The sequence below is a fragment of the Amphritea sp. genome, assembly GCF_050300915.1.
Lineage (GTDB): Bacteria > Pseudomonadota > Gammaproteobacteria > Pseudomonadales > Balneatricaceae > Amphritea.
Genome location: NZ_JBNKYN010000022.1, coordinates 1 through 56,781 on the forward strand (window position 1 = coordinate 1; position 56,781 = coordinate 56,781).

The window sequence follows — 56,781 nt, forward strand, 5'->3', positions numbered from 1 at the left end:
TCAAGGGATTTAATCTGATGACTCACCGCAGAGGGGGTCACATACAACTCCTCCGCCGCTTTATTAAAACTACCCAGTCGGGCAGCCGACTCAAAACTGCGCAGAGCGTTCAAAGGGGGTAAGCGTCTGATACACACCTCAATAAGTGAATATATTTCACATTAAAGCTGAAAATCTGTCGTTTGTTTTATAAGCAGTGCGACCTTAGTATAACCATCAACGAAACAATGATCCAACCGCTAGACACTATAAAATAGTAGCTTAACCTGAAAACATCCGGATAAGCGTTATAAATCCTGAACGGTTGATTCATTTAACGACATGACAGTTTAATGAATTATTTTGGTGCATAGCATGAACACAGATGAGAATGGTTTTAAAGTTGACGAATTTGGCATGATCGATACTGCCTACTACGTACGACAAGGCCAACTGGCACGTAACGAATATATTTCTCAGCAGCTCACAGCGCTGAGTCACTGGCTAAAAAGTCTGACACATAAACGCCAGAAAAAGAGTTTTAACAGCACTCGTTCATTCGGGACCGTATAGGTCTAAACGAGACTCCTTTGGGCCACTTTTTAGTGGCCTTTTTTTTGCCCCGCGATTATCGCCTTAATAACCCAGTCCCGCTCCATGCCATCCTGATAGCGGCCATATCGCTTCCTGCAGCCTCTTCTCCGACAAGACCACCGTGAAAAAATAAAGCGATTTACAGCCAGCAACAATGCAGACAGTCGGGCCTGAAAAAAGATAGAAGAATCAATGAGAAACGCTTAGAGATTAAGAGGTGCAGTAAAGATAAAACCGGAGGGATACAACATAAGAAAAGTAAGTTGGTGCAGATGGGGAGACTCGAACTCCCACGCCCTTGCGAGCACTAGCACCTGAAGCTAGCGTGTCTACCAATTCCACCACATCTGCTCCGAAAGAGGAGCGCATTATAAAGACGAGCATTTCATTTGTGAAGTGCCCGCCACCACTTTTTTTCGTTTTTATTCACCGGAGAGACAATTAGTGAAACTATCTGCCAGTGATTGCAGATAATGGCTGTATCCGTCAGGGCCGGCATCGATATCAACTGCAAGGGGATCAAGCCTTCCAAGACGGATATCCAACCCACGAATCAGGCTATCAACAACCGGTGCTTTGAACTGTGGTTCAACAAACACACAGCGAGCCTGATCGTTTTCCAGCGCAGCGCGAATCTCACTCAGGCGACGCGCGCCCGGTTTGCGGCCAGGATCAACTGTAAAATATCCCAACTGGTGCAGCTGGTAATGCTCAACAAAACTGCCAAAGGCATCGTGAAACACATAAAAGCCAGTATCACCCACCGCTTTCAACTGTTGCTGTAGCTGCTGATCGGTGACAGAAAGCCGGGCAGCAAAGTTGTTATAGGCCTGTTCGTAAAGCGCCGCATCCGCCGGATAGCGCTCCACCAGCCGATCTTTAATCAGATCAGCCGCAGCCAGCGCCCGCTCAGGTGACATCCAGAAATGGGGGTCACTGCCGCCATGGTCATGATCATGATGACCGTCCTCATCTGCGCTATCGGCCTCATCGGCATGAGATGCTTCACTGTCGTCAGCTTGAGCCTCTTCGTGATGATGTACCTCTCCCTCTTCAAGCAACGTCAGGGCAGGGTGTTCCAACTGACTTACCGTTTTCGTCAAAAACAACTCAAGCCCCGGGCCTCCCCAGATAAACAGGTCGGCAGCATGTATCTGGCCTATCGCCGACGGTTTTAGTGAGTAATGGTGAGGGGAACTTCCCGGTGGCAGCAAAACATCAACCTCTGCCAGATCCCCCAGCATATCTTCAGCAATCAGCTGTATCGGCTTAATACTGGCCAGCAGCTTAACCTGTTCAGCATGCGCCGCCTGAGTCGACCAGAGTGCAGAGCTAAGCAACAAAATGGAAAAAGTTGAGGATAATCTGGTAATCATTGGTAAGATGCCACTGTTAATTAAAGAAACGCAAAGTTATAATATAACAATTAATTTGGCAACTGGTTTTATTATGGCCCCTCACACCATAAACAATATTGCTCACCAGCCCGATCATGACCACAGCCGCTGTGTTAAAGCGGCGTTGCAGCATGCTCAGGATCTGTGCAAAACAAACGGTCAGCGACTAACAAAAATTCGTGAACTGGTGCTCAAGCTCATCTGGCAAAGCCATAAGCCGCTGGGAGCATATGACCTGCTGCCCGCTATCGCCAAAGCGGGATTTAACTCCGCTCCCCCCACCGTCTATCGTGCCCTGGATTTCCTGCAGGAGCAGGGACTGGTGCACCGGCTGGCGACACTGAACGCCTTTATTGGTTGCAGCCATCCGGACCATAACCACTTTGGCTATTTCCTCATCTGCCAAAGCTGTGGCACCACAGCGGAACTTGAATCCCCGGAGTTACACGGCAGCATTCAGCGCTTCGCAACCGATGCCGGGTTTTCCGTTGAGCAGGAAAACATTGAGATTCTCGGTCACTGCCCAAATTGCCAGGAGCACCTATGAGCCCGGCAAACCTGGTAGAGATTAACGGCCTGAATATCAGTTTTGGCGAGAACAGTGTTATCAATAATGTCTCAATGGTGTTGAAGCCAGGCCAGATTACCACGCTGATCGGCCCCAATGGCGCAGGAAAAACCACCCTGGTTAAGGCGGTGCTGGGGTTACTCTCACCCACCAGCGGAGAGATTAACCGCTCACCAACGTTGCGTATCGGCTATATGCCGCAGAAACTGCATATCGATACCACCTTTCCCCTGACCGTCGAGCGCTTTCTGAAAACCGCGGCCTTTGCCAGCGTAGCCGACCGGCAACGGGCATTAGAGTTGGTACGTGCCGAAAACCTGTTAAAGCAATCAGTCCACAGCTTATCGGGCGGTGAGATGCAGCGGGTTATGCTGGCGCGGGCACTGCTGCGTAAACCCGAGTTACTGGTACTGGATGAGCCCGCTCAGGGGGTCGATATTAACGGTCAGGTGGAACTCTATAATCTGATCGCCAGCATCCGCGATAAGTACAACTGTTCAGTACTGATGATCTCCCATGACCTGCACCTGGTGATGGCCGCGACGGATCAGGTAATCTGCCTGAACCACCATATCTGCTGCTCCGGCCATCCGGAACAGGTGAGTTCAGACCCATCCTATATCGAACTGTTTGGCGTACCCGGTGCGGAAAATCTCGCACTCTATAGCCACCACCATAACCACCAGCATAACGAACATGGTGATATCGTGCCATTACCCGAGGCAAAGGACGAAGAAACGGGCCATAGCCATTGCGGAGGGCTTCACTGATGCCTGAGTTTCTCTTACTGGCCCTGCTAGGGGGCATTGGCGTGGCCCTGGTGGCCGGGCCACTGGGTTCCTTTGTAGTATGGCGGCGGATGGCGTATTTTGGCGATACCCTGGCCCACTCTGCGCTGCTGGGGATTGCGGTTGGCGTGCTGTTTGATATCAATTTCAATCTGGCGGTGGTGAGTTGCTGTGTCATTCTTGCGCTGATTCTGGTGAGCCTGCAGCGCCAGCGTCTGGTGGCAACCGACACGCTGCTGGGGATTATGGCCCACAGCAGCCTGTCGCTCGGCCTGGTGGCGGTGTCACTGCTGGATGATGTCCGGGTAGACCTGATGGAATATCTGTTTGGCGATCTGCTGGCGATCACCCCCAACGACCTCTACTGGATCTATGGCGGCGGCACGATTGTGCTGTTACTGATCTGGCGGCTGTGGAATCCATTGCTGGCGGTGACCATCAATGAGGAGCTGGCCCAGGTTGAGGGGGTACCGGTGGCGCGGATACGACTGGCGCTGATGTTACTGATCGGCGTCGTAATCGCTATCGCGATGAAGGTCGTGGGAATTCTGCTGATCACCTCGCTGCTGATTATCCCGGCCGCCAGCGCCCGGCGACTGGCCAGTTCGCCGGAACAGATGGCGGTAATTGCCAGTCTGCTGGGAATTGTCGCGGTATTGTTAGGCCTTTACGCGTCATCCCAGTTTGATACCCCGGCAGGCCCCTCAGTGGTGGTAGCAGCGCTGCTGCAGTTTCTGGCGCTATACAGCCTGCCGTTACGCAAAGTCGCCTGACTCAGCGCTTCCAGAGCACATTCACCAGTGCACCGGTAATGATCAGTCCTCCCCCGGTAAGCGTCCAGAGGGAGGGCAGTTCGCTGAAGACAAACCAGCCCAGCAGAATCGAAAAAATCACCTGAATATAGGAGAAGGCGGTCGCTTTACTGGCCGCCTCATGCTGCATCGCCTTGGTTAGCCCCACCTGACCCACCTGCGTGAAGACACCTACCAGAATCAGCAACATCAGGGCATAACCATCGGGAGCGACCAACTCACCACCGGACAACACAATAGCAGCAGGCAGCGCGATCAGCGGAAAATAGAGAATGATGACCGAACTGTCCTCTGTCTGACTCAGCCGCCTGACAATCACATAGGCAATCGCACTGCCAAACGCCCCCAGCAACGCCATCATAATACTGAACAACGGCAAGTCGGTCTCGGCGGCAAAGAAAAGATCCGGTTTCACCATCACCACCAGCCCGGTAATACTCAGCACAATACAGATCATGGTGGAAAACTGCACCCGCTCGCCCAATAGCATAAACGCCAGCAGGGCGGTAAAGACCGGATGCATGTACTGCAGAATGGTCGCTTCCGCCAGCGGCAGGGTGGTCACCGAGTAGTACACACAAACCAGTGCCGCCGCACCGACAATGCCCCGGGCACTGAGCAGCAGCTTATTATGTCCCCAGACCGGAATGCGCTTACGTTTAACGTCGGCATAACTGATGATCAGAGATACCAGCGCCCGGGCAATGACGATCTCCATTAGTGGAATGCCATACTGACTGACGGTTTTAACCGTGGCCCCCATCAGCGCAAAGCCCATGGATGAGAGCAACATATAGCGTAAGCCCAGCGGAATATTCTGTATCAGTTGCAGCATCATGTTTGTCGTTTTGAGAATAATGTTGGTAATGAAAGAGATCGGGTCGCTTGAGATGGTGTCAGGCAGGTGCAGACCAGCAGATCATCAGCTATGGTTGACTGAGTTTAACCGATTCCGGTTACGCTGGCATGAATATCAACATCCCGGAGCGAAGTGGCTATGAAGCTGACACCCCTGATACTCACCACGCTCTTGAGCCTGTCAAAAAGCAGCCTGGCCACGCAGCCTCTCGATCAGCTCAGGCTCGCTTCCGGTTTTCAGATATCTGTGGCGGCAGAGGCTGCGAACGCCCGGCAGATCGCCCTGGGTGAGCCCGGCACGCTGTTTGTTGGCAGTCGCAGAGCAGGGCAGGTGTACCGCCTGAAAGACACTAACGGTGATGGCATCTATGAGCAGCGGGAGATTCTGTTACAGGGCCTGAACATGCCCAGCGGCATCGCCTGGCGTAACGGTGATCTCTATATCGCGGCGGTCAGCCGCATTCTTAAAGTCGCCAATGCCGACAACGTCAAAACAGACTCGATCCAGGCTCAACTGGTTACCGACCACCTGCCCAACATCACTCACCACGGCTGGAAATACCTGAAATTCGGCCCCGATGGCGATCTCTACTTTAATCTCGGTGCACCCTGCAACATCTGCCTCAGTGAAGACCCTCGTTTTGCCTCCATTATGAAGCTCAATCTGGAAAGCGGGCAGCAGAGCATCGTGGCCCGGGGAATCCGTAACTCGGTCGGCTTTAGCTGGCATCCACTGACCAATGAACTCTGGTTTAGCGATAATGGCCGGGATAATCTGGGGGATGACCGTCCCGATGATGAACTTAACCGGCTGACACAACCAGGCCAGCACTTTGGCTTCCCCTTTGTGCACGCCGGCGATATCCCCGATCCACAACTCTATCAGGGGCAGCCGTTCGAGGCGTTTCAACCGCCTATACTCAAACTGGGAGCACATGTTGCCCCTCTGGGACTGACGTTCTATACCGGCGACCAGTTTCCCGACAGCGATAAAAACACGCTGTTTATCGCCGAACATGGCTCATGGAACCGTTCCAGCAAGGTGGGCTATCGGGTGATCAGAGTCGATACCTCGGTGACACCTCCGACGCAAACCCTGTTTATTGAGGGCTGGCTAAACGGGCAGAGTGCCTGGGGCAGGCCGGTGGATATTGTCACTGACCGTGACGGCAGCCTGCTGATCTCCGATGACCAGGCAGGGCTGATCTACCGGGTTAGTTACCGGGCAGGCAATAAAGATTAAAGCGTAAAAGACTCACCCAGCTCGCGGCAGGGCTGATAGCGTATACAGTTGACCTCATGGTCATTCACCATCCCGGTCGCCTGCATAAAGGCATAACAGATAGTTGGGCCGACAAAGGTCATCCCGGCCTTTTTCAGCGCTTTACTCATCGCCCGGGACTGCTCGGTTTCAGCGGGCAACTGTTGCAGGCTGTTCCAGCTGTTCTGTATCGGCTGGCCATCGACAAACTGCCAGATATAGTTCGCAAAGCTGCCATGCCTGGCCGCCAGTTCAAGAAAAATATTAGCGCCCTTGACCGATGCATTCACTTTCAGGCGGTTGCGGACAATACCGGGATCCAGCAGCATCTGCTCAATCTTTTCCGGGGTAAAGGCGGCGACCGTCGCTGGATCAAAGCCCTCATAGAGACGGCTATAGCCTTCCCGCTTTTGCAGAATCGTGCGCCAGCTCAGGCCCGCCTGCGCGCCTTCCAGAATCAGATATTCAAACAACTGCTGATCATTGGCCTGGGGCACACCCCAGACCTCATCATGGTACTGCTGTTCCAGTTCGGTAGCGGTTGCCCAGGCACAACGATGACACATAGAGATTCCTCAAACCGCGCCGAGTTAATGCTTCGTCGAGACCGGATTAGTTACAAAGTTCAGTGGCTGCGCCGGTTCCAGCTCAACATGCCCCCCCCGGTTAACCCGGGTATCCAGTTCACCCTGCGGCTGATCAGAGCCATCCAGCGCCATCGAATCGCTGAAATCACAGCGCACGCATTCACGGTACTCACGACTCTCATCCCGGTACATTTTCAGGGTATCCATCTCGCCGCAGCGGGGACATACAGCACCGGCGATAAACCGTTTAACAATTGTCATAACTTTTTCAACCGTTGACGTTAAAAGCAGGCAAAGAGACCAGAGCCTCTGTGCCTGCAGAATTATACCCCAGAAATGTGCCTGTTGGCCTAGGCAGTTATACCGGAATGACGCAGCAACGCTTCGACACTGGGTTCACGCCCCCGGAAGGCAACAAACAGCTCCATCGGCTCTTTAGAACCGCCCATCTCGAGAATATTCTCACGGAAAGACCGGCCGGTATCGGTATTGAATACGCCCTCCTCTTCAAAGCGGGAGAAGGCATCCGCAGAGAGCACCTCAGCCCACTTATAGCTGTAGTAGCCCGCCGCATAGCCCCCGGCAAAGATGTGGCTGAAGCTGTGCTGAAAGCGGTTAAAAGCCGGAGGGGTGATCACCGCCACCTCTTTGCGAATACGGTCCAGCACCGTCTGAACATGAGTGACGCCGGGTTTATACTCACGGTGCAGCTGAAAATCGAACAGAGACAGTTCCAGCTGGCGCACCATCATCATACCGGACTGAAAGTTTTTCGCCGCCAGCATCTTTTCCAGCAGCTCCAGAGGCAGGGTTTCACCGGTCTCGTAGTGGCCAGAGATCAGTGCCAGCGCTTCCGGCTCATAACACCAGTTTTCCAGAAACTGGCTGGGTAACTCCACCGCATCCCAGGCGACCCCGTTGATACCACTGACATCCGCATACTCAATCTTCGTCAGCATATGGTGCAGACCATGACCAAACTCGTGGAACAGGGTGGTGACTTCGTTATGGGTCAGCAGCGCCGGTTTATCACCAATTGGCGGGTTAAAGTTGCACACCAGATAGGCCACCGGCAGCTGCAACACACCATTATCAATACGCCGTACCCGACAATCATCCATCCATGCGCCGCCACGTTTTTTCGCCCGGGCATAGGGGTCAAGGAAGAAGCGGGCGATCAGTTCTCCGTCGCGACTGACATTAAACAACCGGCCATCTTTATGCCAGCGATCAAACTCAGTGACCTCTTCAATCTCAATTGCAAACAGCTTGCCGGTAATTTTGAACATCCCATCGAGGACTTTGGTCATCGGGAAGTAGGGGCGCAGCTCCTCCTGGGAGATCGCATAGCGGGCCTGCTTCAGTTTTTCACTGTAATAGGCAATATCCCAGGACTCCAGCTCCGGCTCATTGAACTCTTCCAGGGCGAAGTCCTGCAGCTCCTGATACTCCTTTTCCGCCTGCGGGCGACTCATACCAGCCAGATCATTAAGGAAACTGACCACCTGCTCCGGAGTTTCCGCCATTTTGGTCGCCAGACTGTAAGCGGCATAGTTTTCAAAACCGAGTAACTTAGCCAGCTCCGTCCGCAACGTCAGAATCTCAGTCATAATCGCGCTATTATCCCACTGACCGGCACCCGGTCCCTGATCCGAGGCGCGGGTGGCAAAGGCTTCATACAGCTCGCGGCGCAGCTCACGGTTATCCGCATAGGTGATCACCGCAAAATAGGAAGGGAAGTCCAGCGTCACCAGCCAGCCATCTTCACCTTTGCCCTCAGCCAACTGTTTAGCCGCCGCCAGCGCACTTTCCGGCAGCCCGGCCAGCTCCGCTTCATCGGTGATCAGCTTGCTCCAGCCATCGGTTGCATCCATCACATTCTCAGAAAACTTCGTCGTCAGCTCCGAGAGTTTCTGCTGCAACTCGCCATAGCGCTTTTTATCTGCATCCGCCAGGGCGATACCTGACAGGCGGAAATCCCGCAGGGTATTATCGATCACCTTGCGCTGCGCCTCGTCCAGATCGTTATAGGCCGTGCTGTTGGCAAGCTTCTCATAGGCCTCAAACAGCCCCTGATGCTGCCCCATCTCAGTCCAGAACTGCGACAGTTTCGGCAGGCAGGCGTTGTAAGCATCGCGCATCGCATCACTATTGACCACCGAGTTCATATGCGACACCGGCGACCAGGCCTTCGCCAGACGGTCATGACTCTGCTCCAGTGGCACCACCAGATTATTCCAGTCGGGTGAGTCATTACCCTTCAGCACCGTCTCAACCACAGCACGGCAATCGGCCAGCAGTTGATCAACGGCAGGCTCTACCTGTTCAGGTTTAATCTCAGAAAAAGGCGGCAGCAGATGGTTTTGCAGCAATGGATTTGACATATAAACTCCTGAACAGGGATATAAAAACGCACTCTTTATTAGATGGGGTAGTGACAGGCTATTTTCAATCACCCCGGAGCGTTTATTATAGAAATCCGACCTGAGCATCCTACAGAGAGAAACATATGACCATCCGCAGCTATCAGGGCATCACCCCCAAACTGGGCAACGCTGTTTTTGTCGACCCGACCGCCGTGGTCATCGGCGATGTTGAACTGGGCGATGATGTCTCGGTGTGGCCCTTAACCGTCATCCGCGGCGATATGCACCGCATCCGCATCGGCAACCGCACCAGCGTTCAGGACGGCTCCGTGCTGCATATCACCCACGCAGGCCCCTTCAACCCCAACGGCTTCCCGCTGACCATCGGCGATGACGTCACCATCGGCCATCAGGCGATGCTGCACGGCTGCACCCTCGGCAGCCGCATACTCGTCGGCATGGGCGCAATGATCATGGACGGTGCGGTGGTAGAAGACGATATCATCATCGGCGCCGGCAGCCTGGTGCCCCCCGGAAAAGTCCTGAAAAGCGGCCACCTCTACGTCGGCCGCCCGGTCAAAGAGGTGAGAGCGCTGACGGAAAAAGAGATGGCGTTCTTTACCTATACGGCGGGGAATTATGTCAAGCTCAAGGATAGGCATATCGCCGAAGGGTACGACGAGTAGCTAGATCGCCGCTTCGCGGCTAGCTAGTGGTTAGACGGAAACTTCGTTTCCTTGCTAGAAAAGGCAAAAGCCGTTGCTCGTTGCTCGTTGCTCGACGTAAAACTTCGTTTTACTTGCTGAAAAAGCAAGAGCGAGGAGGCGGCTTTGGTGCTGCTGAGATTCATTGCATACAGCTGTCATCGTCCTTCCAGAAATCGGATTGAGCATTAAGGGCCGAGTCACTAATTTATTTTCGGGCTGCTTCAGTGAGATAAAAACTATCTACTGTGTACACGACCTCTGTGGAATCTTTAATACCATATTTAGATTTAGTCTCTCTTATTAACTTATCTATAGAGGACTCAATCGCTTTCTTTATATCACTGAGATCTGCATGCTCTATTGACGGAGTATCAAGGATATTCTGGATAGCTACGCCTTGCCACTCCACACTTAGCCTTGAAATCAATGAGTGATATTCATCAGACTCATAGGGAGCTTTTTCGTAAGGTTCTCTGATAAATTGAACTGATACCGCTAAGTTAAAAAGCCCTTGCTCGTTGAGCATGATCGGAGCGACTACTCCTCCGTTACTACTGAAGTTTTCGTAGCTACTAAATCCAGCAAAGCTATAGCTTGACGTAAATAAAATAGTAGCTAATAGTATTACCCTATAATTCATATCAATACCCCTCCATGTGAAGTCATCACGCCTGTAGAGCTTAGCTGAGAAACCATAGCTTTTTAAGCCAAGCGTTTACTTTTTCAGGCAAAGAAAAGCCAGAAATATCTGTTTCCTTTCCCACCATCCCATTATTTAATATCTAATTATTTCTTTATTATTTCAATCCTTTCAACAGTGAGCTCTTTATACCACTTATCACCCTTTGCATACATCATGGCATTAACGTCATCTAATTGGTTAAATAACATAAATTTTTCCTCAATCAACTCCTCTGTATAAGAATCAACCCCAGAAAGATCTCTTTTCAATATTGGCGAATATAAGTCGTTAATTCTATTTGATAGCATTAACTGGTTACAAATTCCATACCTGTCATACCCGGCACAGAGTTTACTTATATTAACATCAGGAACAAAGCTATACTCAACAATTATATGAGCATCAGATGTTATTATATGGGCTTTACTCGTTGATTTCCCTGTAAAGAAGTAGCTGAATCTCTGAAAGTATGGAATTTTAAAAGCCAAAGGACCCTCGCTGACGAACTGAAGCTCACTATCACCAGTACTGCCAGAAATAACCACATAGTTATCTTTAACATACGTAATTGAATTTATTAAAAACAGTATTGTTAATGAAGATACCAAAAATAACTTTCTTCTTTCAGATATATATTTACCAAGCTTAGACTTATTTTGGCAAAGCACAGATACATCTATTTTATCACCCTTGTTATAGAGCACTGATAACAACAGGTCAGATAGAGAAACGAGAACGATTAACTTTTCAAAAGGTAAATACTTATAAATACCAATATACACATATGAAAACGGAATAAATTCAATTGAAAAAATAAGTAATGTGGCCGACATTAAAACAACAACAATCCATCCAATAAAATCAAGATGACGTATCATATAATAATACAGGCTAAAATCCCCATATCTAAAAACGTCAACGGCTCTGACGATTAGAACGACCCCAAACAAGACAACAAAAATCAGATTAAACAGATGAACAAAATCAAGAACACCATCAATACTAGCATCCTTTATCGCATAATAAAAACTACCCAGTATATAAAATGATAGTGATACTAAAAGCGAAAGATATAACCCCCACGCACTCACTATATGAAAATATCTTTCTTTTCTCACAAACTCCTCCTTGAGCAATTCATTATTGGTAAATTATTCCAGTCATCGAATCAAACACTCTGAACCTATTGATTTAATAATAAGAAAAGGGGACAGATTTATTTTTTATCGTTTAAATAGCCTAGGAAATAAATCAGCCTCTTCTCTTTCGAGCAAGCCACGCTCTTTGAGACGTTCGAGCGACGAGCTACGGCTTTCAAGCTTTTTTGAACTGAGTGATCTCGACATCTTGCCCATCTGGAAATTTCGCATGGATTTCGAGCGTTCCGCCCAGGGCTTCAACGTAGGACGCCAGTGTGCTGACCATTGTGTCTGGGCGCTTTTCAATTTGAGAGACATTAGGTTGGGCTATACCCAAGGCGCGAGCCACCACCGCCTGACTGCGTCCACGCAGTTTACGGGTTTCTGCCAGCGACATCTCTGCAACGATGCCAACGGCTTTTGCACGTGCGGCAGCCTGCACCTCAGGACTCATTTTCTTGCGAAGTTCACTTAACGGCTTGGCCATTTTACCTGTCCCAGACCTACTTGAGGCCTTCACTTTTTAAGTGATCCGCAAACTCTGCTTCAGCTAGCGGTACCATCTGTTTGTAAAACTGTTTATCTTTCGATCCATCCTTGCGACCACCACACAGAAGAACAGCGCGTCGCTTCGGGTCAAAGGCATAGAAAACCCTGTAGGGCTTCCCTGCATGCTGAATGACCAGCTCCTTAAGGTTTTTAACCCTCTTTGTGCCCTTAATCGTGTCAGCATGAGGGCGTCCAAGATTAGGGCCTTTGATTTCGAGAACGTCGACCATTGCCTGAACGTCTATTTGTTCAGCATCGGTTAGCCCGAGAAACCAGCTCTCATACTCATCTGTATATAGTATTTCCCACGTCATGAGCTGTCCTTAGCTTCTCAAAATATACCCTACAGCATATATATCGTCAAACGTATTATTTAGCTTAATTAGCGATGCATCTCAAAAGTCTGATCGCAGGAATGTGGACTCGATATGCAACAACAAGGGCTGCCAGAGGAGGGAACAAGATTCATGGTATTCATCCTGAATATCCGTCTGATTGTCAGTGCATCGGCGAGCGACATAACCTAATCAAAATCACAGACTACAATACGAGTACTCCTTTACCCATCCAATTAAACTCTATCCCAGCAGCCATATTAACAACTGCTATTTTTCTTTGCTTTTTCGAGCAACGAGCCAGTCACGTTTTTTGTGACGTTCGAGCAGCGAGCCACGCTTTTCCTAGCCCCTAGCAAGTCACGCAGTGACGTCTAGCAAGCGCGCAGCGCGTTCTAGCTAGCCGCGTAGCGGCGGTCTAAAGCTAAGGCCAACCGCTTCGCGGTTAAGCCTTAGCCTTAGCGATCTCCCGCAGTCGCTTCACCACCGCCGCATTCACCGACCGTTGGGTGAAGCTGCCATCCTCCTTCAGCTGGCCTGCTTTGCGGCCCATCAGCAGTTCCAGGCACTGGTCTACGGTAGCGACGCCATGGATGCAGAATTCGCCTTCGGCGACGGCGTCGACTACTTCGCGTTTGAGCATCAGGTTGCGGATGTTGGCTTTCGGGATAATCACTCCCTGGGTGCCGGTGAGGCCACGGGTTTTACAGAGGTTGAAGAAGCCTTCAATCTTTTCGTTCACGCCGCCGATGGCCTGTACTTCGCCGTACTGGTTGATAGAGCCGGTGATGGCGAACTGTTGCTTGATCGGGATATCGGTCAGGGCGGAGATCAGGGTACAGACTTCAGCCATTGAGGCGCTGTCGCCATCCACATAACCATAGGACTGCTCCAGAGCGATGCTGGCGGACAGAGTGAGGGGGAAGTCTTTGGCGTATTTGTGACCCAGATAACCCGACAGGATCAGCACCCCTTTGGAGTGGATCGGCTGGCCCAGGGTAACTTCCCGCTCGATATCGACAATACCCCGATTGCCGGGGTGTACAGTGACGGTAATACGCGCGGGAAAACCAAAGGAGACATCGCCCACGCCGAGTACGGTCAGGCCGTTGGTGCGGCCTGAGGACTCGCCATCGGTATCGATAAGCACGGTTTCATTGAGAATACTATCGAGGATCTTCGATGAGATACGGCTGGTACGACGCTCTTTGGCTTGTAGCGCCATTTCCACATGCTGGTCATTGATAATGTCATCGCGGTTGCGAATCCGCTTGTAGTCCGCTTCGCAGAGCAGGTCTACCAGCTCGCCGACGTGGGCCGACAGCAGTTCCTGATCCTCGGTCAGCCGGGAGCTGTGTTCCACCAGCCGGGCGACCGCCTGGCGGTTCAGCGGTGCCAGCCCCTCTTCATCGGCCAGGGTTTTCATCAGTCGGGCATAGCTGCGGATGGTGGCGGGCTCGCGTTTTACATCTTCATCGAAATCCACCACCACCCGGAACATCTTCTCAAAGTCATGATCCAGTTCCTGTAGCAGGTAGTAGGTTTCCCGGGTGCCGATCAGCACCACTTTGACATTCAGCGGGATCGACTGCGGCGCCAGGGTGATGGTGCCCATGCCGGTCATCTCTGACATCGGGTTTTCAATGCGGATCTCATGGGATTTCAGAGCACGCTTCAACGCGCCGTAGACAAACGGCTGTTCCAGCAGCTTCTCTGACTCCAGCACCAGATAACCACCATTGGCCCGGTGCAACGCACCTGAGCGAATCAGCTGAAAGTTGGTGCTCAGTGCCCCCATCTCGGAGTTGTATTCAACCCGGCCAAACAGGTTGTCGTAGGTAGGGTGGGTTTCAAACACCACCGGGGCACCTTTGGTTTTCTGGTTGTCCACCAGCATGTTCACGCCAAAGGTGTTTTCCATATACTGCCGCCGGGCCAGATCGGTGCGTGCTTCGTTGGGCTTATCCTCTTCGATAATATCCAGCGCGTTTTTCACCAGATTGGATTCCAGCTGACTGAGATAGTCAGGCACCCCGGAAAAATTATGGTATTTTTCCCGCAGCGGCTGGATCAGCGGCGCTACCGCATTACGGGAGGTTTCCCGGTCCAGCACTTTCATTTTGTCGCCAGCTTCCCGACGCCACTTGGGCATGCTGGCGAGTTCTTCATTAAGATACTCTTCCAGCTTGGCAATGTTGCGGGTGAATTCGTCACGAATCTCTTCCGGCAACTGGGAGAATGCGGCTTCATCCATCCCCTGACCCTCGGCTACCGGTGTAAAACCGATACTGCCCGCATCCCGATAAACGGCGATGCTGTGCTCCCGGGCCATACTGTCAACTTTCTCAATCGCCTGATCATAGAGCCGATTAAAATCCCGCTCTACCTTACTTTTTTTGCGCTGATAGGCGGGGCTTTCAAATGCCGCAGGCAGTTCGGTGAGAATCCCCTCTATCAGATGTTTAATATCCCGCTTAAATACCCAGCCTTTTCCCGCAGGCAGCTGGATAACAATAGGGTTACGGGTTTCTTCCAGATTGTTGAGATAGCACCAGTCGCTGGTCCTTTTCAGCTCTTTCTTAGCGATAGCGCGGATACTCTCGATGGCAAATGAGAAACGTCCGGTATGCGGGTTGCCCATAACAAACATGTTATAGCCAGGGCGTTTCATACCGATGCCAAACTCCATCGCTTCGACGGCACGTTCCTGGCCAAAGAAGCCGGTATAGGGCTCAAGAGTCTCGGTTGTCTTGAAAGGCAGCAACTCGGTGTTGCAGTGACGGTAAAGCTGATCGGGGGTGAGGCGGGTCTCTTTTTCCATAACGGATCATTCCTGCGACTGGAGTAGACCCCCCTGTTATAACCCGCCGGGAAACTCCACGCAAGGAACGATTTTACTGGTTACTACTTAGCCAGTAGTTGATGTCTAAGCTCTTGAATTAGTTCGGAAGTCTCGGGACGTACTCCACGCCAGATAGCAAATGATTCGGCCGCTTGCTCTACCAGCATTCCCAGACCATCGAGGACTTTTTCTGCGCCATGTGCTGCAGCCCAATGGTTGAACGCGGTGATCTCAGCACCATACATCATGTCGTAGCACCAGGCGCCCTCTCGCAACAGGTTATCGGGAAGGGGAGGCACTTCACCCTGCAGACTGGCCGCTGTTCCGTTGATTACCAGATCGAACTGCTGACCGCTTAACTGCTCAAAGCTGCAGGCTTCAATAGCCCCATGATCAGCAAACAACTGTGCCAGCTGTTCGGCTTTAGCCACGGTCCGGTTAGCGATGACCAGCCGGGCAGGGCGCAACGCCAGAATCGGCTCCAGCACACCGCGCACCGCACCACCTGCACCCAGAATCAGAATATCTTTGCCGCTGATCTCACCGCCATTATTACGGGTAATATCCGCCACCAGCCCAAGACCATCGGTATTATCACCACATAACTGACCGGCTTCGTTGCGGTAGAGAGTGTTAACCGCACCGGCCATTTTCGCCCGGTCGGAGTGACACTCAGCCTTCTGCCAGGCTTCCACCTTAAATGGCACGGTGATGTTCAGACCTTTACCGTCACCGTCGGAAGAAAGAAAGTTATCCACAGCTTCACTGAAGCCATCTTCCGCCACCAGTACCGAGTTGTATTCAAGATCCTGCTGGGTCTGAGCGGCAAAAAACGTATGGATCAGGGGTGACTTTGAATGCTTGATCGGGTTACCAAACACCGCATAACGATCGGTCATCTTATGCCTCCAGCCAGTTCTGCGGCTTCAGATACAGCTCATACAGCTGCGCCTCTTCAGAGCCCGGCTCAGGCTTCCAGTCATACCCCCAGCGAACCTCAGGCGGCAGCGACATCAGAATCGACTCAGTCCGGCCACCGGACTGCAGACCGAACAGGGTTCCCCGGTCAAACACCAGATTGAATTCGACATAACGGCCACGGCGGTGCAGCTGGAAATCACGCTGAAGCTCGCCGTAAGGCATATTTTTACGTTGCTCAACGATAGGACAGTAGGCGGGAGCATAGGCGTCACCGATCGAGCGCATCAGCGCAAAGCAGGTGTCAAAATCCGGCTCATTCAGATCGTCGAAGAACAAGCCACCAATACCGCGTGGCTCATTCCGGTGTTTAAGATAGAAATATTCATCACACCAGGCTTTGTAGCGCGGATAAACATCCTCACCAAAAGGATCACAGGCAGCTTTTGCCGCCTGGTGCCAGGCACGACAGTCCTCTTTATAACCGTAATAGGGGGTCAGGTCGAAGCCACCACCAAACCACCAGACCGGCTCTTCCCCCTCTTTCTCAGCAATAAAGAAACGAACATTGGCATGGGAAGTGGGGACATAGGGGTTGTGCGGATGGATAACCAGTGACACCCCCATCGCCTGGAAGGTTCGACCAGCCAGCTCCGGCCGGTGGGCAGTCGCAGAGCCTGGCAGTTTATCGCCAAACACGTGGGAGAAATTCACCCCGCCTTTCTCGATCACCGCGCCATCAACCAACACCCGGGTGCGGCCTCCGCCACCGGCTTCGCGCTGCCAGCTGTCTTCGGCAAACTGTGCCAGCCCATCAACGTTTTCCAGTTGCGCGCAAACCCTGTCTTGCAGATTTAGCAGATACTCTTTTACCGCATTAATGTCCGGTGCTGACATACTTTTACCCTTAATCATTGCAACGTTGTCAGTCATCACTAACCGCTGCCAGATTTAACTTCTTACCGGTTGCTCACTGTCCAGACGATAAATCTTTGTTGGTCGACTCAGAGCCCCCAGCTCACCGGGGACAATAGCATCCACTTTATCACCGAAGTGAATAGTCACTTTCAACTTATCCCTTGCAGCATCTTTATCTGAATAATTAGCTGAAGTTGAAACAATCATTGAGCCAAACGCTTCGCAAAGATTTTTGACCTGATAGTGATCACTCACTCTCACCGCGACTGAGGCGTGATTCCCTTTGATCCAATAGGGTATAAGATTATCAGGATCAGGTAAAATCCAGGTGACCGGACCGGGCCAGGAAGCCATCACTCGCGCCCGCTCATCTGGCGCAAGATTATCCAGCAGAGGCTTTATCTGTTGCACCGATGAAGCGACCAGAATCAGCCCTTTATGAACCGGGCGGCGCTTAATCGCCAGCAGACGATACACCGCCGTTTCATTGAAGGGGTCGCAGCCAAGTCCCCAAACCGCTTCGGTAGGATAGGCGATGACACCACCCTGGTGCATCGCCCTGGCTGCCTGACGAACATGCCACCAGCTCATAATGATCAGATTTCGCCGTTGGCCAGTCGTTCCTGCAACGCTTTGTCTTTAGCAATAACCGCTTCGGTATTTGCCAGACGTTCAGCTTTAATCCGTTCAGCCAGCTCAGCATCCTGCACCGCAACAATCTGACACGCCAGGTAGGCTGCATTTTTCGCACCGGCCTTGCCGATGGCTACAGTTGCAACGGGAATACCTCCGGGCATCTGCACGGTAGAGAGCAGAGCATCCAGGCCATCCAGAGAGGATTCAATTGGTACGCCAATAACCGGCTTAGTGGTGTTGGCCGCAACCGCACCCGCCAGGTGAGCCGCCATACCTGCAGCACAGATAAAGGCAACCGCGCCACGCTGGTCAGCATCCTTAACGTAATCGTGGGTCTGTACCGGCGTCCGGTGCGCTGAACTGACTTTCATCTCAAACGGAACTTCAAGTGAACGCAGTACGTCAACAGCGGCTTTCATCGTCGGCAGGTCGGAGTCGGAACCCATCAGAATAGCAACAAATGGTTTAGTCATGATTTCCTTCAAAAGTCGGGAAGTTATTCGGGAAAACGTGGCAAAGTACTCTAAAACTGTACAACATTCAACCACGCAAAATAGCGGGTTTTTTACGTCCTGAATCAGCAAACAGATCAGTCAGTATCAGATCAGTCGCTGATAGCCATCAGGGGTGTTTTCAATATAACCAGACAACTCCATCCCCACCAGCTGCGGCAGCAGTTCTGCAGCATCCAGACCGGTTAATCTAATCAGCTGCTCAAGTGTCACCAGATCATAACCCATCTGTTCCAACAGCTGAGCCTCGGCATCGGTCAACTTTATTGACTCCGGCGACGACCGTTTTTCATCATAGCAGTAACTGCCCAGCAGACTGGCTAACGGCTCAATAATCTGGGCACTGCTCTCCACCAGAGTCGCGCCTTCCCGAATCAGATCATGACAACCGTGGCTCTGAGGGTTATTCAACGCGCCAGGCAGAGCGAATACCTCCCGCCCCTGTTCCAGCGCCATCCGGGCAGTAATCAGCGAACCGCTGCGTCTGGCAGCTTCCACCACCAGCACTCCGGCACTCAAACCGCTGATAATGCGGTTACGGCGGGGGAAGTTATGCGGCAAGGGGGCCATCGTTAATGGGTATTCCGACACTAAAGCGCCCCCGTGATTAACGATATCATCCGCCAGCGCCAGATGGTGTCGGGGGTAGATCTTCATCAGTCCTGAGCCCAACACAGCCACGGTAGGCTTTGAAAGCGCCACAGCGGCCATATGCGCCGCGCCATCGACACCTCTGGCCAGACCGCTAGTGATCGTTACACCCGCCTTTGTCAGATCGCTGGCGAAGGCACTGCTTAATGCGATGCCACTACGACTGGCGGAGCGACTTCCCACAATGGCCAGCTGCGGCAGATGCAGAACATCCGGATGACCTCTGACGTACAACAGCAGGGGAGGATCAGCTATCTGCTTTAACAGAGAGGGATAACTGTCACTGAGATAGGTAACAAGGTGGTTAAACGGCTGTTCCAGCCAGACGTCAATACGCTGAAGATATTCAGCATCAGGCCAGACACCCGTCTGATAGGCGCGAATATGATGCAGTGTCGGCGGGGGCAGATTAAACGAACTCAACTGATCTACAGACAGCTGCAGCAACGAGGGCAGTTCTGAATCTGCCCCAGGCTGACAAACCTCCAGTAGCCTGACCAGCCCTCCGGGGCCAATCCCCGGTAGTTCGGACAGGGCGATCCACGCCCTGAGATATTCATTCATGGACACTCCTTGTCCATTGTCGTTAAGCGTTAGCCTTACTCCGGCGTATGCACTTCATCACCAACCGCAATGACATCAGTCGCCTTCAGTATCAGCGCATAACTGATTTTTTCATACGCTTTAAACACCATCATCAGACCCGATTTTTCAGACGGCAGAACAATCAGCTCCTTCGTCACCGGGTCTTTCAACTGCTCACCCGCGCGGAAAATAGTCAGAACATGCCCCGGCTTCAAGCCTTCACGTATCCCCTGATTAATCGCAACGACATCATACTGTCCAGCCTGACGCACACCGCGCAGAACAGACAGGATACGTCCATTGATCTCACTTTCAGGAGCGCTTGGGTAGAACACCGACTGAATCGCCTCTTTCTGGCTGGGATATACCCGATCCAGTGCGGAGACCTCTTCACGGGTTTTACGCAGATCAAGGGTGATGATGTCCCCTTTTTTGCTATCAACGACCGCATCACCAATCTTAAACAGCTCATAACCCAGGTGCTCCTGAGTCACCGGATCGATGTACTCTTTAGCCGGACGGTAGATATTCTGACGGGAATAATCTTCAGCCAGCGTTCCTCGCGCATAGACCCGGTCACCAGCGCCCGCAACAATCCGGTTGGCCGTCCCGCCAACGATATAAGGCGCCGCCGTCAGTTCATCACTATCCATAACGATGTTATCTGACAAAAAGCTGATAATATCTTTCAGCGGAATGGCAGGAATCGCATCTTTCAGCGGCGTCACTTTAGCCTTGGGGCTCAGACGCAGAATACCGTCATTCAGCACCAGACGCGGCTGACCACCCACCCACTTCAATGTCAGGACATCGCCTGGGTAGATAAGGTGAGGGTTGTCAATCTGCTGGTTATAACCCCACAGCTGAGGCCACTTCCATGGCGATTGCAGGAACATGCCGGAGATATCCCAGAGCGTATCACCTTTAACCACGACATACGTTTTCGGATGGTTTTCTTTTAATGCCAGGGTATCTTTGCGAACATCGGCCTGCGCCGGCATTACTAATGCAATCCATACCGCCAGAGCGCCCAGAAAACCTGTTACCAGTTGTTTCATCTTCTAATCCTTGTCTCAGACCGCCATATTTTTGAAAGTCTATAACAGTATCGGCAATACATTGTGTATCTATATCAGTATAATGGGAAGATTATTGATTCTAGCGCTCATTTTTTTCAACCTTTTCTTTCTCAAGCAGCCATGTCATTACTTCCAATACTCGAATTTCCCGATCCACGCCTGCGCACAATTGCTGAGCCGGTTACTGAATTTAACGATGATTTGCGCCAGCTGGTCAAAGACATGTTTGAAACCATGTATGACGCACCTGGCATTGGCCTTGCGGCAACGCAGATCAATGTGCACCAGCGTATCATCACTATCGACACCTCTGAAGAGAAAAATACCCCGATGGTGGTTATTAATCCTCAGATTGAGGTTCTTGCGGACGAAACAGAGCGGATGCAGGAGGGCTGCCTCTCCGTTCCAGGGTTCTATGAAGATGTTGAGCGCCCCAATAAAATCCGTCTCACCGCACAGAATGAGTTCGGCGAGGAGTACACACTAGAAGCAGATGATCTGCTGGCCGTGTGTATTCAACATGAGATTGATCACCTTGAAGGCAAGCTGTTTGTCGATTACCTTTCGCCGCTGAAACGTAATCGCATCCGCAGCAAACTGGACAAACTGCACAAGCAGAAGGCCTGAAGCATGTCAGATTCTGCTCAACAGCTACGCATTCTGTTTGCCGGCACGCCGGATTTCGCCGCCACCAACCTGCAGGCGCTGCTGGATGCCGGACACCATGTTATCGGTGTCTATACCCAGCCAGACCGCCCCGCTGGACGAGGCCGTAAGCTGACGCCGAGCCCGGTAAAAAAAGTGGCTCTGGAGCATGACCTGCCAGTTTATCAGCCGGTGAACTTCAAACAGGATGAGGATCGCCAGCAACTGGCCGCGCTAAATGCCGATTTGATGATAGTAGTGGCATACGGATTATTACTGCCACCGGCAGTGCTTGATGCGCCACGGCTGGGCTGCATCAACGTCCATGCCTCATTGTTGCCACGCTGGCGCGGCGCAGCACCGATTCACCGGGCACTGCTGGCGGGCGACAGCGAAACCGGGGTCACCATTATGCAGATGGATGCCGGGCTGGACACCGGCGAGATGCTGCTGAAAAAGGCCTGCCCGATCACGACCACAGATACCAGCGGTGAGCTGCATGACCGTCTGGCGGCCATCGGCGCAACGGCACTACTGGAAAGCCTGCCCGCCATTGCTGACCAGTCGATCCCTCGGGAGGTTCAGGATGATAGCCTGGCCTGCTACGCCCACAAGCTGGAAAAAGCGGAAGGGGAGATCGACTGGAGTAAACCCGCCACGGAGATCGCCCGACAGATCCGCGGACTGTCGCCCTGGCCGGTCGCATTTACCTCGCTCAACAGAGAAACCCTGAGAGTCTGGTACGCCGACGTCAGCAATGAGCAGAGCACAGCAAAACCCGGCACGGTGATCGGCACCGATAAGCACGCGATTATTGTCGCCTGCGGCAGCGGGGCGGTGCGCCTGCTTAAAATACAACTACCCGGCAGCAAAGCGATGGATACCAGCGCCGTGCTAAACTCCAAAAAAGAGCTGTTTACTCACGGAACGGAGCTGGGCCAGTCCTGATGAATATCCGCGCTATTGCCGCACGCGCCCTGGGGCCGGTTATCGCCCGAAAAGAGTCACTCAATACCGCGTTACCCCGGGCGCTGCAGCAGTGCCAGGAGAGTGACCGGGCGCTACTACAGCAACTCTGTTATGGCACCATGCGGTTTCTGCCCCGCCTTTCCTGTCTCGCAAGTCAACTTCTGAAGAAACCCTTTAAACCGCAGGATCAGGATCTGTATGCCCTGGTGTTACTGGGTTTTTATCAGCTACTGGAGATGCGGGTCGCAACACACGCAGCGGTCAGCGAAACCGTCGAGGCCGCCAGTCAGCTAAACAAGGAGTGGGCGAAAGGGCTGCTAAACGCGCTGTTGCGCAATCTGCAACGGGAGCAGGAGCGATTGTTTGAACAGCTGTCTGCACAGCCTGAGTTTCGCTATAACCACCCCCAGTGGATGATCTCCAAGCTGCAGCACAACTGGCCGGAAAACTGGGCAGAGATGCTGGAACAAAACAACCAACAGCCGCCGATGACCCTGCGTATTAATCAGCAGAAAACCAGTCAGAACGCCTATTTGAAGCTATTGCACGATGCGGGCATCAACGCAACTGCAACACCTTTTTCCGAAGTAGGAATTCAGCTGGAGTCCCCCACAGATGTGAGTATACTGCCGGGATTTGCATACGGTTTTGCCAGCGTACAGGATGAAGCGGCGCAGCTCAGCGGCGTGCTGCTGGATCTGCAACCAGGCCAGCGGGTTCTGGACGCCTGCGCCGCACCCGGTGGTAAGCTTTGCCATATTCTTGAGCACCAGTCCGAGCTGAGCCATGTCACCGCCATCGAGCTGGAGAGTAGCCGCGCCGCCAGAATCGAAGAAAACCTCAACCGCTTAAACCTGAGCGCTGAAGTTATCATCGCTGATGCCGCTACCCTCAACTGGTGGGACGGGCAGGAGTATGACCGGATTTTACTGGATGCGCCCTGTTCAGCAGCGGGAGTGATCCGGCGCAACCCGGACATTAAACATCTGCGTCAGAGTGAGGATATTAAAGTCCTTGCGGATCTGCAGATGGCAATTCTGAGAAACTGCTGGCAGATGTTAAAACCCGGCGGTCGACTAGTGTATGCTACCTGCTCAGTCTTCCCTCAGGAAAACGAGCGGGTGATAGAACGATTCATTAAGGCACAGGCAGATGCCTGTCATCTCCCAATCAAAGCTGACTGGGGTATTGAGCGGCCATTTGGCCGTCAGCTGTTCCCCCAACCGCAGGGACATGATGGCTTTTACTATGCAGTATTGTTAAAGGATCAGAACTGAAGCAGACTGTTCTGCCAGCTGACCGGAGAGTTATTAGTTATGAAAATTATTATTCTTGGCGCAGGGCAGGTTGGCGGCACACTGGCAGAAAACCTTGCCAGTGAAGCGAACGATATTACCATTGTCGACACCGACATCAGCCGACTGAGAGAGCTGCAGGATCGTCTGGATATCCGCACGGTAGAAGGCAAAGCGTCTCACCCGTCGATCCTCGAGCAGGCTGGCGCACGGGATGCGGATATGCTGATCGCGGTGACCAATAGTGACGAGGTCAACATGATCGCCTGTCAGATCGCCCAGAGCCTCTACAATACCCCCACCAAAATTGCCCGGGTCCGGGAGCATGACTACCTGCTCAAGGATAAAGCGATCTTCACCGACAAGTCGATCCCCATCGACGTGCTGATCAGTCCGGAAGAGCTGGTCACCAAACATATACGCCGCCTTATCGAACATCCCGGGGCACTTCAGGTACTCGATTTTGCCGATGGCATCGCCCAGCTGGTAGCGGTGAAAGCCTATTACGGCGGCCCGCTGGTCGGACGTGAAATATCCTATCTGCGCTCACACATGCCCTCTATCGATACCCGCGTGGCAGCCATTTTCCGCAAAGACCGGCCAATCATCCCCAAAGGGGACACCGTTATCGAAGCGGACGATGAAGTCTTTTTCATCGCCGCCAAAAAAGATATTCGCGCCGTCATGAGCGAGCTGCGTCGCCTTGACCGCCCCTACAAGCGGGTTATCATCGCTGGCGGCGGTAATATTGGGGCACGCTTAGCCCAGAATATCGAAGATAAATATCAGGTAAAAATCATTGAGCGGGATATCCGTCGCTGCAACAACCTGGCAAAAAACCTGGATAACACTATCGTCCTGCAGGGCAGCGCTTCCGATAAAGAGCTGCTGTTGGAAGAAAACATCGAAGACACCGATGTTTTCTGCGCCCTGACCAATGATGATGAAGCCAACATCATGGCATCAATGCTGGCAAAACGACTCGGTGCACGGACGGTGATGACCCTGATTAACAACCCGGCCTATGTAGACCTGGTGCAGGGCGGGGTGATCGACATCGCCATATCACCTCAGCAAACCACTATTGGCAGCCTCCTGACCCACGTTCGCCGTGGTGATGTTGCGGCGGTTCACTCCCTGCGTCGTGGCGCCGCCGAGGCTATTGAAGCGGTCGCCCATGGGGATAAACGCACCTCTAAAGTGGTCGGCAAAACAATCGAAGAGATCGATCTGCCGGCAGGTACAACCATTGGTGCTATTGTGCGCAAAGATGAGGTGCTGATTGCCCATGACGACATCGTCGTCGAGAACGCTGATCACGTCATCCTGTTCCTTGTTGATAAACGTAAGATCAGTGAAGTGGAACGCTTATTCCAGGTAGGTTTAGGATTTTTCTAATCGGGGAGCATTTATGCACTATAAGGTAATTCTCCGGATCCTCGGCCTGTTGCTGATGATATTCAGCATCACCATGCTACCACCACTGGCTATCGCCTATGGCTACCATGACGGTACCCATATGGCATTTATCTCAGGTTTTATCATCACGCTGCTAACCGGTTTTCTTATCTGGGCACCGGTTTACCGCGTCAGAGAAGATCTGCGAACCCGGGATGGCTTTCTCATCACAGTCCTTTTCTGGGTCGTACTGGGACTGTTCGGCTCGATCCCCTTTATGCTATCAGACGACCCGGGGCTGTCATTTGTTGATGCGGTATTTGAATCACTCTCAGGGCTAACAACCACCGGCGCAACCGTGATGACCGGCATTGACGTGTTACCCGAATCCATTCTGTTCTACCGACAGCAACTCCAATGGCTCGGCGGCATGGGAATTATTGTTCTGGCGGTCGCTATCCTCCCGATGCTTGGCATCGGCGGCATGCAGCTATACCGTGCAGAAACCCCAGGACCGGTAAAGGACAGTAAACTCACCCCGCGCATCACTGAGACAGCGAAAGCGCTCTGGTACATCTACCTGTCACTCACCGTCGCCTGCGCTCTAGGCTACTGGCTGGCGGGCATGACCCTGTTTGATGCGGTAGGGCACAGCTTTTCAACCGTGGCTATCGGCGGATTCTCCACCCATGATGCCAGTATTGGCTATTTCGACAGCCCACTGATCGAAGCGATCTGCACCTTTTTTATGGTGATCTCTGCGGTCAATTTTGGCCTGCACTTTTTCGCCTGGCGTCAGCGCACCTTCAGCCACTATTTTCAGGATCCAGAGTTTAAGTTCTACCTGACCATCCTCTTCAGCATCATCTGCCTGTCAGCCGTTGTCCTGACGCTGACCGCAACCTACACTCCCGGTGAGTCGATCCGCAAGGCGATATTTGAAGTTGTTTCTATCGCGACCACCACCGGCTTTGCCACAGCAGACTTTGCCAAGTGGCCGGTCATGCTGCCATTTCTTCTGTTCGTTGCCGCCTTCGCAGGTGGTTGTGCAGGCTCGACCGGTGGCGGCATGAAAGTCATCCGCGTACTACTGATCCTCAAGCAGGGCCACAGAGAGATTAAGCGACTGATCCACCCTAACGCTGTCATCCCGGTCAAACTCGGCAGAGAGCCAATCTCTGACCGCATCCTCGAAGCGGTCTGGGGGTTCTTCTCAGTCTATCTCATCGTCTTTATTATTATGCTGATCATTCTGCTGGGAACCGGGCTTGATCAGGTCACCGCATGGTCGGCTGTTGGCGCCACGCTCAACAACCTGGGGCCCGGCCTTGGACAGGTGGAAACCCACTACGGCGATCTGAATAGCACCGCCAAATGGGTACTGACATTTGCCATGTTACTGGGTCGCCTTGAAGTGTTTACCTTATTGGTACTGTTTACACCATCGTTCTGGAAGCGCTAGAAACAGAGAAAGGGCACAAGGCCCTTTCTCTGTTTCTAACAACACACCCATTCACTCAATACATCCGTCCACCGTCCGGGCGGTGCTGAAACCGCTTGTACTCCCACTGATACTGCTCCGGAATCTGCCGCACACAATACTCAACTTCAGCATTCATTGCGCTAGCAGAGCACAACAGATCTTTATCATTGATCTGCTCCGGCGCTTTATGAAAGAAGATTTCAAACCCCTCAGCATCAGCCAGTCGCCGGGCATATGCCGACACCACAACCGCACCGGTCTGCGCCGCCAACTGCGGCAACAACTTCATAGTGTAAGCATCCTGTCCGAAGAAAGGGGCAAATATTCCACTGCCACTATCAGCCTCCTGATCCGGCAGAATACCCAACACCTCACCCGCCTTGAGTGACTTCATCGCCATACGCACTCCCTTAACATTAGCCGGAGCCAACTTGGCTCCCAGGCGGGCTCTTTTCTTTCTGATTAGCCGATCCAACAACTCAATCTTAGGCGGACGATACATCGATGTAAGCGGGTAACGGGTACTCAGATACAGCCCCAACACCTCCCAATTACCAAGATGGGGACCTATTACGATAACCCCGCGCCCCTGACTCAGAGCCGTGGCCATAATCTCTTCGCCATGAACCTTCCTGACCTTTGACATCACCCGCTCAGGCCGCCATAACCAGCTCATACCCAGCTCACCCGCCATCTTTCCGGTTTCAATAAGACTGGATTTAATCAGTGTCTGTTTCTGCTCCTGAAGCAACTCAGGAAAGCAGAAGTCGATATTCATCCGGGTAATGTTATAGGCCTTACCTCTCTTTTTATACGCACGCACGCCCAGCGCCGCGCCTAACCTTTGCCCCAACGACAGAGGCAACAGAGCAAGCAACCATAAAACCGATACAGACAACCAGCCTTTAAGATGTTTCACGTGGAACCTTTTTATATTGCGAAATGATAACAGCTTCAAAAAACTGAGGAGATTATATAATGCAGTCTCTATTAATGACTAACACAAGGCACGATAGAGATGAAATACACCGTATATCTGTCAGGCGAAATTCATACCGAATGGCGTGAAAAAATCAAAAATGCCATCAGCGCAAATAACCTTCCCATCGAGATCCTTACTCCCAATACCGATCACAGCAGTAGCGACGAATGCGGCGTTGATCTATTAGGCGCAGAAGAAAATCCTTTCTGGAAAGACCACAAAGCAGCGAAGATAAACAGCATCAGACACATGACCGCCCTGGGTAGAGCAGATATCGTTGTTGTACGCTTTGGTGACAAGTACAAACAATGGAACGCTGCCTTTGATGCAGGCATCGCAACTGCGCTCGGAAAATCACTGATTATTGAGCACTCCAAAGAACTGACTCATCCGCTTAAAGAGATCGATGCCGCAGCAATGGCAACGGCAGAAAACACCGGGCAGGTGATCGAACTCTTGAAATATCTATGCAGAGACTACTAAACCAGGACAAAAGGAACTGAAAAACCAGCCATATCGGCTATCCAAACGCTCTACCTATCTGGTTTTCGTGTATAATTCCGCTCTATTTTTGTACAAACAGATTCTAAATGGTGATCTCAGTGACAGATAAAGCGAGACCGGATGCCAGCACCTTTCAAGGGCTGATCCTGGCACTGCAAGAGTATTGGTCGGAGCAGGGCTGTGTAATAGTGCAACCACTGGATATGGAAGTCGGCGCAGGCACCTTCCATCCAGCAACTTTTCTGCGCGCTATCGGTCCCGAAAGCTGGAACTCAGCATACGTGCAGCCTAGCCGCCGCCCAACCGATGGCCGCTACGGTGAGAACCCAAACCGGCTGCAACACTACTACCAGTTTCAGGTAGTCATGAAGCCTTCACCAGACAACCTTCAGGAACTCTATTTAGGCTCACTGAAGCGAATGGGGCTGGATCTCAACGTGCACGATGTTCGTTTTGTTGAAGACAACTGGGAATCTCCAACATTGGGCGCATGGGGACTCGGTTGGGAAGTCTGGCTTAACGGCATGGAAGTCACACAGTTCACCTACTTTCAGCAGGCAGGTGGTATTGAGTGCTACCCGGTTACCGGTGAGATTACCTACGGCCTGGAACGTATCGCCATGTATCTGCAAGATGTCGAGAGCGTTTACGATCTGATCTGGACCTACAACCCAGACGGCACTCCGGTCACCTACGGTGATGTGTTCCATCAGAATGAAGTGGAGCAATCAACATATAACTTTGAACATGCCGATGTGCCCCAACTGTTCAAAAACTTCGACCACTATGAGGCTGAGTGCAACAAGCTGCTCGCCCTGAATGTACCGCTGCCACTGCCTGCCTATGAGCAAGTGCTGAAAGCGTCACACACATTCAACCTGCTGGATGCCCGCCACGCGATCTCCGTGACCGAACGTCAGCGCTTTATTCTGCGCGTCCGCACGCTGGCCCGGGAGGTTGCACAAGCCTACTTCAACACCCGCAAAGGGCTGGGCTTCCCATTGGCAGAAGAGAGCATCCGCAACGAAGTATTAGCCGCCTGTGAAGAGGAGAGCAAGTGATGACTGATTCAGTAAACCGTCAGGATTTCCTCTTTGAACTCGGTACAGAAGAACTGCCACCAAAGGCGCTGAGAACACTTTCGCAAGCCTTAGAGGTAGGAGTAATTGCAGGTTTAAATGAAGCATTTAAACCTCATGGCGATGTAATGCTCGGTAACGCAGAGTTTATGTCTTACGCTGCACCTCGACGACTCGCACTGCTTATCAAAGACCTCCCTTTAAAAGTACCTGGGACTATCAACATTATTTCGGGCCCCCCAGTACAGATCGCCTTTGACGAGCAGGGCAACCCCTCAAAAGCACTTGAAGGCTTTGCACGTAAATGCGGCACCACGGTTGAAAACCTGCAAGATATCAATGGCAAGATGAGCTTCAGCCAATCGCTGCCTGCTAAAGCGATTGCAGACGAACTGCCAGCCATTATTGAAAATGCACTGAGCAAACTGCCTATTCCGAAACGGATGCGCTGGGGTGCGTCCCGTACCGAATTCGTGCGTCCGGTGAAGTGGCTGGTGATGTTGCTGGGCGATCAGGTGATCGAGAGTGAAATTCTGGGACTGAAAGCGGGCCGCAACACCCGCGGCCACCGCTTTCATTACAACCACGAAATCACACTTAACCAGGCAAACGAATACCTGGAAAACCTCGAAAGCGTTGGCTGGGTCATCGCCGACTTTGAGGAGCGTCGGGAAAAAATCCGTGCCCAGGTTGAGTCAGAAGGCGCTGCGATTAATGGTATCGCCCAGATTGACGAAGACCTGCTGGACGAGGTTACGGCACTCAACGAATGGCCTGTTGCCCTGACCGGACGCTTCGATGACCGTTTCCTCGAAGTGCCTTCCCAGGCGCTGATCTCTTCCATGAAAGAGCACCAGAAATACTTCCACGTCACTGACAGCAATGGTCAGCTGATGCCGTTTTTTATCACCATCGCCAACATCGAATCTACCGATCCGGCGCAGGTGATTGCGGGTAACGAAAAGGTCATCCGCCCACGTCTGGCTGATGCAGCTTTCTTCTTTGAAACCGACAAGAAGCGCACTCTGGAATCACGCATCGAAGATCTTAAATCGATTGTCTTCCAGCAAGAGCTTGGCACCCTGCATGATAAAGCGGTACGTGTTGCCGTGCTGGCGAAGCATATCGCCGCTCAACTGGGGCAGGATCAGGACAAAGCTGAACGGGCTGCAATGCTTGCGAAAACCGACCTGATGACCGACATGGTCTACGAGTTCACCGATCTGCAGGGACTGATGGGTTACCATTACGCCCTGAATGACGGAGAAGACGAAGGGGTTGCCCTGGCGCAGAACGAGCAATATATGCCGCGCTTTGCGGGTGACGAACTGCCACAAAGCGAGCCAGGCATTGCTGTGGCACTGGCGGATCGTCTCGATACGCTGACCGGTCTGTTCGGCATCAACCAGCCACCAACCGGATCAAAAGATCCGTTTGCACTACGTCGCGCTTCGCTGGGTGTTCTACGTATTATTGTCGAGCGCCAACTGAATCTCGACCTCGAAGATCTGATTCAGGTAGCTGCCAACAGCTACACTGACTTGCCAGCAAAAGAGGGACTGGTAACCCGCATTACCGACTTTATGCTGGATCGTTTCCGTGCCTGGTATGATGACGAAGGTATCGCTACTGAAGTTTACCTTGCCGTTCACGCCCTGCGCCCAACCCGCCCACTGGAGTTCAATCAGCGGGTTCAGGCCGTTAGTCACATCCGCACCCTGGAAGAGGCAGCCGCCCTGGCAGCCGCCAATAAACGGGTAGCGAACATCCTCAGCAAGCAGGAGGGCGATATCGCGTCCAGCGTGTCTGAGACCCTGCTACAGGAGGAGGCCGAAAAAGCGCTGGCTGCCGCGGTTGCTGATAAAGCGACGCAGTTGCAGCCACTAATCGCTCAGGGAGACTTTAAAGCGGTACTGGAACAACTCGCCGAGCTGCGTCCGGTTGTCGATAAATTCTTTGACGACGTAATGGTGATGGCGGATAACGAAGCGATCCGTAACAACCGCCTGGCGCTATTGAAACAGCTGCGCAACCTGTTCCTGGGTGTCGCCGATATCTCTGTGCTCAGTTAAGATCGGTCTGACCGTGGTTATAAAAAATGCCGGTTATTAACCGGCATTTTTGTTCCTGCAGCGTTACAATCCGCATATCTCTATACAAGGCATACTCATAATGAAATTAGTCATCCTCGATCGGGATGGAGTTATTAACTACGATTCCGACGACTACATTAAAACTGTTGATGAGTGGCAGCCACTGCCTGGAAGCCTGGAAGCGATCGCCCGACTGACCAAAGCAGGCTTTGATGTCTGTGTTGCAACTAATCAGTCCGGCCTCGCCCGAGGCTATTTCGACATCAGCACACTTCATCAGATGCACCACAAAATGTCGCAGCTGGTGAAAGAGCAGGGTGGTCGCATTGATAAAATTGAGTTCTGTCCACACAGCCCTGACGACAACTGTTACTGCCGCAAACCCCAACCTGGACTCTATCAGCATATTTTAAGTTGTTACCCTGACATCGATCCTGGCAAAGTATTTTCTGTGGGCGACTCTCTCCGCGATCTTGAAGCAGCCGTCGCTACCGGTTGCCTTCCGATTCTGGTCAGAACTGGCAAAGGCGAGCGGACTATCGCCAAGGGAGGCCTGCCGGAAAATACAATTGTCGTTGATGATCTTGAAGCCGCCGCACTGCATATTATCTATCACCAACACACCTGTCAGGCATAAAGGTTTCACGTGGAACATTAAAAGATGGCAACCAAACCGAACACTGAGACAGCGATGCGCACGCTGATTGCTGAGATCAGAAAAGCGATCCCTTTCGATACCCCGATAGATAAACTGTGCGATGGCCCTTGCACGGGCTGCTCAAAAAAACTGTTGGACTACCTTGATACCCAGTTGGAAGAGACCGAATCAGAACTCAATGCGGGCTATACTCCCAGCTTCGGCGAACTGAATCGGTTAAAGAAAAGTGCCATAAAGATTCATGCAGCGTTGATTAAAAACGGCCTGATACCGGAAGAGGAGTAATAACAGGCCGGTATACCATTGCCACTTGCCAGGGCAATAAGACACTGCGCTCAGATATACAATGCCCGAAAATGCCAGTCATCACTTCCCATAGTGTTGCGAATCATCGCCCTGATTGAAGGGTCGATCTCAGAAGAATCCTGCTCGTACAACCCGCAAAGGGATAACGCGCGCTGCTTATCAACAGAGATTCCCAGATACTCATACACCACCCGGGCACAGCAGGGCATCCGTTCACCACTACCTGACACCCCTAGCTTCAAGCCACTGAGTCGAGATACCCGGTTTTTAAAAGAGGGAAAAAGGATGGTCTGAGTCATCTCATTACCCGTCAGAGACTCGTAATCCATCATGAAAATTCGGTCGGTCAGAAAGCTGGCGATGCCCAGATAAACCCCATGGAAGACCTTATCGCCGGGATGCTCCCGCAGGCGCTCTGTGCGCTGATAGCAGACTCTGTCATCACGCCGTTCGATACAGATCAGGGTTCTCAATATCCGCCCGGGATAGGCCATGGACTGATAGTACTCAAAATAATAGCCCAGGTATTTATCCAGGTTGGCGATGCCGCGCTGCAGTCTGTCCAGATGATCTGACTCCAGGTGCTCAGACTCTTCAATTGGTTGAGGGCGAGGGCGCACCTTGATCAGACGTTCAAACTGCTCATGGGGCATGAGAATTTCGTGCTCTTCGACACCAAAGAAATCACAAAAACGCAGCAGCGTATGGGCAGAAGGTTTATACCGCCCACTCAAGTAACGATTGAACTGAGGCCGATTGATATCGAGCCGCCGACACACTTCTGCTATCGACTTGTAATAGCTGCAGAGCAGCCTGAGATTGCTGGCAAAGTCCTGATGCATCAGATCCTGCTCCACTTAACGACGCCCGGGGGAAGTTCATTCTAAAGGGGAAGTTATCCAGGATGCAAAGCAATTGATGGCGCAGATTAGCGCAGTTTCTGCGCTATCTGACACCAGTCTGCACTAAAGCATCAAATGTTCTGCTCTCAATAATACTGCTTAAATATTCATCTCAACCACAAAAATAATAGCGACCCGGTGTCGCACATGGAGACTGTCTTATGTTGGAGTTACTCAACGATCTGCTCTGGGGAAAAGTTCTGATAGCCGTGCTGATCACCCTGGGCCTCTGGTTTACAATTGCATCGCGGTTTGTGCAGTTCCGCTACTTTGGCGAGATGTTCAAAATTCTCAGCAGTAAGCAGGCATTCAAGCATGAGCAGCAGGGACACCTGAGCTCATTCCAGGCACTGTTACTCTCCGTTGCCGGGCGAGTGGGAGGCGGTAATATCGCCGGTGTTGCAGTGGCGATTACGTTGGGAGGACCGGGCGCCATTTTCTGGATGTGGGTCATCGGCCTGATGGGCATGGCGACCAGCTACTTCGAATGTACTCTGGCGCAAACCTTTAAAAAAGCTGAACCGGATGGCACCTACCGGGGTGGCCCAGCCTATTACATCCGTCGGGGCCTGGGGAAAAAGTGGCAATGGCTGGCAGCCCTCTATTCGGTACTGCTGCTGGTAACCTTTGGCTTCGGCTTTACTGCGATGCAGTCCTACTCGGTTGCCACCTCATTTGAGGATGCCTTTGGTATCCCAACTTATTACACCGGAATCGCGCTGGCACTGATTGTCGGTCTGATCATCTTTGGCGGCGTTAAACGCATCGCTAAAGTGTCTGAAATATTGGTTCCGGTGATGGCGCTGGGCTACCTCGGCATCACCCTGGTTGTTCTGGCCCTGAACATCGAACGGATCCCCGACGTCATCACGCTGATTGTGAACAGTGCGTTTGGTCTTAATCCAGCAATAGGAGGCGGCGTCGGCGCAGCCATTCTTATGGGTGTTAAGCGCGGCCTGTTTTCCAATGAAGCAGGTCTGGGCAGCGCCCCAAACGTTGCCGCAGTTGCCTACGTTCCGCACCCGGCGAACCAGGGTATCGTGCAGGCGTTCTCTGTCTTTATCGACACCCTGATTCTGTGCTCCTGTACCGCGTTCATTATCCTGCTGAGCGGTATCTATGATTCAGCTACCCTTGCCGGGCAGGGGGGCGTCGCACTGACGCAATCGGCACTGGCCGATCATGTTGGCGAATGGGGCCGGATGTTCGTCAGTATTGCGCTGCTGTTGTTTGGCTTCAGCACTATTCTTTACAACTACTATCTGGGCGAAAACAGCCTTAACTTCTTCAGTGAAGAGAATCAGAATCTGTTTAATGCCTTCCGCGTCGCGATCATCTGTCTCTGTTGCTGGGGTGCCATTATGGATCTGGGTACTGTATTCGCCTTTGCAGATGTCACCATGGGCTTACTGGCACTGGCAAACCTGCTGGCACTGGCGCTGTTGTTTAAGACCGGGCTAAGGGTGATGCGTGACTATGAACAGCAACGCAGAGACGGGATCGAGACCCCTATCTTTGATGCAACCAAATTCAGCGATCTGGATATTGATCCGGCTGCCTGGGATAAGCTTGCCGCACAAACAGACACACCCGCTGAGCACACAGTTAATCAACCCATGAAAGCGACATCCTGATATTGATGAATTCCCGCTGCGGACCGAACGCTGCGGCGGGCACATACAACCTGAATGGCCACGGGCAGAGATGCCCGGCCTCTTTATTGGAACACTGACAAATGAACACACGTCTTGAGCACGACCTGCTGGGCGATATGGAAATTCCTGCGGATGCCTGGTATGGCATCCAGACACAACGCGCCGTTGATAACTTCTCGATCACCGGGGTAGCGATCAGCCATTTCCCACAACTGGTACAGGCGTTGGCGATGGTTAAAATGGCCGCCGCCAAAGCTAATACCGACCTTGGCAGCCTTGATCCACTGAAGTCCCAGGCGATCATTGCCGCCTGCGAAGAGATTCGTGATGGCCATCTGCATGACCAGTTTGTCGTTGATCTGATTCAGGGCGGGGCTGGCACCTCAACCAACATGAATGCCAACGAAGTGATTGCCAATCTGGCACTGGAAAAACTCGGGCATGGGAAAGGGCAGTATCAATATCTGCATCCCAACGATGACGTTAACCGTTCCCAGTCGACTAACGATGCTTACCCATCCGCTGCCTGTCTGGCAATTCAACTGGCGGCCGATCCGCTGATCGACACCATAAAAAGTCTGGTAGCAGCGCTGGCGGCTAAAGGCGTTGAGTTTGCCGATGTGGTGAAGATGGGCCGCACCCAGATGCAGGATGCGGTACCGATGACCCTGGGGCAGGAGTTTGAAGCGTTTGCCGTCACACTGAGTGAAGACATTGATCGTCTCGGTGAAGCCTGCACACTGCTGTGTGAAATCAATCTCGGTGGCACCGCTATCGGTACCGGCATCAATACCCATCCACAATATGCAGCATTAGCCGTCAGCCATCTCGCCGAGATCTCCGGCAAGCCGATGGTACCGGCAACCAACCTGGTTGAAGCCACTTCAGACATGGGAGCCTTTGTGCTGTTCTCCGGTATTCTGCGGCGCTTTGCAATCAAACTGAGCAAGATATCCAATGACCTGCGGCTGCTCTCCAGCGGCCCGCGTACCGGCTTTGGCGAGATCAAACTACCACCGATGCAACCTGGCTCATCCATTATGCCTGGCAAGGTTAACCCGGTAATTCCTGAGGCGGTCAACCAGACAGCTTATCAGGTCATCGCTAACGATCTGGCGGTTACCCTGGCCGCAGAAGCAGGGCAGTTACAGCTAAACGCAATGGAACCGCTGATTATCTACAACCTGCTGAACTCGATGAAGATGCTGGGATCGGCCTGTTCGATGCTGGAAGAGCGTTGCATCCGCGGTATTGAAGCGGACCGGGAACGCTGTGCCGAACTGTTAGACCGGAGCATTGGCTGTATTACCGCGCTGGTACCTCACATCGGTTATAGCAACGCCTCACGGATCGCCCAGATAGCCCTTAACAGCGGCAGCACTGTCAGAGAACTGGTACTCGCGGAGGGACTGCTGAGCGAGGCAGAGCTGGAAAGGCTGCTCAGTCCGGCATCCATGCTGGCACCTCAGCCAGTCAATCTGGAGAAACGCAGCGGATGAAACGACGCATCCTGATTTTGCACACCGGGGGTACCATCGGCATGTGTTCGTCGGCACAGGGATATGTGCCGGATAAAGGGTTTGCAGCGCTGCTTAGCCGCCGCTTGCCCCCACAGCAGAGCCTGGCCTCAACACACCCGTTACCGGAATATGAGCTGATTGAGTTCGCGCAACTGATCGACAGCTCCAATCTGATGCCTGCCGACTGGAGACAGATAGGCCAGATGCTGATCGAACGCTGGAGCGACTATGACGGATTCATTGTCCTCCATGGCACCGACACGATGGCGTATACCGCCTCAGCACTGTCCTTCATGCTGCAAGGAATGGATAAGCCGGTGATCATTACCGGCTCACAGATCCCGCTGACAGAGCTGCGCAATGATGCGCTGGACAACCTGGTGACCAGTCTGATTCTGGCGGGTAACTTTACAATTCCGGAAGTCTGTATCTACTTCAACGGACGACTGCTGCGGGGCAACCGTAGCCGAAAGGTGAAAAGCACCGAACTGGATGCGTTTGACTCCCCCAATTTTGCCTGGCTGGGGCAGGTAGGTATCCAGATAAAACTGGAGCACGCACTGCTGCTGGAACAGGGTAAACCGCAATTCACACTGCCGCAGTTCAACCCCGACGCCGTAGTGATGGCGCAGGTCTATCCGGGTATATCCGCCAGAGTCATTGATGCACTACTCGATTCAGATCAGGTGCGTGCCTTGATTTTGCAATCCTATGGGGTCGGCAACCCTCCGGATAAAAACCAGGCGCTGATCACGTCACTGGAACAGGCCAGTGACCGGGGTATCGTCCTTCTCAATACCACCCAGTGTTATCAGGGGAGCGTCTATCAGGGTGCCTATGCAACCGGTGAGACCCTCAACCGGATTGGCGTTGTCGCGGGGTCAGACCTGACCCTGGAAGCGGCGTTCGCCAAATTACACTACCTGATTGCCAGCGGCTATGATCCGCTCTATATCCGGGAGAACATTACCCGGCCGCTGTGCGGCGAATGCAGCCCGGTTAACTGACTCGCCTGAGCGCCGATGAACACACCTGAGCACAATCCTGTTTTGTGCCTGAACTCAGGCACCTTTCCGCCAACACTGCGTAGCGCAGGCGGGCCCGCTTGCAGTGCACTTAAAGCGCGCTTTTAACGTGCTAAGCTGTTATAAATCGGTTTAAACAATTTGTAGTCACTGTGAGGGGCGGGGCGATTTATGGGATGTTCTGGATTAGTGTATGGCTATCAGTTAGATGGGCACGGCGGCGGCCAGGTGGTCAGCGGGGATGACATCGAAAATGGCTTTCCGGATGATCAGCTGACCTGGCTTCATTTTGACTATACCGACCCCGAAAGCCGACGCTGGATCAGCGAAAAAAGCCAACTGAGCGGGGTGGTTATTGATGCACTGCTCACCGAAGAAAGTCGCCCCCGAGCCACCCAGGTTGATGATGGCCTGCTGGTTGCGCTGCGCGGCGTAAACCTCAGCCCCGATTCCAACCCCGAAGACATGGTTGGAATTCGCATCTGGATTGATGAGAAACGAATTATCAGCACCCGCCGACGCAGAATGCTCTCGGCTAAAGATATAGTTGACGCACTCGAAGCTGGCGTGGGTCCAACAGACCCGGGTGACTTTCTGGCGATGCTATCAGACGCACTGATGGTACGGATGCAGGATACGATCAACGATACCGAAGACTATGTCGACTCTATCGAAGAAGAGTTGGTCAGTTGCAGCAGTTATGATCTGCGCAACAAGCTCTCTTCAGTTCGCCGGATCGTCATCTCGCTGCGGCGCTATCTGGCGCCACAGCGTGATGCGATGCTGCAGATGCATCAGGCCCGGGTATCCTGGTTCAATGAGAATAGCAGGCAAGAGCTGCGGGAAGTTACCGATACCCTGATCCGCTACATTGAAGATCTGGACACCACACGGGACCGGGCGGCGGTCGCTCAGGAAGAACTGGCAAACCGACTGACCGAACAGATGAACAACCGGATGTATCTGCTATCCATTGTCGCAGCAGTATTCCTGCCGCTGGGCTTCCTGACCGGCCTTCTGGGGATCAATGTCGGCGGCATGCCTGGCGCTGAAAACCCCTGGGCGTTCTGGATTGTCAGCGGCTTTATGACCCTGACGGTGGTAATACAGTTATGGCTGTTTAAGCGCAAAAACTGGTTTTAATCCCGCGCTGCCCGCTATGTGAACGGCGTCACTCCCCGGGTAGCCTACAGGCTGCTCAGTGATCCTTTAAGCTGCTTCGCCGCCAGTGCATAGCCACCATCACTGCCATCAATAAAATGCAGATGACCGCCATCACACATGCTTTCAACATAACAGGTCATCTGCGCCGCATCTGATACATGGATGCCAAAGCGAATCGTCCCCGCCTGCTGCTCTGCTTGCAGATAACCTTCGATTGCCTGAGATTCGGAAGGGGAGCAGTCGAGCACCATGCGCAGGGTATCATCGTACTTTTTAAAGTCGCAGTGCAGGGGGATTTTATCGAAGTAGTTCTGCACTCCGGGAATAAACCTGAAGCACTTCAAATTGAACAATGGAGCGGTTAACAGCAGCTCATAGAGCGTGCGGAAAAAGCGGCTGTCCCAGCGGATATCGCTGACATTTAACTGCCGTTTAAGGTTATGCAGAAATGAGTGGTAACGGGCGTCCGCCATTCTGACGGGATTAGCCGCAGCAAATGAACCACCCAGAATCTGCTCCAGATTCCTGATCACCTTTACCAGAACAGAATCATCCGCTTCATTGTGTGGCTGAATCAGCAGCGAGAGTGTCACCCCTTTAGCCGAAGGGATCGGCTGCCAGCGACAGCTCAGCCCAGCGAAAATATCGGTTTTACTCAACACCGGGTGCGGCTCGCAGCGATACTCCGGGTGGTTTTTTACTAAGCTCTCAGCCAGTGTCGATCCACCGCCTTTCAACATTGCCTGGATGATGTTATCACCAGTCAGATACTTGGCGATCTGCAGATCTTTTCCCATCGCTCGCAGCGTTTTCACCGGCACTAAACCCGCATGCAACTCCAGGCCAAAACTCTCTCTGGCGTGATAACAGAGCGACTGCAATACAGCCAGCGTCGCCTGGCGCATACTCGCTTTTACCAGCACCACCGCGCCATCGCCACCAAACGTAAATGGCAGGTTTGGCGCGACCCGATGCAGATGGGCGGTAATAGCCGCCGCCCCGACAAAGTTAACATCACGGTAATTTCCCGCTTCGATTGCCTGGGTCGAACCACGCACATCAACAACAGAGACATACCAGTCATCCGGCACTGGCCGGTAAAAGCGTGCCTCAGCAATCTGAGAGATATCAGTAAAGCCTGTTAACTGTCGATAGAAATCATCCATCTGCGCTGCCCATCTAACTCATCCAAGCCGCTGTTTTAATCATAGTCGGCCAGAGAGTCTTTCCAGGCAAGCGCTATAGTTACCACTTTGTTGAACGATGGCAGACAGCAGAATCCAGTGCCCTAAACCATAAAGCGAAACAGGTCCTGACGGTTGTTAAGATACTCAAAGCGGATCTGCTTTGCTCTCATCCGTTCAAGCAGCGGTTGCAAGTCCGCTTTATTTGCCAACTCAATGCCGATCAGGGCAGGGCCCCGGTCACAGTTATTTTTCTTCGAATATTCAAACCGGGAGATATCATCATCAGGCCCCAGAACCTCAACCAGAAACTCTCGCAGGGCACCGGCACGCTGGGGAAAGTTAACGATAAAATAATGTTTTAAACCCTCGAACAGCATCGCCCACTCTTTGATCTCTTCGGTGCGCAGAATATCGTTGTTACCACCGCTGACAACACAGACCACGGTTTTGCCCCGAATCTCATCCTTTACACTATCCAGTGCCGCAATCGACAAAGCACCTGCCGGTTCAACGACAATTGCCTCCTGATTGTATAGCTGCATCATGGTCGAGCAGACCTGCCCCTCAGGCACAGTAATAACGCGTTCAAGGTTCTGCTTACAGATTGCAAAGGTGCGTTCACCCACCCGTTTTACCGCAGCACCATCGACAAAGTTATCGATCTGCGTCAGGGTTTCGTTGCTGCCAGCTGCTAATGAACCACTCATCGAAGCGGCCCCATCAGGCTCGACGCCAATCAGCCGGGTGTGCGCAGAACGCGCTTTGAAATAGGATGATACCCCGGAGGCCAGTCCGCCACCGCCGACCGGCATCAGCAACATATCCACCGGCACATCGACTGAGGCCAGTTGGTTAAGAATCTCTACGCCCACCGATGCCTGCCCCTCAATCACTTTCGGGTCATCAAAGGGATGCACAAAGGTTGCCTGCTCAGCATCACAGAAGATCATCGCCTGATGATAAGCATCATCATAGGCATCACCAACTAAGCGGATATCAACCTGCTCTTTACCATACTTTCTCACCTGCTCAACTTTTTGCGCCGGCGTCGGCGCAGGCATAAAGATGGTCGCTTTTAACCCTAACAGGGCACAGGCATAAGCCACCCCCTGAGCATGGTTGCCGGCACTGGCACAGACAATACCCTGCGCCTGTTGCGCTGCACTGAGGCTGACTATTTTGTTATACGCCCCGCGGATTTTATAGGATCGCACCCGCTGCTGATCTTCACGCTTGAGATAGATCTCGGCACCATAACGTTCACTAAGATTATCACTGCGGATCAGCGGGGTTCGGCTAACCACCGTCTGTAATCGTTGTGACGCTGCCAGGATATCTTCAAGGGCAGGGTAGTAATCGCAGGGCACTGTCGTTGTTTGGGCAGACACGGCTTTATTCATGATGGATCTTCGTACCTCAATATCAGTTGAATATTCGGTAACCCAACCCTTCCGGAGTGCGCGTTTTTCAGATATAAAAAAACCCGCCGGAAGGGCGGGTTTTCTATGTTTTGCTAAGACATACGCTAGCCCACCAGTTCCTCGGAAATGATGGTAATAATACGTTTGCTATCTAATGCGAATCTGTTCATGGCCCGATAATGGTCCAATTAAGCCATTACGTCAATAACAAAACACAGCGCGCAGCGTAAACGGTGTTCACTTAATGTCAGCAATCGCTGCGTCCATCCCTTTTACAATCGTTTCAGAAAGCTGGCACACCTCGCGATAAAGCTCCTCTGCTACAATATTGTTACCCGCATGCTTAGCTTCGATAATCTTACCGATCAACTGATGCATCCGTTCATGGGGCACCTCCAGCTGCTTCAATACCTGAATATCATGGCAGGCCTGCGCGCCTTCGCCATAATACCAGTGACCAAAATCACACTCCCGATGAGACACCGCCTGCTCAGCAGACAGCGCACTGCTGCCATCAAGAAACGTACGTAACCGCATCTTCCAGGCCTGATGTGCGCTACGAGCAACCGCCAGTTCAATAGCAGGATCTTTGTGCACTTTAAAGCGACGGATCACCGTCATCAACGCATTCAGTTCCGTGCCTATCTGCGATGACGTCGCCATTATATGGTCAGCCCCGGATGCAACATCAGTCGCACCATCGGCAATATCAACAATACTCTGGTTGATCGACTCAGCCACCTGACTCTGTTCCTCCGCAGCACTGGCGATCAGCATTACGGAGTCATTAATCTGCGCCATCGCATCACGGATGCTGTGCAGTGCCTCACCGGATTGTGTTGCTATCGAAACGGTATCCCGGGCCTGCTGCTGACTCTCCTCTATCACCGTCACGGTATGGGTTGTTCCGCTTTGCAGCTCAGAGATCATCTGATTGATCTCGGCAGCAGAGTTCTGAGTTCTGCCAGCGAGGGAGCGCACCTCATCGGCCACCACAGCAAAACCTCTGCCCTGATCACCCGCCCGCGCTGCTTCGATAGCGGCATTCAGGGCCAGTAGGTTGGTCTGCTCGGCAATCCCCTGAATAACATCAAGAATGGTATGAATCTTAGTGCTCTGATGGTCAACCTGACTCACCAGCTGCACCGTTTCGGCGACATTCGCCGCCAACTGATTGATGGTAGCAATAGACTGGCTGACCGTTTGATAGCCACGCTCCGAACGTTCCTGAGAGGACTGCGTCAGCGAAGACGCATTCTCAGCATTGCCGGCAACATCATGGGCCGTTGCCGTCATTTCATTAACGGCGGTAGCCACCTCTTCGGTTCTGGCCTGTTGGTTTTTTGCCACCCGCATGGTTTTCTCGGTTTCATCAAACAGCTCGGAGCCTGAATTAGACACATTGGACACCGAGTTCATCAGCGTTTTTACCAGGGTTTCTATTTTAATGACAAAGCCATTAAATGCATTGGCGATGTCACTCAGCTCATTATTGCCATTAACCGTCAGCCTGCGGGTAAGATCACCGTCGCCAGAGGCGATATTCTCCATCGCCGCAGACATCTCCGTCAGCGGCCGGGCAATACTGCGGGTAATCAACACCGCCACGATAACGCCGAGCAGAATAGTCACAAGGCCAATCATCAGGGTGTCGAGTAACGAACTCTGGATCATAGACAGATAACTGCTGCGATCCATAGCGATCTCTATCACCCCCACGGCCCGGCCGGAAAAATCCTTTAACTGGTTGGCAAAAGCCGCAACTTCTGTGCCTTGCAGCACAAAACTACCGCTTTGGGCTTGACCAAACAGAGCCTGTGACAGGCTGGTCTGATCAAACAGCTGCGCCCCCTGAAAAGTTGAGGCATAAGGGCTCAGGTCGCCATTTTTAATCACATACAAGCTGATATCGACACCGGTCTGCTGCTTGAACTCATCAAAAAACAGTTGCCCCAGAGAGAAACCGAATTCAACGGTGCCCCAGTTCTGGCCATCGATCACGACGGGAACAACACCACGAATACCCAGGCCTGCGACGCCTTGCTCAATCCCGCTGACGGCAGCCTTTGTGCGGTTTGCTTCAACCACTGTCTGGCGAAACCCGGACAGATCATCACCAAACTTTTCCGGTTTATGTACCCGCAAATAGGAGGTAGCGGGGGCCTGGTGAAACTGAAACTGGCGCAGGCCATAATCACTCTTGAGCATGGCGAAAGCGCTGTTCATCGATGCCTGCAGGGCGGTACGGTCATCATTTTTGATATGTTGCTGTACCTCAGGAAGCGAGGCGACAAAATGGGCTAAGGCAGTTGCCTGACGCTGCTCAGCGTCGATCTTTTGCAACACCTGTTGATAGAGACTGGTTAACTCTCTGGTTTCAGCCGTTTGCACCAGATTATGCATATCGTTAAACATGACGGGCATGACAATGCTGCAAACGAGAATGATAAGAAGAAGAAAACCACCAAGAATTCTGGAACGGATACGCAGCCGGGAAAACATATACTACCTCGGAGCTTAAAAGATAACTTGCTAATAAAGAACCTCCTAATGTTAGAGGCCTGGCTAAACGACCACAAGCATCTACATCAAAACAACGCATGCAAATCCGGCTTAATGTCACCAAAATGTGACACTGAACGATGGCCGCCAAAGATCAGGCCAGCCACCGTGATAGCTCCGCTTTGAAGCTTTGCTTCAGGCGGTCTGCGCCTGCAATAGCAGCTGAGCCAGTTCGGCGAAGCCAAGCCCGCCGGGCTGACGGAGAATGGTATTGGGATGATCCGTCATATGCACCAGGTAGGGCCTGATATTTGCCACCCCAAAGGTGTGCCTGAAGAAGCCAAACATCACCTCATCATTGGGTGAGTCACCCACATAAGCAACCTGATCAATCATCTCCGCCTCGCTCAGCTGATACTTGTTTTGTAACAGCCTGCGGGCCATCGCCAGCTTACTATACTCACCAAACCAGGCGTTGATATGGATAGAACTGACCCGGGCACAGGCTCCCTGAGTGTGGAAAAATGTTACCACCTGGGAGATCTGATCCTGGGTCAGACAGCCATCCTGATTATAGTCCAGCGCCACGTCAGCAAGCCGATAGCTCTGGTCTTTTGCCAGTTTCAGCTCAGGAATGACGGACATCATATCCGAAGTAAGCGCCAACAAACGCTGCTGATACTCCCGCCGTTGAGTCTCTTCATGCCAACTGTGCAACTGCAGATGCCCCGCGGTGTTCAGCTCCATATGGAAAGCGCCATTTTCACCAATCACCGCATCCACCGGCCACAGCCGGATAATCTGATCACACCAGCCAGCGCTGCCACCGGTTACCGGAATCACCCGGATGCCAGCCTCCTTCAGGTCATACAGTGCCTGCAACGTCTGTGGCAATAACTTTCCCTGGGTGGTGATGGTGTCATCAACATCGGTGAGCAGATAGCGAATGTGACCGGGCAGAAGTGCGGCGTCCAAAGGCGGTACCATAATCTTCATTGCTGTCCTGTTTCAATAATGTCGAGTCCGCTGTCCTGTAGCTGCTGACGCGGTGATGGGTCGCTCAGTTCATCGGTGATAAATTTGCTCAGGGCGGTAAATGGCGCTACCTGAACCATCGCCCGGCGCTTCCATTTGCTCTGGTCGGCCAGTAAAACCGCCTGGCCACAGTTGCGCAGAATAGCACGGCTGACATCCGCCTCCAGCGGATCAAAATCCATCAAACCGCGGTTCTGATCCAGCGCACCGGTGCCAATAATGCCAAAATCAACACGAAAATTATCCAGAAAGCGGGTGACATTCTCACCCACCAGATCCCGGTCGTTATGGCGCAGCTGACCACCGCTGACCAATACCTCGATTTCCGGCTGTTCACAGAGGATGCTGGCGACATTCAGGTTGTTGGTGATGATTCTCAGGCGCCTGTGATTGATCAGCGCGCGGGCCGCGTGGGACACGGAGGTGCCGATGCCGAGCATCACCGAGGCGCCATCCGGTATCAGCGCCGCCAGCGCGGCTGCCATCCGCCGTTTAACCTCAGAATTGATCATCTCGCGGGAGTTAAACGAGATGTTCTGATTCGCCGTCGGCAAACCAACGCCACCATGCAGTCGGCGCACCAGCCCCAGATCACACATCTGGTTGATATCTTTACGGATCGTCTGGCTGCTGACGCCAAACTGATCCGATAAGCTATCCACCTCCAGCTGCTCAGACTCCTGCAGCAGGTTGAGAATAATGTTCTGACGTTCATTCAGTTTCATTGTATGCCGTAAAGTCCTGCGGGTTATCAGTAATCACGCCATCAATGCCCCAGTGCCACAGCGAAGCAACCTGTTGCGGATCATTGGCGGTCCAGCAATACAGCTGAAAACCCTGTTGCTTGATCTCAGCAACACGGTGCTGACTCAGATAGCGCCAATTGCAGTGAATACTGAACAGATTGAGTTCGCGGGCTTGTCTCAGCCAGTCATCCGGCAGTTCATCACAGATCAGCCCCAGAGCAATCTGCGGCGCACAGCGGGCCACTTCAGCCAGCACCGGTAGTTCAAAACTGGAGATCAGCAGCCGCTCTTCAGGAAAGCGTCCCTTCAGGGTATCAAGCACCACCTGAGCAGTAAGTTGCGGGGCAAAACAGTGGCTTTTAATCTCCAGATTTAAACCGGTACCCTGGGCCTTCAGCAGATCGAGAACATCAGTGAGTAACGGCACCGGCTCCGCTGGCCAGTCAGGGTAGAGCGCCGCATTGTTAACTCCCTCAAGATCAGCCGGCAATAGCAGCGCCAGCTGGCCACCGTGATCACTGCAACGGTCCAGCGTGGCATCATGATGAACAACCGGCGTGTGATCTTTCAGCAGGGTAACATCCAGCTCCACCCAGCGGGCACCGACAGCGGCCGCTTTGGCAAAACCGCCCAGGGTATTTTCCGGTGCCAGGCTGGGAACGCCGCGATGTCCCATAACCCGGGAAGGTTTAATCCGCATAGCGCGCTCCTAGTTAATACGTTGTTGTGACTTAGCGCAGAACAGATGCAGTTCATCGCAGTCGAAATAGAGCGGCAGAATAGCCTGATTATCAAGATTGCGGAACTCCCGGTTCAGGCGCACCACCAGCTCGTCATCCGAGCCACCAATCCGTCCATACACCAGTGTATCAGCCCCCAACGGCTCTAACAGATCAATATGCAACATCAGCTGATGAGCATAGTCCGGTTTGCGATGCATATGTTCCGGACGCAGGCCGACAATCAGCGCACCGTTAAAGTCCGGCGGGTTTACCAGGGTGATGGTCTGGTCCCCCAGGGTCAGGACTCCCTCGTGCAACTGAGCCTGGATAAAGTTCATCGCCGGAGAGCCAATAAACCCCGCCACAAACGGCGTCTGCGGGCGATTATAGATATCCATCGGTGTGCCAATCTGCTCAGCAACACCACCATTCATCACTACCAACCGGTCCGCCAGGGTCATCGCTTCCACCTGGTCATGGGTCACATAGACAGAGGTTATCCCCAGCTTACGCTGCAGCCGCTTGATCTCAATGCGCATCTGTACCCGCAGTTTAGCGTCCAGATTGGACAGTGGCTCATCAAACAGAAACACTTTAGGGTTGCGCACAATCGCCCGCCCCATCGCAACGCGCTGACGCTGGCCACCGGAGAGCTGTCCGGGTTTACGTTCCAGCAGCGCGTCCAACTCAAGAATTGCCGCAGTCTGACGCACCTGCCGGTCGATTTCAGCTTTATCAACCCCGCGGTTTTTCAGGCCATAGGCCATGTTGTTATAGACATTCATATGGGGATAAAGCGCATAGTTCTGAAACACCATGGCGATATCCCGCTCTGCGGGCTCCAGATCATTCACTCTGCGCTGATCAATTTCCAGCGTGCCCTCAGTGATTGCTTCCAGTCCGGCGATCATCCGCAACAGAGTGGATTTACCACACCCGGAAGGCCCCACCATCACAATCAGCTCACCCTCGCGCACATCCAGATCAACACCGTGGATCGCCTGGTGTCCGTTGGCATAGGTTTTCTTAAGATTTTTCAGATTCAACGTTGCCATGAGATACCTTATTTTTCAGTCTCTACCAGACCTTTTACAAACAGTCGCTGCATCAGCACGACCACCAGCACCGGAGGCAGCATCGCCAGCACGGTGGCGGGCATAACCACATTCCAGGCGACCTCATCGTCACCCACCGCCAGCATCCGCTGGATGCTCATCACCACGGTGTAGTAGTTCTCATCATTGGTCACCAGCAGGGGCCAGAGATACTGATTCCAGCCATAAATGAACATGATCACAAACAGTGCCGCGATATTGGTGCGCGACAGCGGCAGCAGAATATCGAAGAGAAAACGGATCGGACCGGCACCATCCACCCGCGCCGCTTCGAGCATCTCTTTGGGAATGGTGAGAAAAAACTGCCGGAACAAAAAAGTTGCCGTGGCACTGGCAATCAGCGGCAGGGTCAGACCGGTGTAACTATCCAACAGCCCCAGACTGGCCACCACCTCAAAGGTTGGAATAATCCGCACCTCAACCGGCAGCATCAGCGTCATAAAGATCATCCAGAAGCTGAACAGACGAAAACGAAACTCAAAGAAAACAATGGCATAAGCCGCCATCATCGAGATCACAATTTTACCGATGGCGATACCCAGCGCCATAATCAGGCTGTTCAGCAGCAGCGTGCTGACGCTGACGCCCACCGCGTCGGCGGCGTCACCGAACAGAATCCGGCTGTAGTTTTCCCCCATATACTCACCGGGCCAGAACGGCAGGGTACCGCTCATGATCATATCCGAGCTGTGGGTAGAGGCGACAAATGCGATCCACAGGGGCAGCGCAACCAGTGCGATGCCCAGCCAGATAACCAGATGGCTGAAGAGCGTCAGCCAGCGACGATTCTCAACCATCAGTACTGCACCTTACGTTCGATAAACTTAAACTGGATAATCGTCATCGCGCCAACGATAAACATCAGAATCACGGACTGAGCCGCGGAAGAGCCCAGATCGAGACCGATAAAACCATCATCAAACACCTTATACACCAGGGTTCGGGTAGAGCTGCCGGGGCCGCCCTGAGTCACCGCATGGATGATGCCGAAAGTATCAAAGAAGGCGTAAACGATATTAACCACCAGCAGGAAGAAACTGGTGGGCGAAAGCAGCGGAAAGATAATATCGCGAAAGCGTTTCACAGGACCGGCGCCATCAATCGCCGCCGCCTCAATCAGTGAGCGGGGGATCGACTGCAGACCCGCGAGAAAAAACAGAAAGTTATAGCTGATCTGTTTCCAGGCGGCGGCAATAATCACCAGCAACATCGCCTGATCGCCATTGAGGGAGTGGTTCCAGCGAATCTGCACCAGCTCCAGCAGATAGGTCATCACGCCGATAGTGGGGTGAAACATAAACATCCACAGCACCCCGGCAACCGCCGGAGCGACCGCATAAGGCCATACCAGCAAGGTTTTATACACCGCCGCACCCCTGATTACCCGGTCAGCCATCACCGCCAGCAGCAGGGCAGAGCACATCGATAACAGGGTGACACCAATGCCAAAGATAAAAGTGGTGAGAAAACTGGCGTAGTACTCTTCACTATTAAGCAGGTCGATAAAGTTAGCGAACCAGACAAACTCAGAGGACAAACCAAATGCGTCCTGGAGCAGAAAGGATTGTTTCACCGCCTGCAATCCGGGCCAGACGAAAAATACCAGCGTTATCGCCAATTGCGGCGCCAGTAACAGCCAGGGCAGCAGCCGGTTATTATAAGTTGAGATACGGGACATCAGTATTCCAGATCGTACATAACAGAAAGACAGTTGCGCAGCAGCTAAGTGGAAATGGGCCAGAATCAGTATCCGGCCCATTTACTCAGTGCATGTGGGTGCTAGCTGTTGTTTCGCTCAAACTTGCGTAGCAACACGTTTCCACGTTTAACCGCATTGTCCAGCGCGTCTTTAGCGGTCGCTTTACCCGCCCAGACGTTTTCCAGCTCTTCGTTGATAATGTCGCGTATCTGCACGAAGTTACCCAGACGCAGACCTTTAGAATTCGCGGTCGGAGTGCCAGACGTCATCTGTCGAATTGCTACATCAGTACCCGGATTTTCAGCATAGAATCCCTGTTGTTTGGTCAGCTCAGCCGCCGCATGGGTGATCGGCAGATAACCGGTGAACTGGTGCCAGTCAGCCTGGATTTCAGGGGAGGAGAGGAAGGTGTAGAACTTCGCCACGCCTTTATACTCTTCTGGCGTATGGCCTTTCAGTGTCCACAGGGTCGCACCACCGATAATGGTGTTCTTCGGTGTGCTGATCGCTTCTTTCCAGTACGGTAACTCAGACACACCAAACTCAAACCCCTGAATGCTGGACTTCACCCCGGCATAAGAGGCAGAGGAGTTCATATACATGGCACACTCGCCGGTATAGAACTTAGGCGCGCTGTCCGAACGACGACCGCCATAACTGAAAATACCCGTTTTCTGCCACTCAGCCAGTTGCGCGATATGCTTCACATGCAGCGGACTGTTGAACGCCAGCTCGGTATCCAGACCGGAGAAACCGTTATTCTTAGTTGCAAAAGGGATGTCATGACGGGCGCTGAAGTTTTCCAGCTGCACCCAGGACTGCCAGCCGGTGGTAAAACCACACTTATAGCCCGCATCCAGCAACTTCCTGCCTACGCTACCCATCTCTTCCCAGGTTTTTGGTGGCTCAACACCCACTTTGGCCAGCGCATCTTTGTTGTAATACAGCACCGGAGTAGAGCTGTTAAATGGCATCGACAACATCTTGCCATCGTTGGTGGAGTAATAGCCGGTTACTGCGGCCAGATAATCAGCGGAGTTAAAGGGTTCCTGGGTATCGGCCATCAGCTCATAGGTTGGGTAAACCGCGCCTTTAGCAGACATCATAGTCGCGGTACCCACTTCAAACACCTGTACAATCGCAGGCTGTTTCTTCGCCCGGAACGCAGCAATCGCAGCGGTCATGGTCTCGGTGTAGTTACCTTTAAAGACCGGCTTAACCACATAGTCACTCTGACTGGCATTAAACTTCTCAGCGATCTCATTCACTTTCTCGCCCAGGCGACCGCCCATGGCGTGCCACCACTCAACCTCTGTTGAAGCCTGCACCTGTACAGCCAGAAGAGAAAGCGCCAATGCACCTACTGTTTTACGAAACATAATCCACTCCGTTTATGCGTTTCAAGAATTTACGTCATAGGGTCAGATGACCGGATAGGAGTATTTAATCAGCTGAATATTTCAAATGAATAGCGATGATGTTTCATATGAATGACGTTTCTGTTTCAAATGAAAGCTTTGCTTGTGCAACAGGAGAGGTGGTTAATTAAAACTTATAGCAGCGGACTCAGGTCTCTCAACCTGAGTCGTTTATGCCGGGGAGACGGAACGGGTGATGTCGTTCTGCATGACGCTATTCGGCTACTCAACAATCGCCGCAGACTTAATTTGCGCCCAAACCGGGTCTCCCTCAGTGACACCCAGGGTATGCAGTGAACGCTGGGTTAAACGACTCAGGATAAAATTTTCACCGATTTTCAGCCGCACGATAGCAATGCCGGGGTGGTCGCCATCGCTGATCTGATCAACCACCGCCTGCAGGACGTTAGCGATACTACTGCGGTGATCTGCGCTCAGTGCCAGGCTGACATCCCGGGCCATCACCTGAAAGCGAACCTTCTGGCCAGGGCTAAAGCTGAGATCTCTGATCCAGATCTCCCCCCCGGCAAAACGGGCCAGCGCCAGATGCCACTCGGGCTGAATCGCGGCAATCCGCGCCTCAATAATCGCACTTCCCGCATCACTGGCCTGCTGCGGCAGATCCACCTGGGAGAAGGTTTCATTCAAGGGGCCAGCGGACTGCAACTTACCCTGATTCAGCACCACCAGATGGTCCGCCAGACGAGCCACCTCATTGGGTGCATGGGTGACATAGATCACCGGCATCTCCAGCGCTTCATGGAGCTTTTCCAGAAAGGGCAGAATCTCCCGTTTGCGCGCCAGATCCAAGGCCGCCAGCGGCTCATCCATCAGCAACAGACGGGGATTCACCGCCAGCGCCCGGGCGATAGCAACCCGCTGCTTCTCTCCCCCGGAAAGTCGGTCGGGCTTTCTGTTCAGCAGATGGGCAATTCCCAGCAGATCAATAATCTCATCCAGTGAAAAACCATCATGCCGGTACGGCTGGCGTTTAAAACCATAGTTAAGATTGGCTTTAACACTCAGGTGGGGAAACAGATTGGCTTCCTGAAACACATAGCCGATAGGCCGCTGATGGGTGGGGATAAAGATCTTTTCATCCTGCCAGATCTCACCCTTAACGGAAAGTTTACCTCCGGCCCGCTCAAGACCGGCAATACAGCGCAGCAGGGTGGATTTGCCCGACCCGGAAGGACCAAAAAGAGCGGTAACCCCCTGAGAGGGCAGCTGCAAGTCCACATCCAGCGCAAAATCGCCATAACTGAGCTTAAATTGAGCATGAATATCAGCACAGACAGTCATCAGACTTTTCTTCTATTGGGGTTAAAGGTGTACAGCAACAACAGAATCAGAAAGGAAAAGATCAGCATTGTAATCGCCAGCGAATGGGCCTGGCCATATTCCAATGCTTCTACATAATCATAGATCTGTACCGATACCACCCGGGACACACCGGGAATATTACCGCCGACCATAAGCACTACGCCAAACTCACCTACGGTGTGGGCAAACCCGAGAATACTGCCGGTGAGAAAGCCGGGCAGGGCTAACGGTACCGCCACACTGAAAAACCGGTCTGACGGACTGGCACGCAGGGTTGCCGCGGCTTCCAGGTAGTTCTCGCCAATGTTTTCAAAGGCCAGCTGTATCGGCTGCACCACAAAGGGCAGGGAATAGAATACTGAGGCCACCACCAGCCCGGCAAAGGTAAAGGGCAGGGTGCCAATACCCAGCGCCTGCGTTATCTGGCCGACGAAGCCTTGCGGCCCCATCGCCAGTAACAGATAAAAACCTAACACCGACGGGGGCAACACAATTGGGAGCGCCACCAGGGCTTCAAAGAAAGATTTCAGACGACAGCGGGTATGCGCCAGCCACCAGGCGATCGGTGTACTGACCAGCAGAAGCAGCAGGGTCACAATGCTGGCAAGCTTAACGGTTAATAATATTGCCGCCCAATTCCCGTCACTGAACATCGGTGAAACTCCCAGACTGTTTAGAGTTTATAGCCGTAAGATTGGATAATAGCCGCCGCACGTTCTGACCTGAGATAGTCGAGTAACGCTGTTGCCGCGACATTATCTTTACCCTTGTTTAACAACACCGCATCCTGACGAATCGGCGCATACAGATCAGCAGGCACGATCCAGCCAGACCCGGCACTCAATTTACCCTCTTTCATCACCTGAGACAGCGCCACAAACCCCACCTGGGCATTGCCGGAAAACACATACTGATAAGCCTGAGCGATGTTTTCACCCTGCACCAGTTTGCCCTCCAGACTCTCATAAAGCCCCAGTTTCTGCAGCGTTTCTACCGCTGCAGCGCCATAGGGTGCCAGTTTAGGGTTCGCCAGCGACAGGTGCTTAACGCTATCTGACTTGAGGATATCCGGGCTGTCGTCTGCCACAAAACCGGCCTGTGAAGACCACAATATCAGTGAACCCTGAGCGTAGGTAAAACGGCTGCCCGGTACGCTCCAGCCCTGTTCCTCAAGCTTTTGCGGTTTCGCCGCATCGGCAGAGAGAAACACCTCAAAGGGGGCTCCGTTCTGAATCTGGGCAAAAAACTTGCCCGATGAGGCAAAGGTCAGCACCACCCTGTGGCCGGTCTGCTGCTCAAACTCTGCGGCGATCTCCTTCATCGGTGCGGTGAAATTAGCCGCCGTGGCAACCTGCACCGTTTCAGCCCGCGCAACCGCTAAACCAAACAGCAAAGCACAGCCTGTAATCAAACGTAATATCTGTTTCATCATTTAAATCCTTTTACTCAGTCGGTTAGCAGGCTACAGCCAGGATAACGTTGGACGATTTAATCAGCGCGGTCACCTCGCTACCGACTTTCAACCCCATATCGGTCACGCTCTCATTGGTAATAATCGAGGTGAGGGTTTTACCCCCCGGCAGCTCAACAATCACCTCAGCATTAACCGCCCCCTCATGGCAGCGAACCACCTTGCCGGTAAGTTTATTGCGGGAGCTGGTTTTAAGGTTGTTATTACTGGTCAGAATCACCCATGATGATTTGATCATGGCGTAAGCTTCATCGCCCACTTTCAGCTCCAGATGCTCAACGCTGTCGCAGGTGATGTTTGAAACAATCTCATCCCCACCACCGATATCGAGCACCACCTCAGCGTTTACCTCGCCGGTTTTAATACTTTTGACCTTGCCTAAAAACTGATTCCGTGCGCTGGTTTTCATATCGTATCTCCTGATGATTTTGTAATAGGACTCAAAATCTTCCATCACACGGTTGAGTTGACTCAAAACCCGCTCCCGCTCTTTATCAAGACGCCGGTATGCAGACACCAGCCGACGACCATTAACGGTCAGGACTGCACCGCCTCCATTGCGTCCACCCACCCGCCGCTCAACCAGAGGGGCTTCCGCAAGGTTGTTAATCGCCTCGACAGCATCCCATGCGGTTTTGTAACTCATCCCCATAAGATTTGCTGCTGCAGTAATCGAGCCACAGGCATCAATCTGCTCCAATAACTCCAGATGATCGTATTTACGACCGCGACCCATCAGTGGGCCTTTATCCTGTTTCTGCTCGACTGGTTTCTTCATTTTGCTCTCCTCAACCACACTCTCTTGAGAGATAGTGTGATACAGAATGACTCCTAATATAAGCGCTATAGGGTTTAACTATATAGCGATAGGCATAACAGTGTAAATCTGAGCATCTCTGCATACCTATAGCCCGTCAACCACGCTTAATCAGTTATACCCGATGATAATCATGACGATGACCGGAACGATTGCCACCAGGACAATCAGATCATCTACAACCAGATCACTTACAATCCGGCCACACAATCGTTATTAGGTACAACTACATAGCGCAAAGCATAAGATATGCCATGCACTAAGCCTTTGTAAATAAAGGATTGTACGTTTTTAATTTTGTAGTGTTTGCGACAAAACAGCAGACACAGAAACACATAAACAGAATCGACTGTCTTTTTTACGACACACCCTCAGCAGCAGGCCGGGCAAAAAACAACCCCGGCAGCCTGAACCTCCGCCTGGAAACATGACAGGTATCAATAGAATGCCGGATGCTAGCCATAGGTATCATTGTTCCACCGCGGATAGTCCATATGATGATCAGCAAATAACCATACAAAAATAGTGGACTAAGGGAGAAAACATGATGCAACAACAGAAGCAGGGAAACCCCGCCGTCGTCGGACTGGGGGGCTTCGGATTAACGACGATGGTGCTGCAGTTTCACAACGTTGGCTGGATGGGCATTGGGCCAGTCATCTGGCTGGGGCTGATCTTTGGCGGCCTGGCGCAGATGATCGCAGGCTTTCAGGAAAAATCAACCGGTAATAACTTTGGCTACTGCGCCTTTACCGCCTATGGCGCGTTCTGGATCTCACTGGCACTGCTGCTGATCGGTAACCAGTTCAATATCTATGTCTCCAGTAAAACCGATATTGGCTGGTTCCTGGTGGCATGGACGCTGTTCACCGCCATTCTGTGGGTCGGCGCATTACGCATTCACGGCGCGATGGCCACCACTTTCACACTGCTGCTGATCGGCTTTATTCTGCTGGATCTGGCACATTTCGGTTATCCACAACTCACCGTTGTTGCGGGGTATGAACTGATGCTCACAGCGCTGGCCGCCTGGTACATGATGGCACATGTGATTTTCGCTGACGTCTATGGTCGCAGCATTCTGCCGGTCGGCAACCCCTGGATCAAAGCCTGAAAGGAGATCATCATGCATTCTATTGCCAAACCTATCCGACTGACGCTGCTAACGCTCGCGGTCACAGTCACAACCATTCTCAGCAATACCGCTGTCGCTGACGAAGCCGCCACCCCAGACGAAGTGGTCACCAAAGTGTGGGGGGCAGCTAAGGTGCTGCAAACCAAAGGGGCTTCCGCCATTCCTTCTCTAAATAACGCCGATGGCCCCTGGGTGTGGAAAGACAGTTATGTGTTTGCCTTTGACTGTCGGCTTGACCGGATGGTGGCACACCCGATGCGCCCGGATCTGGTGGGTCGCCCGATCATGCAGGTCACCGACAACAACGGCAAATACATCTTCAAAGAGTTGTGTGCAGCAGCCACGGCAAAAAATGGTGGCTGGGTTGAATATCAATGGACCAAACCGGGAGCGGGGCAGACATCGCGTAAATTAAGTTACGCAATGACCGCCGATCTGGCCTTCTCCACCGGCATTCAGGTGGCTGCCGGCGTCTATGATGAAACGCTGTCCGTAGAGCAACTCACTAAACTGACCGAGCAGCTGGCCGACCCGGGCAGTTTTGATCATTAAGCCTGTACAGACCCACAAAAAGCCCGCAACTGCGGGCTTCATTCCCCGGTCTAAGAGCGATAAAACAATCGCCCCGAGGACAGATCGCCCACCACAGCAGAAAACAGTGTAACCGCCTGAAGTTAAACCATTTCAACCATAAGATCGGTTTTTTCGATCTGTTTTTATATTTAATTCGAATATTACTTGCTGTTCTCTCCCCCTAAGATAAAGCCTCAACGCACAATATCCCTACCAGGATGCAGGAGAGCAAGATGAAAATTAATCTGAAGGTTCGCCATGTTTCTATAAAAAAAGGGCTGGAAGAGTATATCCGCCGGCGGATGACGTTTGCACTGGCATCACGCTATGACCAGACAGATCAAATTGATGTCACTCTTTCTGACATTAATGGCCCACGAGGGGGCGAAGACAAGCGCTGCCAGGTACGCATCCTGATCGCCGGGCAACGCGATATCCTCATAGACGATGTGCGACAAAACTGGCAAGAAGCGATTGATAGCGCCGCCTCACGGGCCAGCAGAACGCTCACCCGACGCCTGGCACGCATACGCAGCAAGAGCATCCGTCCCAGAAACAGGTTGCCTGATGAATCGCCGCTGGGGACAGAAACAGAATATGACCACTATTTGTCAGTAGCAGGAGAACACTAATGGACAACCCTATCAGCTCAAACCCGGCATATGCTGCGGGCTCCGACTCAACCCGTGTGCAGAACCGGGTGCTTAAAAACACCTATATGCTGTTGTCGATGACACTACTGTTCAGTGGCGCGACCGCGGGCCTGTCCATGGCGCTGAATCTGCCGCATCCGGGCATCATTATTACCCTGGTTGGCTACTTCGGCTTGCTGTTCGCCACGTCCAAGTTTCGTAACAGCGGGTTGGGCATCGTCTGTGTCTTTGCGCTGACCGGATTTATGGGCCTGACCCTCGGGCCGATACTGAGTGCCTATATGAGCCTGCCAAACGGCGGACAGATCATCATGAACGCCATGGCAGCAACCGGGATTATCTTCCTCGGCCTGTCGGCCTACGTTGTCACCACCAATAAAGACTTCAGCTTTATGGGCGGTTTTTTAACCGTCGGTATTCTGGTGGCTTTCCTGGCCGGTATCGGCGCGTTTTTCTTTGAGATCGCCGCGCTGTCTCTGGTGGTTTCCGCGATGTTTGTGCTGTTAATGTCGGGCCTTATCCT

Annotated in this window: 57 protein-coding genes and 1 tRNA gene (1 of these 58 only partly in view); 24 read left to right on the forward strand and 34 right to left on the reverse strand. The window is 52.5% G+C overall.

Translation table 11 applies throughout. The features are described 5' to 3' along the window. Positions 1-131, reverse strand: a 131-nt coding sequence (locus ACQY8X_RS07865; RefSeq protein ID WP_428034657.1) for a LysR family transcriptional regulator, incomplete at its 3' end; no start/stop codon positions are given. A gap of 223 nt (positions 132-354) precedes the next feature. Between ACQY8X_RS07865 and ACQY8X_RS07870 the strand changes: the two genes are divergently transcribed. Continuing rightward, the gene (locus ACQY8X_RS07870) at positions 355-552 is read left to right on the forward strand and encodes an RSP_7527 family protein (RefSeq protein WP_428034600.1); all 198 of its coding nucleotides are present in this window, start codon (positions 355-357) and stop codon (positions 550-552) included. A gap of 285 nt (positions 553-837) precedes the next feature. Here ACQY8X_RS07870 and ACQY8X_RS07875 read toward each other — a convergent pair. Both ACQY8X_RS07875 and znuA read right to left on the reverse strand, forming a co-directional pair. Next, positions 838-924 (reverse strand) — tRNA-Leu (locus tag ACQY8X_RS07875). Positions 925-995: 71 nt separating this feature from the next. Further along, complete coding sequence (gene znuA, locus ACQY8X_RS07880; protein WP_428034601.1) at positions 996-1,949, reverse strand: zinc ABC transporter substrate-binding protein ZnuA; 954 nt, start codon at positions 1,947-1,949, stop codon at positions 996-998. Positions 1,950-2,022: 73 nt separating this feature from the next. Here znuA and ACQY8X_RS07885 point away from each other — a divergent pair, with 73 nt between their 5' ends. Genes ACQY8X_RS07885 through znuB form a run of 3 tightly spaced genes read left to right on the forward strand, consistent with a single transcriptional unit; the run spans position 2,023 to position 4,099 of the window. Beyond that, on the forward strand, positions 2,023-2,517 hold the full coding sequence (locus ACQY8X_RS07885) for a Fur family transcriptional regulator (RefSeq protein WP_428034602.1): 495 nt from the start codon (positions 2,023-2,025) through the stop codon (positions 2,515-2,517). Next, positions 2,514-3,308, forward strand: coding sequence for a zinc ABC transporter ATP-binding protein ZnuC (gene znuC / locus ACQY8X_RS07890; RefSeq protein WP_428034603.1), 795 nt, complete (start codon positions 2,514-2,516; stop codon positions 3,306-3,308). Before ACQY8X_RS07885 ends, znuC begins: the two co-directional genes overlap by 4 nt. Further along, entirely contained in the window at positions 3,308-4,099 is a 792-nt protein-coding gene (znuB, locus tag ACQY8X_RS07895) for a zinc ABC transporter permease subunit ZnuB (protein ID WP_428034604.1), read from the forward strand. Before znuC ends, znuB begins: the two co-directional genes overlap by 1 nt. 1 nt (position 4,100) lies before the next feature. On the opposite strand, the gene ACQY8X_RS07900 is transcribed toward znuB, so the two are convergent. Further along, positions 4,101-4,976, reverse strand: a complete 876-nt coding sequence (locus tag ACQY8X_RS07900; protein ID WP_428034605.1) for a DMT family transporter — start codon at positions 4,974-4,976, stop codon at positions 4,101-4,103. A 159-nt stretch (positions 4,977-5,135) separates the two neighbouring features. Between ACQY8X_RS07900 and ACQY8X_RS07905 the strand changes: the two genes are divergently transcribed. Then, complete coding sequence (locus ACQY8X_RS07905) at positions 5,136-6,239, forward strand: PQQ-dependent sugar dehydrogenase (RefSeq protein WP_428034606.1); 1,104 nt, start codon at positions 5,136-5,138, stop codon at positions 6,237-6,239. Here the strand turns inward: ACQY8X_RS07905 and ACQY8X_RS07910 are convergent. From ACQY8X_RS07910 to prlC, 3 genes are all read right to left on the reverse strand, one after another. Continuing rightward, a complete protein-coding gene (locus ACQY8X_RS07910; RefSeq protein ID WP_428034607.1) occupies positions 6,236-6,823 on the reverse strand; it encodes a DNA-3-methyladenine glycosylase I in 588 nt (195 codons plus the stop codon). The genes ACQY8X_RS07905 and ACQY8X_RS07910 overlap by 4 nt on opposite strands. 24 nt (positions 6,824-6,847) lie before the next feature. After that, entirely contained in the window at positions 6,848-7,105 is a 258-nt protein-coding gene (locus tag ACQY8X_RS07915; RefSeq protein ID WP_428034608.1) for a YheV family putative zinc ribbon protein, read from the reverse strand. Positions 7,106-7,194: 89 nt separating this feature from the next. Continuing rightward, complete coding sequence (prlC, locus tag ACQY8X_RS07920) at positions 7,195-9,228, reverse strand: oligopeptidase A (protein WP_428034609.1); 2,034 nt, start codon at positions 9,226-9,228, stop codon at positions 7,195-7,197. 125 nt (positions 9,229-9,353) lie between these two features. Between prlC and ACQY8X_RS07925 the strand changes: the two genes are divergently transcribed. Then, positions 9,354-9,896, forward strand: coding sequence for a gamma carbonic anhydrase family protein (locus ACQY8X_RS07925; protein WP_428034610.1), 543 nt, complete (start codon positions 9,354-9,356; stop codon positions 9,894-9,896). A 226-nt stretch (positions 9,897-10,122) separates the two neighbouring features. Here ACQY8X_RS07925 and ACQY8X_RS07930 read toward each other — a convergent pair whose 3' ends face one another. From ACQY8X_RS07930 to ACQY8X_RS07980, 11 genes are all read right to left on the reverse strand, one after another. Further along, entirely contained in the window at positions 10,123-10,557 is a 435-nt protein-coding gene (locus ACQY8X_RS07930; protein WP_428034611.1) for a hypothetical protein, read from the reverse strand. Between the two features lie 146 nt (positions 10,558-10,703). Beyond that, positions 10,704-11,717, reverse strand: a complete 1,014-nt coding sequence (locus tag ACQY8X_RS07935; RefSeq protein ID WP_428034612.1) for a hypothetical protein — start codon at positions 11,715-11,717, stop codon at positions 10,704-10,706. Between the two features lie 196 nt (positions 11,718-11,913). Beyond that, positions 11,914-12,225, reverse strand: a complete 312-nt coding sequence (locus tag ACQY8X_RS07940; RefSeq protein WP_428034613.1) for an XRE family transcriptional regulator — start codon at positions 12,223-12,225, stop codon at positions 11,914-11,916. Positions 12,226-12,241: 16 nt separating this feature from the next. Further along, the gene (locus tag ACQY8X_RS07945) at positions 12,242-12,601 is read right to left on the reverse strand and encodes a type II toxin-antitoxin system RelE/ParE family toxin (RefSeq protein WP_428034614.1); all 360 of its coding nucleotides are present in this window, start codon (positions 12,599-12,601) and stop codon (positions 12,242-12,244) included. Between the two features lie 466 nt (positions 12,602-13,067). Beyond that, positions 13,068-15,443, reverse strand: coding sequence for a Lon protease family protein (locus ACQY8X_RS07950; protein ID WP_428034615.1), 2,376 nt, complete (start codon positions 15,441-15,443; stop codon positions 13,068-13,070). A gap of 83 nt (positions 15,444-15,526) precedes the next feature. Then, complete coding sequence (gene aroE, locus ACQY8X_RS07955) at positions 15,527-16,363, reverse strand: shikimate dehydrogenase (protein ID WP_428034616.1); 837 nt, start codon at positions 16,361-16,363, stop codon at positions 15,527-15,529. A 1-nt stretch (position 16,364) separates the two neighbouring features. Continuing rightward, complete coding sequence (gene hemF, locus ACQY8X_RS07960) at positions 16,365-17,279, reverse strand: oxygen-dependent coproporphyrinogen oxidase (protein ID WP_428034658.1); 915 nt, start codon at positions 17,277-17,279, stop codon at positions 16,365-16,367. A gap of 54 nt (positions 17,280-17,333) precedes the next feature. Continuing rightward, entirely contained in the window at positions 17,334-17,891 is a 558-nt protein-coding gene (locus ACQY8X_RS07965) for an L-threonylcarbamoyladenylate synthase (protein WP_428034617.1), read from the reverse strand. Positions 17,892-17,896: 5 nt separating this feature from the next. Further along, the gene (gene purE / locus ACQY8X_RS07970) at positions 17,897-18,409 is read right to left on the reverse strand and encodes a 5-(carboxyamino)imidazole ribonucleotide mutase (protein WP_428034618.1); all 513 of its coding nucleotides are present in this window, start codon (positions 18,407-18,409) and stop codon (positions 17,897-17,899) included. Positions 18,410-18,535: 126 nt separating this feature from the next. Beyond that, positions 18,536-19,663 carry a DNA-processing protein DprA gene (gene dprA, locus ACQY8X_RS07975; protein ID WP_428034619.1) on the reverse strand — a complete coding sequence of 376 codons (1,128 nt, stop codon included), beginning with the start codon at positions 19,661-19,663 and terminating at the stop codon, positions 18,536-18,538. Positions 19,664-19,698: 35 nt separating this feature from the next. Beyond that, positions 19,699-20,742: a LysM peptidoglycan-binding domain-containing protein gene (locus ACQY8X_RS07980; protein ID WP_428034620.1), complete on the reverse strand. Its 1,044-nt coding sequence runs from the start codon at positions 20,740-20,742 to the stop codon at positions 19,699-19,701. Between the two features lie 141 nt (positions 20,743-20,883). Here ACQY8X_RS07980 and def point away from each other — a divergent pair, with 141 nt between their 5' ends. The 5 genes from def to ACQY8X_RS08005 are packed head-to-tail and all read left to right on the forward strand — an operon-like array spanning position 20,884 to position 26,532. Then, the gene (gene def, locus ACQY8X_RS07985; RefSeq protein ID WP_428034621.1) at positions 20,884-21,390 is read left to right on the forward strand and encodes a peptide deformylase; all 507 of its coding nucleotides are present in this window, start codon (positions 20,884-20,886) and stop codon (positions 21,388-21,390) included. A gap of 3 nt (positions 21,391-21,393) precedes the next feature. Continuing rightward, positions 21,394-22,356: a methionyl-tRNA formyltransferase gene (gene fmt, locus ACQY8X_RS07990; RefSeq protein WP_428034622.1), complete on the forward strand. Its 963-nt coding sequence runs from the start codon at positions 21,394-21,396 to the stop codon at positions 22,354-22,356. After that, positions 22,356-23,654 (forward strand): 16S rRNA (cytosine(967)-C(5))-methyltransferase RsmB, encoded by a 1,299-nt coding sequence (gene rsmB, locus ACQY8X_RS07995; RefSeq protein WP_428034623.1) that lies wholly within the window; start codon positions 22,356-22,358, stop codon positions 23,652-23,654. The genes fmt and rsmB overlap by 1 nt, the downstream gene beginning before the upstream one ends. Positions 23,655-23,693: 39 nt before the next feature. Further along, the gene (gene trkA, locus ACQY8X_RS08000) at positions 23,694-25,070 is read left to right on the forward strand and encodes a Trk system potassium transporter TrkA (protein WP_428034624.1); all 1,377 of its coding nucleotides are present in this window, start codon (positions 23,694-23,696) and stop codon (positions 25,068-25,070) included. Positions 25,071-25,083: 13 nt separating this feature from the next. Next, the gene (locus tag ACQY8X_RS08005) at positions 25,084-26,532 is read left to right on the forward strand and encodes a TrkH family potassium uptake protein (RefSeq protein WP_428034625.1); all 1,449 of its coding nucleotides are present in this window, start codon (positions 25,084-25,086) and stop codon (positions 26,530-26,532) included. A 55-nt stretch (positions 26,533-26,587) separates the two neighbouring features. Here the strand turns inward: ACQY8X_RS08005 and ACQY8X_RS08010 are convergent, their stop codons facing one another. Beyond that, a complete protein-coding gene (locus ACQY8X_RS08010) occupies positions 26,588-27,472 on the reverse strand; it encodes a lysophospholipid acyltransferase family protein (RefSeq protein ID WP_428034626.1) in 885 nt (294 codons plus the stop codon). A 99-nt stretch (positions 27,473-27,571) separates the two neighbouring features. Here ACQY8X_RS08010 and ACQY8X_RS08015 point away from each other — a divergent pair, with 99 nt between their 5' ends. The 5 genes from ACQY8X_RS08015 to ACQY8X_RS08035 all read left to right on the forward strand — a co-directional run bounded on the left by ACQY8X_RS08015 (position 27,572) and on the right by ACQY8X_RS08035 (position 32,154). Then, on the forward strand, positions 27,572-28,018 hold the full coding sequence (locus ACQY8X_RS08015; RefSeq protein WP_428034627.1) for a YtoQ family protein: 447 nt from the start codon (positions 27,572-27,574) through the stop codon (positions 28,016-28,018). Between the two features lie 107 nt (positions 28,019-28,125). Further along, on the forward strand, positions 28,126-29,100 hold the full coding sequence (glyQ, locus tag ACQY8X_RS08020) for a glycine--tRNA ligase subunit alpha (RefSeq protein ID WP_428034628.1): 975 nt from the start codon (positions 28,126-28,128) through the stop codon (positions 29,098-29,100). After that, complete coding sequence (gene glyS, locus ACQY8X_RS08025; protein WP_428034629.1) at positions 29,100-31,190, forward strand: glycine--tRNA ligase subunit beta; 2,091 nt, start codon at positions 29,100-29,102, stop codon at positions 31,188-31,190. The genes glyQ and glyS overlap by 1 nt, the downstream gene beginning before the upstream one ends. A 100-nt stretch (positions 31,191-31,290) precedes the next feature. Continuing rightward, positions 31,291-31,848, forward strand: coding sequence for a D-glycero-beta-D-manno-heptose 1,7-bisphosphate 7-phosphatase (gene gmhB, locus ACQY8X_RS08030; RefSeq protein ID WP_428034630.1), 558 nt, complete (start codon positions 31,291-31,293; stop codon positions 31,846-31,848). A gap of 24 nt (positions 31,849-31,872) precedes the next feature. Beyond that, on the forward strand, positions 31,873-32,154 hold the full coding sequence (locus ACQY8X_RS08035) for a hypothetical protein (protein WP_428034631.1): 282 nt from the start codon (positions 31,873-31,875) through the stop codon (positions 32,152-32,154). Between the two features lie 50 nt (positions 32,155-32,204). On the opposite strand, the gene ACQY8X_RS08040 is transcribed toward ACQY8X_RS08035, so the two are convergent. Beyond that, positions 32,205-33,032: a helix-turn-helix domain-containing protein gene (locus ACQY8X_RS08040; RefSeq protein ID WP_428034632.1), complete on the reverse strand. Its 828-nt coding sequence runs from the start codon at positions 33,030-33,032 to the stop codon at positions 32,205-32,207. A 206-nt stretch (positions 33,033-33,238) separates the two neighbouring features. Here ACQY8X_RS08040 and ACQY8X_RS08045 point away from each other — a divergent pair, with 206 nt between their 5' ends. The 4 genes from ACQY8X_RS08045 to ACQY8X_RS08060 all read left to right on the forward strand — a co-directional run bounded on the left by ACQY8X_RS08045 (position 33,239) and on the right by ACQY8X_RS08060 (position 38,420). Continuing rightward, a complete protein-coding gene (locus tag ACQY8X_RS08045; RefSeq protein WP_428034633.1) occupies positions 33,239-34,711 on the forward strand; it encodes an alanine/glycine:cation symporter family protein in 1,473 nt (490 codons plus the stop codon). Positions 34,712-34,812: 101 nt separating this feature from the next. After that, positions 34,813-36,231 (forward strand): aspartate ammonia-lyase, encoded by a 1,419-nt coding sequence (locus tag ACQY8X_RS08050; protein WP_428034634.1) that lies wholly within the window; start codon positions 34,813-34,815, stop codon positions 36,229-36,231. After that, positions 36,228-37,259, forward strand: a complete 1,032-nt coding sequence (gene ansA, locus ACQY8X_RS08055) for an asparaginase (protein WP_428034635.1) — start codon at positions 36,228-36,230, stop codon at positions 37,257-37,259. The genes ACQY8X_RS08050 and ansA overlap by 4 nt, the downstream gene beginning before the upstream one ends. A gap of 189 nt (positions 37,260-37,448) precedes the next feature. Further along, a complete protein-coding gene (locus ACQY8X_RS08060; RefSeq protein ID WP_428034636.1) occupies positions 37,449-38,420 on the forward strand; it encodes a zinc transporter ZntB in 972 nt (323 codons plus the stop codon). A 44-nt stretch (positions 38,421-38,464) separates the two neighbouring features. On the opposite strand, the gene ACQY8X_RS08065 is transcribed toward ACQY8X_RS08060, so the two are convergent. The 14 genes from ACQY8X_RS08065 to ACQY8X_RS08130 all read right to left on the reverse strand — a co-directional run bounded on the left by ACQY8X_RS08065 (position 38,465) and on the right by ACQY8X_RS08130 (position 53,858). Further along, positions 38,465-39,607, reverse strand: a complete 1,143-nt coding sequence (locus tag ACQY8X_RS08065) for a DUF3095 family protein (RefSeq protein ID WP_428034637.1) — start codon at positions 39,605-39,607, stop codon at positions 38,465-38,467. Positions 39,608-39,729: 122 nt separating this feature from the next. Beyond that, a complete protein-coding gene (gene ilvA / locus ACQY8X_RS08070; RefSeq protein ID WP_428034638.1) occupies positions 39,730-41,028 on the reverse strand; it encodes a threonine ammonia-lyase IlvA in 1,299 nt (432 codons plus the stop codon). 258 nt (positions 41,029-41,286) lie between these two features. Then, a complete protein-coding gene (locus tag ACQY8X_RS08075) occupies positions 41,287-43,551 on the reverse strand; it encodes a methyl-accepting chemotaxis protein (RefSeq protein ID WP_428034639.1) in 2,265 nt (754 codons plus the stop codon). 195 nt (positions 43,552-43,746) lie between these two features. Next, positions 43,747-44,547, reverse strand: coding sequence for an HAD-IIB family hydrolase (locus ACQY8X_RS08080; RefSeq protein ID WP_428034640.1), 801 nt, complete (start codon positions 44,545-44,547; stop codon positions 43,747-43,749). Next, the gene (locus tag ACQY8X_RS08085; RefSeq protein WP_428034641.1) at positions 44,544-45,311 is read right to left on the reverse strand and encodes a DeoR/GlpR family DNA-binding transcription regulator; all 768 of its coding nucleotides are present in this window, start codon (positions 45,309-45,311) and stop codon (positions 44,544-44,546) included. The genes ACQY8X_RS08080 and ACQY8X_RS08085 overlap by 4 nt, the downstream gene beginning before the upstream one ends. Beyond that, positions 45,298-46,032 carry a glycerophosphodiester phosphodiesterase family protein gene (locus ACQY8X_RS08090; RefSeq protein WP_428034642.1) on the reverse strand — a complete coding sequence of 245 codons (735 nt, stop codon included), beginning with the start codon at positions 46,030-46,032 and terminating at the stop codon, positions 45,298-45,300. The genes ACQY8X_RS08085 and ACQY8X_RS08090 overlap by 14 nt, the downstream gene beginning before the upstream one ends. Before the next feature lie 9 nt (positions 46,033-46,041). Further along, a complete protein-coding gene (locus ACQY8X_RS08095) occupies positions 46,042-47,109 on the reverse strand; it encodes a sn-glycerol-3-phosphate import ATP-binding protein UgpC (RefSeq protein ID WP_428034643.1) in 1,068 nt (355 codons plus the stop codon). 8 nt (positions 47,110-47,117) lie between these two features. Next, positions 47,118-47,966: a sn-glycerol-3-phosphate ABC transporter permease UgpE gene (ugpE, locus tag ACQY8X_RS08100; RefSeq protein WP_428034644.1), complete on the reverse strand. Its 849-nt coding sequence runs from the start codon at positions 47,964-47,966 to the stop codon at positions 47,118-47,120. Next, a complete protein-coding gene (gene ugpA / locus ACQY8X_RS08105) occupies positions 47,966-48,850 on the reverse strand; it encodes a sn-glycerol-3-phosphate ABC transporter permease UgpA (RefSeq protein WP_428034659.1) in 885 nt (294 codons plus the stop codon). The genes ugpE and ugpA overlap by 1 nt, the downstream gene beginning before the upstream one ends. A 98-nt stretch (positions 48,851-48,948) precedes the next feature. Beyond that, the gene (gene ugpB / locus ACQY8X_RS08110; RefSeq protein WP_428034645.1) at positions 48,949-50,247 is read right to left on the reverse strand and encodes a sn-glycerol-3-phosphate ABC transporter substrate-binding protein UgpB; all 1,299 of its coding nucleotides are present in this window, start codon (positions 50,245-50,247) and stop codon (positions 48,949-48,951) included. A 261-nt stretch (positions 50,248-50,508) separates the two neighbouring features. Then, on the reverse strand, positions 50,509-51,588 hold the full coding sequence (gene modC, locus ACQY8X_RS08115; protein WP_428034646.1) for a molybdenum ABC transporter ATP-binding protein: 1,080 nt from the start codon (positions 51,586-51,588) through the stop codon (positions 50,509-50,511). Further along, entirely contained in the window at positions 51,588-52,262 is a 675-nt protein-coding gene (modB, locus tag ACQY8X_RS08120) for a molybdate ABC transporter permease subunit (protein WP_428034647.1), read from the reverse strand. Before modB ends, modC begins: the two co-directional genes overlap by 1 nt. A gap of 20 nt (positions 52,263-52,282) precedes the next feature. Beyond that, a complete protein-coding gene (gene modA / locus ACQY8X_RS08125; protein ID WP_428034648.1) occupies positions 52,283-53,038 on the reverse strand; it encodes a molybdate ABC transporter substrate-binding protein in 756 nt (251 codons plus the stop codon). Between the two features lie 25 nt (positions 53,039-53,063). Next, positions 53,064-53,858 (reverse strand): TOBE domain-containing protein, encoded by a 795-nt coding sequence (locus ACQY8X_RS08130; protein ID WP_428034649.1) that lies wholly within the window; start codon positions 53,856-53,858, stop codon positions 53,064-53,066. Positions 53,859-54,441: 583 nt separating this feature from the next. Here ACQY8X_RS08130 and ACQY8X_RS08135 point away from each other — a divergent pair. The 4 genes from ACQY8X_RS08135 to ACQY8X_RS08150 form a co-directional block, all read left to right on the forward strand. Continuing rightward, a complete protein-coding gene (locus ACQY8X_RS08135) occupies positions 54,442-55,011 on the forward strand; it encodes an acetate uptake transporter (protein ID WP_428034650.1) in 570 nt (189 codons plus the stop codon). A 12-nt stretch (positions 55,012-55,023) separates the two neighbouring features. Continuing rightward, the gene (locus tag ACQY8X_RS08140) at positions 55,024-55,584 is read left to right on the forward strand and encodes a cache domain-containing protein (protein WP_428034651.1); all 561 of its coding nucleotides are present in this window, start codon (positions 55,024-55,026) and stop codon (positions 55,582-55,584) included. Positions 55,585-55,838: 254 nt separating this feature from the next. Beyond that, positions 55,839-56,237 (forward strand): HPF/RaiA family ribosome-associated protein, encoded by a 399-nt coding sequence (locus tag ACQY8X_RS08145; protein ID WP_428034652.1) that lies wholly within the window; start codon positions 55,839-55,841, stop codon positions 56,235-56,237. Beyond that, positions 56,237-56,781, forward strand: the 5' portion of a protein-coding gene (locus tag ACQY8X_RS08150; RefSeq protein WP_428034653.1) for a Bax inhibitor-1/YccA family protein. 130 nt of this gene lie beyond the right edge of the window; only the first 545 of its 675 coding nucleotides appear in the window; the start codon lies at positions 56,237-56,239; its stop codon lies beyond the right edge, outside the window. Before ACQY8X_RS08145 ends, ACQY8X_RS08150 begins: the two co-directional genes overlap by 1 nt.

Excerpts from the sequence above, each read along its gene's own strand:
- ACQY8X_RS07870 (WP_428034600.1), top strand. The coding sequence starts at position 355 with ATGAACACAGATGAGAATGGTTTTAAAGTTGACGAATTTGGCATGATC.
- znuA (WP_428034601.1), bottom strand. The coding sequence starts at position 1,949 with ATGATTACCAGATTATCCTCAACTTTTTCCATTTTGTTGCTTAGCTCT.
- ACQY8X_RS07885 (WP_428034602.1), top strand. The coding sequence starts at position 2,023 with ATGGCCCCTCACACCATAAACAATATTGCTCACCAGCCCGATCATGAC.
- znuC (WP_428034603.1), top strand. The coding sequence starts at position 2,514 with ATGAGCCCGGCAAACCTGGTAGAGATTAACGGCCTGAATATCAGTTTT.
- znuB (WP_428034604.1), top strand. The coding sequence starts at position 3,308 with ATGCCTGAGTTTCTCTTACTGGCCCTGCTAGGGGGCATTGGCGTGGCC.
- ACQY8X_RS07900 (WP_428034605.1), bottom strand. The coding sequence starts at position 4,976 with ATGATGCTGCAACTGATACAGAATATTCCGCTGGGCTTACGCTATATG.
- ACQY8X_RS07905 (WP_428034606.1), top strand. The coding sequence starts at position 5,136 with ATGAAGCTGACACCCCTGATACTCACCACGCTCTTGAGCCTGTCAAAA.
- ACQY8X_RS07910 (WP_428034607.1), bottom strand. The coding sequence starts at position 6,823 with ATGTGTCATCGTTGTGCCTGGGCAACCGCTACCGAACTGGAACAGCAG.
- ACQY8X_RS07915 (WP_428034608.1), bottom strand. The coding sequence starts at position 7,105 with ATGACAATTGTTAAACGGTTTATCGCCGGTGCTGTATGTCCCCGCTGC.
- prlC (WP_428034609.1), bottom strand. The coding sequence starts at position 9,228 with ATGTCAAATCCATTGCTGCAAAACCATCTGCTGCCGCCTTTTTCTGAG.
- ACQY8X_RS07925 (WP_428034610.1), top strand. The coding sequence starts at position 9,354 with ATGACCATCCGCAGCTATCAGGGCATCACCCCCAAACTGGGCAACGCT.
- ACQY8X_RS07930 (WP_428034611.1), bottom strand. The coding sequence starts at position 10,557 with ATGAATTATAGGGTAATACTATTAGCTACTATTTTATTTACGTCAAGC.
- ACQY8X_RS07940 (WP_428034613.1), bottom strand. The coding sequence starts at position 12,225 with ATGGCCAAGCCGTTAAGTGAACTTCGCAAGAAAATGAGTCCTGAGGTG.
- ACQY8X_RS07945 (WP_428034614.1), bottom strand. The coding sequence starts at position 12,601 with ATGACGTGGGAAATACTATATACAGATGAGTATGAGAGCTGGTTTCTC.
- ACQY8X_RS07950 (WP_428034615.1), bottom strand. The coding sequence starts at position 15,443 with ATGGAAAAAGAGACCCGCCTCACCCCCGATCAGCTTTACCGTCACTGC.
- aroE (WP_428034616.1), bottom strand. The coding sequence starts at position 16,363 with ATGACCGATCGTTATGCGGTGTTTGGTAACCCGATCAAGCATTCAAAG.
- hemF (WP_428034658.1), bottom strand. The coding sequence starts at position 17,279 with ATGTCAGCACCGGACATTAATGCGGTAAAAGAGTATCTGCTAAATCTG.
- ACQY8X_RS07965 (WP_428034617.1), bottom strand. The coding sequence starts at position 17,891 with ATGAGCTGGTGGCATGTTCGTCAGGCAGCCAGGGCGATGCACCAGGGT.
- purE (WP_428034618.1), bottom strand. The coding sequence starts at position 18,409 with ATGACTAAACCATTTGTTGCTATTCTGATGGGTTCCGACTCCGACCTG.
- dprA (WP_428034619.1), bottom strand. The coding sequence starts at position 19,663 with ATGAATGAATATCTCAGGGCGTGGATCGCCCTGTCCGAACTACCGGGG.
- ACQY8X_RS07980 (WP_428034620.1), bottom strand. The coding sequence starts at position 20,742 with ATGAAACAACTGGTAACAGGTTTTCTGGGCGCTCTGGCGGTATGGATT.
- def (WP_428034621.1), top strand. The coding sequence starts at position 20,884 with ATGTCATTACTTCCAATACTCGAATTTCCCGATCCACGCCTGCGCACA.
- fmt (WP_428034622.1), top strand. The coding sequence starts at position 21,394 with ATGTCAGATTCTGCTCAACAGCTACGCATTCTGTTTGCCGGCACGCCG.
- rsmB (WP_428034623.1), top strand. The coding sequence starts at position 22,356 with ATGAATATCCGCGCTATTGCCGCACGCGCCCTGGGGCCGGTTATCGCC.
- trkA (WP_428034624.1), top strand. The coding sequence starts at position 23,694 with ATGAAAATTATTATTCTTGGCGCAGGGCAGGTTGGCGGCACACTGGCA.
- ACQY8X_RS08005 (WP_428034625.1), top strand. The coding sequence starts at position 25,084 with ATGCACTATAAGGTAATTCTCCGGATCCTCGGCCTGTTGCTGATGATA.
- ACQY8X_RS08015 (WP_428034627.1), top strand. The coding sequence starts at position 27,572 with ATGAAATACACCGTATATCTGTCAGGCGAAATTCATACCGAATGGCGT.
- glyQ (WP_428034628.1), top strand. The coding sequence starts at position 28,126 with ATGGTGATCTCAGTGACAGATAAAGCGAGACCGGATGCCAGCACCTTT.
- glyS (WP_428034629.1), top strand. The coding sequence starts at position 29,100 with ATGACTGATTCAGTAAACCGTCAGGATTTCCTCTTTGAACTCGGTACA.
- gmhB (WP_428034630.1), top strand. The coding sequence starts at position 31,291 with ATGAAATTAGTCATCCTCGATCGGGATGGAGTTATTAACTACGATTCC.
- ACQY8X_RS08035 (WP_428034631.1), top strand. The coding sequence starts at position 31,873 with ATGGCAACCAAACCGAACACTGAGACAGCGATGCGCACGCTGATTGCT.
- ACQY8X_RS08045 (WP_428034633.1), top strand. The coding sequence starts at position 33,239 with ATGTTGGAGTTACTCAACGATCTGCTCTGGGGAAAAGTTCTGATAGCC.
- ACQY8X_RS08050 (WP_428034634.1), top strand. The coding sequence starts at position 34,813 with ATGAACACACGTCTTGAGCACGACCTGCTGGGCGATATGGAAATTCCT.
- ansA (WP_428034635.1), top strand. The coding sequence starts at position 36,228 with ATGAAACGACGCATCCTGATTTTGCACACCGGGGGTACCATCGGCATG.
- ACQY8X_RS08060 (WP_428034636.1), top strand. The coding sequence starts at position 37,449 with ATGGGATGTTCTGGATTAGTGTATGGCTATCAGTTAGATGGGCACGGC.
- ACQY8X_RS08065 (WP_428034637.1), bottom strand. The coding sequence starts at position 39,607 with ATGGATGATTTCTATCGACAGTTAACAGGCTTTACTGATATCTCTCAG.
- ilvA (WP_428034638.1), bottom strand. The coding sequence starts at position 41,028 with ATGAATAAAGCCGTGTCTGCCCAAACAACGACAGTGCCCTGCGATTAC.
- ACQY8X_RS08075 (WP_428034639.1), bottom strand. The coding sequence starts at position 43,551 with ATGTTTTCCCGGCTGCGTATCCGTTCCAGAATTCTTGGTGGTTTTCTT.
- ACQY8X_RS08080 (WP_428034640.1), bottom strand. The coding sequence starts at position 44,547 with ATGAAGATTATGGTACCGCCTTTGGACGCCGCACTTCTGCCCGGTCAC.
- ACQY8X_RS08085 (WP_428034641.1), bottom strand. The coding sequence starts at position 45,311 with ATGAAACTGAATGAACGTCAGAACATTATTCTCAACCTGCTGCAGGAG.
- ACQY8X_RS08090 (WP_428034642.1), bottom strand. The coding sequence starts at position 46,032 with ATGCGGATTAAACCTTCCCGGGTTATGGGACATCGCGGCGTTCCCAGC.
- ACQY8X_RS08095 (WP_428034643.1), bottom strand. The coding sequence starts at position 47,109 with ATGGCAACGTTGAATCTGAAAAATCTTAAGAAAACCTATGCCAACGGA.
- ugpE (WP_428034644.1), bottom strand. The coding sequence starts at position 47,966 with ATGGTTGAGAATCGTCGCTGGCTGACGCTCTTCAGCCATCTGGTTATC.
- ugpB (WP_428034645.1), bottom strand. The coding sequence starts at position 50,247 with ATGTTTCGTAAAACAGTAGGTGCATTGGCGCTTTCTCTTCTGGCTGTA.
- modC (WP_428034646.1), bottom strand. The coding sequence starts at position 51,588 with ATGACTGTCTGTGCTGATATTCATGCTCAATTTAAGCTCAGTTATGGC.
- modB (WP_428034647.1), bottom strand. The coding sequence starts at position 52,262 with ATGTTCAGTGACGGGAATTGGGCGGCAATATTATTAACCGTTAAGCTT.
- modA (WP_428034648.1), bottom strand. The coding sequence starts at position 53,038 with ATGAAACAGATATTACGTTTGATTACAGGCTGTGCTTTGCTGTTTGGT.
- ACQY8X_RS08130 (WP_428034649.1), bottom strand. The coding sequence starts at position 53,858 with ATGAAGAAACCAGTCGAGCAGAAACAGGATAAAGGCCCACTGATGGGT.
- ACQY8X_RS08135 (WP_428034650.1), top strand. The coding sequence starts at position 54,442 with ATGATGCAACAACAGAAGCAGGGAAACCCCGCCGTCGTCGGACTGGGG.
- ACQY8X_RS08140 (WP_428034651.1), top strand. The coding sequence starts at position 55,024 with ATGCATTCTATTGCCAAACCTATCCGACTGACGCTGCTAACGCTCGCG.
- ACQY8X_RS08145 (WP_428034652.1), top strand. The coding sequence starts at position 55,839 with ATGAAAATTAATCTGAAGGTTCGCCATGTTTCTATAAAAAAAGGGCTG.